Genomic DNA, 56,488 nt, shown 5'->3' with positions numbered 1-56,488 from the left:
AGGTGAAGGTGGTGACCGGCGCGCGCGTGCATACCCTTGATCCTGCACGCCCTCTCGTCGAAGCGATGGCATGGGACGAGCACGGCCGCATCCTGACGATCGGTGATGCGAGTGATCTGCTGGCACGGTATCCCGGCGCGAAAAGCATCGATGCGACGGGCAAGACAGTCATTCCGGGTCTGATCGACGCGCACGGCCACGTCATGGGATTGGGCTACGCGCTCATGCGGGCGGACCTGGTGGATGCGGCGGACAAGGCCGAGGTCATCGCGCGCCTGCGCGCTTTCGAGATGTCGTTGCCACCGGGGGCTTGGCTGCTGGGCGGTGGCTGGGACCAGAACGACTGGCCGGGCAAGGCCTTTCCCACGGCCGAAGATCTCGATGAGGCGTTTCCCGACCGTCCCGTCTGGCTTGAGCGGGTGGATGGCCATGCGGGCTGGGGCAACAGCGCGGCGTTGCGTGCCGTCGCTGCGAAGGCATCGCGTCCGTTGGACGGTGACTGGCAGCCCGAGGGCGGGCGCATCGAGCGCGTCGCAGGCAAGCCTACCGGGGTGTTCATCGATGCCGCCATGTCGCTCGTCAATGACATCGTGCCGGCACCGGATGCGGCCTATCGCCGACAGGCGCTGGAGAAGGCCACGCAGGCTGCCGTGCGCCATGGCCTGACGGGGGTGCACGACATGGGCGTGTCGCGCGAGGACCTGGCGCTGATGAGGCAGTTCGCCGATGAAGGTCGCCTGCCGCTCCGCATCGACGCCTACGCGGATGGCGACAGCGGTGCACTGGCCGATCTCTGTTCGGCCGGGCTGTACCGGCATGCCGGGGGCAGGCTGCAGATGCGCGGCGTGAAGCTCTATGCCGATGGCGCGCTCGGCAGCCGAGGCGCTGCCCTGCTGGAGGACTACAGCGACGATCCCGGCAACCGTGGCCTGCTGGTGACAGAGCCGGCGGCGCTGGAAGCGGCGATGCGCAAGGCGCGCGGCTGCCACGTGCAGGTGGCCACGCATGCGATCGGCGACCGCGGCAACCGGCTGGTGCTGGATGCGTATACCCGCGCGCTGGGCGATGCGGCGAAGACCGACCACCGCTGGCGGATCGAGCACGCGCAGGTGGTGGCGCCGGCGGAATTCCCGCGGTTCGCCGCACTGGGCGTGATCGCGTCAATGCAACCCACACATGCGACCTCGGACATGCCCTGGGCGCAGGACCGCCTGGGTCCGACACGCATCAAGGGTGCCTATGCGTGGCAGCGCCTGCAGGCGAGCGGCGCGAAGCTCGCGCTGGGGTCGGATTTTCCGGTGGAATCGGTCGATCCGCGGCGCGGACTGCACGCCGCGGTGACGCGCCAGGACGGACACGACGCCCCCGCGGGTGGCTGGATGCCCGATCAGCGCCTGAGTGCGGCCGAAGCGCTGCGCGGCTTCACTGCCGATGCGGCATGGGCGGCGCACGACGAGGCAGAGGTGGGCAAGCTCGCTCCCGGCCTGCGTGCGGACTTCGTCATCCTCGACGAGGATCCGCTGGCCGTGCCGGGCGAACAGCTCGATGCGCTGCACGTCCGCTCTACGTGGGTGGATGGCAAGCCGGTGTACGAGGCGAAGTAGGCTCTTGCCTTTGTGGGAGCGACGTGAGTCGCGACGGCTCGCCGCTACCGGTCGCCTCTGGCGCATTCAAGGACTGCGCTTTCGCGACTGACGTCGCTCCCACAAGAAGCCGCCATCGTTACCAGTCGATCTGGCCGGTCACGATGGTGCGTACATGGCCGCCAGACCAGACATCGCCGGCGGGGTCCACGCGCAATTGCAGGCGCGCGTCGTAACCGACTTCGCGGCCCTGGCTGACGACGTAGCGTCCGTCGCGGCCGGGCAACGCGTTGCGCGACGCCAGCCAGGCGGCCAGCGTCGCGTTGGCCGCACCTGAAGCCGCGTCCTCGAAGGCGGCGGGCGCGCCGACGAAAGCGCGCACGGCCAGGTCGTAGTCGCGGCCCGGCGTCCGCGCATAGGCGCAGACACCCATGCTCTCGGTAGCGCGCGCCAATGCACTGATCGCATCCCAGTCCGGCGAGGCAGCGCGGAGCGTGGCTTCGTCGCGCACCTCGGCGACCCACCAACGGCGGCCGCCGTCGACGAGAGCGGGGGGCAGCACGCCCGGCGCCAGGCCTTCCAGGGCGGCGCCCAGCAGGCGGTCGCCCGAGGGATCGCCTTCCTTCACCACCGTCGCGCGTGGCGTGCGCACGGCGATCGTGCGGTCCGCACCATCGCCATCGACACGCAACGGCAACACGCCCACGACGCCTTCCTGCATCAGCAGGCCGTCAACCGGCATGGCCAGGCCCGCCTCCAGCACCACGTGCGCGGTGCCCACGCTGGGATGGCCGGCGAACGGCACTTCGCGGCGTGGACTGAACATGCGCACGGCGTAACTCGCGCCCGGTCGGGTGGGCGCGAACACGAACGTCGTTTCGGGCAGGCGCGTCCAGCGGGCGATGGCCTGCATGGCGGCATCGTCGAGGCCGGCGGCGTCGAGGACGACGGCCAGCGGATTGCCCGCGCCGGGGCGGTCGGCGAACACGTCCAGTTGGACGTAGCGGCGGAGAGTCATGGGGGCGTTGTCGCGTGGGGGCGGCGCAGCTTACCAAGTCACCTGGCCTTCGATGACCGGCTGCACCTGACCGCCGATCCAGACCTCGCCTTCGTCGTCCACCGCCAGGTGGACGCGGCCATCGCGACCGAGCTCGCGGCCCTGGCTGGCCAGATAGCGGCCTGCAGTGCCGGGCAACGTGCCCGCGGCACTCAGCGCGGCCGCGATGCAGGCATTGACGCTGCCGGTGACCGGGTCTTCCGGGATGTTGTCGGCGGGGCAGAACGCGCGTACCGCCAAGTCGTGGTCGTCGTGCACGCCGGCGCGGCCGAAGACGGCCAGCCCGACCGCACCCGTTGCCTGGGTCAGCGCGGCGATCGCCGGCAGGTCCGGCTGCAGGGCGCGCACGGCGGCCGCGTCGCGCAGTTCCACCAGCCACCAGGCGGGGCCGTTGTTCCAGAGCGCGGCGGGCAGGCCCGCCGCAGGCAAGCGAGCGAGCACGGCGTCGCGCTCGGGCAGGGCGGCAGCGACATCCATCGGGTGCGCCCACGGCGCACGCAGGCAGATCGCGCGTTGCAGGCCGTCGCCCTCCACCCGCACGGGAAGCAGGCCCGCCGCGCATTCCTGCACCAGCGTCGCGGAGCCGGGCACCAGGCCGGCGTGCAGCGCGGCCCATGCCGCGCCCACGCTGGGATGGCCGGCGAACGGCAGCTCCTGGCGCGGGGTGAAGATGCGGATGCGGTAGCTGGCGTCGGGTGTGGTCGGGGGCAGGAAGAAGATCGTCTCCGACAGGTTGGTCCAGGCGGCGAACGCCTGCATTCGCGCCGTGTCCCATCCACCGGCGTCCAGTACGACGCCCAGCGGATTGCCAGCGCCGGGGCGGTCGGCGAAGACATCGACCTGCAGATAGCGGTGTGAGGTTCGTTGCATGCGGTACGGTCCGGTCGCGCGCGGGAGCTTGGGCTAGAATCGACGGTTCACGCCCGAAGGGTTCGGGCATTCCCCGTCATTCTATCCATGCCTTCTGCCACGCCTGCGTCTGATCGTTGGATCGTCCTCAAGTTCGGCGGCACCTCGGTGTCGCGTCGCCATCGCTGGGACACGATCGGCAAACTGGCGAAACAGCGGGCGGACGAACAGGGCGCGCGCGTACTGGTGGTGGTGTCGGCGTTGTCCGGGGTCACCAACGAGCTGACCGCCATCGCCGACGGCGCGAGCGACAGCGCGGAACGCGTGGCGAAACTGGAACAGCGCCACCGCGAATTCCTCTCGGAACTCGAGCTGGACGCCGATGCCGTGCTCGGCGACCGCCTGGCGGCGCTACGCAACCTGCTGACCGATCCGCGCGCCGCGAGCCGCGCGCTCGACTGGCAGGCCGAGGTGCTGGGGCAGGGCGAACTGCTCTCGTCCACGCTCGGCGTGGCCTACCTGCGCGCGCAGGGACTGGATTTCGGCTGGGTCGATGCGCGGCACTGGCTGCAGGCGAACTTCCTGCCGAACCAGAGCCCGTGGGCGCAGCGGCTGTCGGTGTCGTGCAACACCGCGCCGGACCAGGACTGGCGCCACGCGTTCGCGGGCCAACCGACGACGATGCTGCTGACGCAGGGCTTCATCTCGCGGCATGCGGATGGCGGCACGGCCATCCTCGGCCGCGGCGGCTCGGATACGTCCGCCGCGTATTTCGGTGCGCTGCTCGGTGCGCAGCGCGTGGAAATCTGGACCGACGTGCCCGGCATGTTCAGCGCGAATCCGCGCGAAGTGCCCGATGCGCGCCTGCTGACGCGACTGGATTACTACGAAGCGCAGGAAATCGCGACCACCGGCGCGAAGGTGCTGCATCCGCGCTCGATCAAGCCATGCCGCGATGCCGGTGTGGCAATGGCCATCCTCGATACCGAGCGGCCGGAGTTGCCGGGTACCACCATCGACGGCAACGCCCTGACCGTGCCGGGCGTGAAGGCGATCAGCCGCCGCAACGGCATCGTGCTGGTCTCGATGGAAGGCATCGGCATGTGGCAGCAGGTCGGCTTCCTGGCCGACGTGTTCGCGCGCTTCAAGAAGCATGGTCTTTCGGTGGACCTGATCGGTTCGTCGGAGACCAACGTCACCGTGTCGCTGGACCCCAGCGAAAACCTGGTGAACACCGACGTGCTGGCCGCGCTGTCGGCCGACCTGGCGGAGATCTGCCGGGTGAAGGTGATCGCACCGTGCACGGCCATCACCCTGGTGGGGCGCGGCATGCGGTCGCTGCTGCACAAGCTGTCCGATGTGTGGGCGATGTTCGGTCGCGAGCGCGTGCACCTGATCTCGCAGTCTTCGAACGACCTCAATCTGACCTTCGTGATCGACGAGGCCGATGCCGACGGCATGCTGCCGCTGCTGCACGAGGCGTTGATCGACAGCGGCGCCATGCCCGTCGAGGAGGCCAGCGTGTTCGGCCCCAGCTGGCGGGAGATCAACGGCGCGGTCCGCCATCGCGGCGTGCGCTGGTGGAGTGCGCCTGCCGCCCGCGAACGGCTGCTGTCGCTGGCGCAGGCCGGCACGCCGCGCTACGCCTACAACCTGGACATCGTCCGCGCACGTGCCCGCGCGCTGGCCGCGATCACGGCCGTCGATCATCGTTTCTTCGCGATCAAGGCCAATTCGCATCCCGCCATCCTGCGGGCGCTGGTGGAAGAAGGATTCGGCCTGGAGTGCGTGTCGCGCGGCGAACTGGAGCGCGTGTTCGAGATCGCGCCTGCGCTGCCGATGGAGCGCGTGCTGTTCACGCCGAGCTTCGCGCCGCGCGAGGAGTACGCATTCGCGCTGGAGCGGGGCATCAACGTCACCCTCGACAATGTCGAGGCGCTGCAGCAATGGCCCGAGATCTTCCGTGGTCGCCGCCTGTGGCTGCGCGTCGACCTGGGGCGCGGCGACGGCCATCACGACAAGGTGAAGACCGGCGGCAAGACCTCCAAGTTCGGCCTGCCGCTGGCCAAGCTGGAGGCCTTCCTCGCAGCGGCCCGCGCGATCGACGTGCGCGTCGTCGGCCTGCATGCGCACCTGGGCAGCGGTGTGGAAAGCGCGCAGCACTGGAACCAGATCGCCGATGAGCTCGGCGGACTGGCCGACCAGATCGGCACCATCGAGACGATCGACATCGGCGGTGGCCTGCCGATTCCCTACGCCGAAGGCGACGAGCCGTTCGACCTGGCGGCGTGGGGCGAGGGCCTGGCCGCGATCAAGGCTGCGTACCCGGCGTACCAGCTCGTCATCGAGCCGGGCCGCTACCTGGTCGCTGAGTCGGGCGTCCTGCTGGCCCACGTCACGCAGGTCGTGGAAAAGCTCGGCATCCGCCGAGTGGGCAGCGACGCGGGAATGCATACGCTGATCCGCCCGGCGCTGTACGACGCCTGGCACGACGTGACCAACCTGTCGCGTCTCGACGATGCCGAACAGGAGCCGTTCGACGTGGTCGGCCCGATCTGCGAATCGAGCGACATCTTCGGCAAGCGCCGCAAGCTCGCGTCTGCGACCGCGGAAGGCGACGTGCTGCTGTTCTCCGACGCCGGCGCGTATGGGTTCGTGATGGCCAGCCATTACAACCTGCGCGGCTTGCCGGCGGAGGATGTGATCGATGGGGTGTTTGGCGATGTCGCCGCGCACTGAGTTCGTCCTGTCCAGCCTGCTGACCGCCGCGTTGTTGAGCATCGCGGTGGTGGTGCTGATGGATGCGGATCGCCGCATGCCGGGCGTCGCCGAGTTCACGGCAGCGTTGCGGTTTGCGCCCGCTGCACTCCTGGCGGTCGGGCTGGGCGCCTGGTTCGTCACGCGATGGCAGGCGCGTGCGCAGCGCGCGGGCCAACGCTGGAAGGCGGGCGGCATGACCTTGCGCCTGCTGCTGGTGGTGCTGCTGCTGTTTCCGCTGTCGCTGTCCGCCTGGGCGGTCACCGCGATCGCGATCGACTCGTTGGCCGCCAGCCACCCAGGCGGATCGGACGAGGCGCTGGCCTGGCTGCCGGTCCTCGTCTTCTACGGCTCGCTGCTCGCGACTGTGTTCGGCGCTGCGCCGTTGTTCGCCATCGAATATTTCGCCTGCCGCCGCTACCTGCGCCGACGGGCCGCACTTTCCCCGGATCACGCATGACGACTTTCGACAAATCCAGCATCCGCACTTTCCGTTTCGTCCGTTGTTCCTTCGATGCGGAGGCCGGTGTCGCGCGGTTGGTGTACGCCTTCGACGACGGTCCGGAGCTGACCGAGACGGTGACCGTACCGGGCGCGCCGTTCGCGCTGGACGCCACGCGTGCGCAGGCGGTCGAACGGGCCTTGCGCCTGCTGCACCTGATCACCGGCGTTAGCTATTACAAGGCGGCCGTTCCGAACGAGATCCGCATCGACGGCTACGCGATCGACGCGGCCACTGCCGTGATGATGGAGCAGGTGTACGTGCACGGCCTGGGCGAGTTCGCCTACCGGAACGGTTTGAGCCTGCATGGTCGCGTGCGCTTCCCGGTCGGCGCCCAGACGCCGTCGGCCGCACCGGCGGCAGGGTTGCGCGAGCACGCACTGGTCGCCATCGGCGGCGGTAAGGACTCGCTGGTCAGCATCGAGGCGCTGCGCGGTGCCGGCATCGAGCAGACCGTCACCTGGATCGGCGGTTCGCAGCTGATCGCGGCCTGCGCGGCGCGCACGGGCCTGCCGACGCTCAACATCGGCCGCGCGCTGGCGCCGGAGCTGTTCGAATACAACCGCCAGGGCGCGTGGAACGGGCACATCCCGGTCACCGCGATCAACTCGGCGATCATGGTGCTGGCGGCGCTGTTGCACGGCGTGGACCAGGTGGTGTTCTCGAACGAGCGCTCGGCCAGCTACGGCAGCATGATTCCGGGCACCGGCGAGGTGAACCACCAGTGGTCGAAGGGCTGGGCGTTCGAGAGCGCGTTCGGCGTGCACGTGCAGTCGCACGTGGCCGCCGACCTGCAGTACTACTCGCTGCTGCGTCCGCTGTCGGAGCTCGCGGTGGCGCGGCAGTTCGCCCGCACCGACCATTACGACGCGCATTTCTCCAGCTGCAACCGCAATTTCCATCTGCTCGGCGAGCGCCCCACCAACCGCTGGTGCGGTGTGTGCCCGAAGTGCCACTTCGTATTCCTCGCGCTGGCGCCGTTCATGCCCAAGCCGCGCCTGGTCGGCATCTTCGGACGCAACCTGCTGGATGACGCCAACCAGACGGGCGGCTTCGACGCGTTGCTGGAGTACCAGGACCACAAGCCGTTCGAGTGCGTCGGCGAAGGCCAGGAATCGCGCGCGGCGATGGCGACGCTGGGTGACCGGCCTGAATGGCGAGAGGACGTGATCGTCGCGCGCTTCAACCGCGAGATCCGTCCGCAACTCGAAGCATCGGAACTGGTCGTGGCGCCGTTGCTCGAGATCAGCGGCGAGCACCGCATCCCCGCTGCGCTGTGGGAGCGTCTGCGTGCGAATTTCGCAGCTTGAGGGTCGGCGTGTCGCACTGTGGGGCTGGGGGCGCGAAGGTCGTGCCGCCCACCACGTGGTGCGCGCGCGGCTTCCCTCGCTGCCGCTGACGCTGTTCTGCAACGCGCAGGAAGCCGCAGAGGCCGCGACGCTGGGCGATCCGCTGCTCTCGATGGAAACCGAAGTGACCGCCGAACGCTTGTCGGCGTTTGAGATCGTTATCAAGTCGCCCGGGATCAGCCCGAACACGCCCGCCGCGGTGGCTGCGGCGGACGCCGGTACGCGTTTCATCGGCGGCACCGGCCTGTGGTTCGGCGAACACGCGGGCACCGACGGAGTGGTCGCGCATACGTTCTGCGTCACCGGCACCAAGGGCAAGAGCACCACCACCTCGCTGCTGGCGCACCTGCTGCGCGCGGCAGGCAGACGCACGGTGCTGGCCGGGAATATCGGCCTGCCGATGCTGGAAGTGCTGGATCCGCAGCCGGCGCCGGAAGATTGGGCGATCGAGCTGTCCAGCTACCAGACCGGCGATGTGGCCGACAGCGGCGCGCGACCGGATGTGGCGATCGTGCTGAACCTGTTTCCCGAGCATCTGGACTGGCACGGCAGCGAGGCACGCTACATTGAAGACAAGCTGAAGCTCGTCACCGCTGCGCATCCCCGCATCGCCGTGCTCAACGCGGCCGATCCGCACCTGGCTGCGCTGGACCTGCCGCGCAGCGAGGTGCGCTGGTTCAACCACGCCGACGGCTGGCACCTGCGCGAGGACGACCTGTATCGCGGCGACGTGTTCGTCATGGACACCCGCCCGCTACCGCTGCCGGGGCGCCACAACCGCAGCAACCTGTGCGCCGTGCTGACCGCGCTGGAAGCACGGGGCATCGATGCGCTGCCGCTGGCGGCGCATGCGCAGTCGTTCCGTCCGTTGCCCAACCGCCTGCAGGCGATGGGCACGCGCGACGGCATCACCTGGGTCAACGATTCGATCAGCACCACGCCGCATGCCACGCTCGCCGCGCTGGAGTGCTTCGCCGGACGGCGCATCGCGCTGCTGGTGGGCGGGCACGACCGTGGGGTGGACTGGTCCGATTTCGCTTCGCACATGCGCCACGACGCGCCGGCCACGATCATCACGATGGGCGCCAACGGCCCGCGCATCCACGCCTTGCTGGCGCCCGTGGCAAGCGAGGCGGGGTTCACGCTGATCGGGGTGGAGACGTTGCCGGAGGCGATCGCCGCCGCACGCGAGGCGTTGGGCGATGAGGGCGTGGTGTTGTTGTCGCCTGGTGCGCCCAGCTTCGGTCAGTACCGCGACTATGTCGCGCGTGGCCGTCACTTCGCCGAGCTGGCCGGATTCGATCCGGACGCGATCACGGCGATCCCGGGCCTGGGCATCGCCTGAGCCATCGCGTGAATCCATTCGCGGGGAGGCGGCGTAGACTGCTTACTCAGCCTGCCCCCACGAGGAGCCCGCCATGCGTTGCCGACTGCTGCTGCCTGCTTTGTTCTCGCTTTTCTGGTCGTCCACGCTGATGGCAGCACCCGTCGCCAAGCCGGTGGAATGGAAGATCGGCGGTGATACGTTCGCCGGTGTACTCGTCTACGACGATGCCGTGAAGAAACCGCGCCCCGGCCTGGTGATGGTGCCCAACTGGAAAGGCGTGAACGCGTCCGCGATCGAGAAAGCGCACCTGGTCGCCGGCGACGATTACGTGGTGCTGGTGGCCGATGTCTACGGCAAGGGTATCCGTCCGAAGACCGATGCCGAAGCCGGACCGGTGGCCACCGCGATGCGCGCGGACCGGCCGAAATTGCGCGCTCGCGTGCAGAAGGCGGTCGAGGTGCTGAAGCAGCAACCCGGAACGCTGGTCGACGCGACCCGCATCGGCGCATTCGGTTATTGCTTCGGTGGCAGCACGGTGCTGGAACTGGTCCGCGCGGGCGATGCGTTGTCCGGCGTGGTCAGCCTGCACGGTGGGCTCGCCACCGACCTGCCGGCGGCCGGCCCGGTCAAGTCACCGGTGCTGGTGCTCAACGGCGGCGACGACACCTATGTGTCCGCGGCGGAGATCACCGCCTTCCAGGACGAGATGCGCAAGGCAGGTGCCGACTGGCAGTTCGTCAGTTTCGGTGGTGCGGTGCACTGCTTCGCCGAATCCGATGCGCAAAATCCGCCAGGTTGCGTGTATCACGCGCCGTCGGCAAAGCGCGCCTACCGGATGATGGCGGATTTCTTCGACGACGTATTCGCCCGCTGAGCGGGCGCGGGCGCGCTCAGTGCCCGCGTTCGACCGCGTAGCGCGCGAGGCCGCGGAGTGCGGCCAGCGCATCGGAGGCCGGCAGGTCGTCGAGCGCCTGCTCGGCCAGCGTCGCGTAGTGGTGCGCGCGCTCGCGGCTGTATTCCAGGCCGCCGGTCGCGCGGATCGCCGCCAGCACCTCGGGCATCGCATCCGCTTCGCCGGCCTGCACGATCGTGCGCAAACGGTCTGCCGTGGCGGCATCCGAGTGGCGGATGGCATGGATCAGCGGCAGGGTCGCCTTGCCCTCTGCCAGGTCGTCGCCCAGGTTCTTGCCCAGCGCCTCGGCATCGGCGGTGTAGTCGAGCACGTCGTCGGCGATCTGGAACGCATAGCCCAAGGCCATGCCGTAGTCGTAGAGGCGGCGTTGCGTGGCGGCGTCGGCGCCGGACGCCAGTGCGCCGAGCTGCGTGCCCGCCGCGAACAGGACGGCCGTCTTGCGCTCGATCACGCGTAGGTAGGCGGCTTCGTCGGTGTCGGGGTTGTGGACGTGCAGGAGCTGCAGCACTTCGCCTTCGGCGATCCGGTTGGTCGTGTCGGCCAGCAGGCGCATCACGTCCATGCGGTCCAGTTCCACCATCAGCTGGAAGCTGCGCGAGTACAGGAAATCGCCGACCAGCACGCTCGGCGCGTTGCCCCACAGGGCATTCGCCGTGCTGCGGCCACGACGCAGGTCGGATTCGTCCACCACGTCGTCGTGCAGCAGGGTGGAGGTGTGGATGAACTCGACGATGGCCGCCAGCTGGTGGTGATCCGGTGTGCTGGGCCCGCAGGCCAGTCCGGCCAAGACCACCAGCATGGGCCGCAAACGCTTGCCGCCCGCCGAAATGATGTGGTCGGCGATCTGGTTGATCAGCACCACGTCCGAGGCCAGTCGGGCCCTGATCAATGCGTCGACTGCCGCCATGTCCGCTTGCGCGAGCGACTGGATGGCGGGAAGGGTCAAGGCGGAGCGGGGGGAATCGACGACGGACATGGGGCAAGGTGCCGGAAAGTCACGTAATTATAAGGTCTGGCGTGCGGCAATGCCCTACATGTGAGCCGGTCGGCGGCCGATGGCGGGACCCCGACGGGTATACTTCACTGGTCTTTGCCCGCGCTCGGCGGGCATCCCTGAACGGATATCGATATGGCCCGCGGCATCAATAAAGTCATCCTGGTCGGCAACCTCGGCAACGACCCAGAAACCCGCTACACCCAGGGTGGCATGGCGATCACCCGCATCAGCCTGGCGACCACCAGCGTGCGCAAGGACAAGGACGGCAACCAGCAGGAGCGCACCGAATGGCACCGCGTGGTGTTCTTCGGCAAGCTCGGCGAGATCGCCGGCGAATACCTGCGCAAGGGCAGCTCGGTGTACGTGGAAGGCTCGATCCGCTACGACAAGTACACCGGCCAGGACGGGCAGGAGAAGTACTCCACCGACATCATCGCCGACGAGATGCAGATGCTGGGCGGCCGTGAGGGCGGTGGTGGCGGTGGCATGGGCGGCGACCGCCCGGCCCGCGCGCCGCGCCAGGACTATGGCAGCCAGGGGGGTGGCGGCGGTCAGCGCCGTTCCGCGCCTGCACCGACTTCGCAACCGGCGCCGATGGACGATTTCGCGGATGACGACATTCCGTTCTGAGGATCGCGTTTCGCGATCGAACGGAAAGCAATCTGCACTGAACTAAGGAGCATTACATGCCGACATGGCTCGTGACCGGCGGCGCCGGTTTCATTGGCGGGAACTTCGTGCTGCGCGCCGTCGCCAGCGGCATCAAGGTGGTCAACCTCGATGCCCTGACCTACGCCGGCAACCTCGATACCCTGGCATCCCTCCAGGACAATCCGCTGCATGTATTCGCGCAGGGCGATATTGGCGACCGGGATATGGTGTCGCGACTGCTCGGCGAGCACCGCCCCGATGCGGTCGTCAACTTCGCGGCGGAGAGCCACGTCGACCGTTCCATCGACGGGCCCGGCGCCTTCATCCAGACCAACGTCGTCGGCACGCTGGGCCTGCTGGAGGCGACGCGCGACTACTGGAAGGCATTGGAGGGCGAGCGGCGAGGGAATTTCCGTTTCCTGCACGTGTCCACCGACGAGGTCTACGGATCGCTGGGGGAGACCGGCAAGTTCACGGAAACTACGCCTTATGCGCCCAACTCACCGTATTCGGCGTCCAAGGCCGCGTCCGACCACCTGGTCCGCGCCTTCCACCACACGTATGGCTTGCCGGTCCTGACGACCAATTGCTCGAACAACTACGGCCCGTATCATTTCCCCGAGAAACTGATTCCGCTGATCATCGCGCGTGCACTGGCGGGTGAACCGCTGCCCGTGTATGGCGATGGCAAGAACGTGCGCGACTGGCTGTTCGTCGGTGACCATTGCAGCGCCATCCGCCGTGTGCTGGAGAAGGGGCGCGTCGGCGAAACCTACAATGTCGGCGGCAACGCCGAAAAACAGAACCTCGAGGTCGTGCACACGATCTGCGCGTTGCTGGATGAACGCGTGCCGCGCGCTGATGGGCAATCCCGCAGCACCCAGATCACCTTCGTCGCCGACCGGCCTGGCCATGACCGGCGCTACGCGATCGATGCATCGAAGTTGCGCGACGAGCTGGGCTGGGAGCCCGAGTACACCTTCGAACAGGGCATCGCTGAAACCGTCGACTGGTATCTGTCCAACCAGGATTGGGTGAAGCGCGTGCTGGACGGCAGCTACCGCCTGGAACGCATCGGCACGGCCGCGTAAGGGAAGACGACGATGACAATGCGCAAGGGCATTATCCTGGCCGGCGGCTCTGGCACCCGCCTGTATCCGCTGACGCAGGCCATCAGCAAGCAACTGCTGCCGGTCTACGACAAGCCGATGATCTATTACCCGCTCAGCGTGCTGATGCTGGCGGGCATCCGCGAAGTGCTGGTGATCAACACGCCACACGAACAGGCGCTGTTCAAGGCGTTGCTGGGCGACGGATCCCAGTGGGGCATGGACATCCAGTATGCCGTTCAGCCGAGCCCGGACGGGTTGGCGCAGGCCTACCTGATCGGTCGCGACTTCGTGGATGGCAAGCCGAGCTGCCTGGTGCTGGGCGACAACATCTTCTATGGCCACGGATTCACCGAACAGCTTCGTCGCGCCGATGCCCGCGCCGGCGGGGCCACCGTTTTCGGATACTGGGTCAACGATCCGGAGCGCTACGGTGTCGCGGAGTTCGACAAGGAGGGGCGTGTCGTCGGCATCGAAGAGAAGCCGGTCAAACCGCGATCCAACTACGCCGTGACTGGTCTGTATTTCTATGACGGCCATGCTAGCCAATACGCGTCGGAACTGAAGCCTTCCCCCCGTGGCGAGTTGGAGATCACCGACCTCAATCGTCGTTACCTCGAGGCGGGGGCTCTCCACCTGGAGCCGCTGGGCCGCGGTCACGCATGGCTCGATACGGGTACCCACCAGTCGCTGCTGGAGGCCTCGAATTTCATCGAGACCATCGAGGCGCGACAGGGGCTGCGGGTGTGCTGCCCTGAAGAGATCGCATTCGGCAATGGATGGATCGATGCGGCCCAAGTCGAGAAGCTGGCTGCACCATTGGCCAAGAATGGGTATGGACAATATCTGCTTTCGCTCGCGGCACGTGGGATCGTGAAGTGAAGTTGATTGAAACCCGGCTGCCGGGCTGCGTCGTCATCGAGCCGGCCGTCTTCGGGGATGAGCGCGGCTTCTTCTTCGAAACCTGGAACGCTGCGCGTTTTGGCGAGCGCGGTCTGCCGACGAAGTTCGTCCAGAGCAACGTTTCGTCCTCGTCGCGTGGTGTACTCCGCGGCTTGCACTACCAGTGGCCGAATCCACAGGGCAAGCTGGTCAGCGTCCTGGAAGGCGAGGTCTACGACGTGGCCGTCGACATCCGCCGCGGCTCCGCCACCTTCGGGCAGTGGGAAGCCGTGATGTTGAGCGCCGAGAACAAACGGCAATTCTGGATTCCGGAAGGCTTCGCGCACGGGTTCGCCGTCGTCTCCGAGCGCGCGGTCTTCAGTTATCTCTGCACGGCTCTATACGACAGGGACGCAGACGCCAGCGTGCGCTGGGACGATCCGGCGATCGGCGTGGAGTGGCCCGTGAGTGATCCGCAGTTGTCGGCCAAGGACGCAGTGGCTCCCCTGTTGGCGGGCATCGCGCCGGATCGCCTGCCGACGTTCACGTCATGACGGTCCTGGTACTTGGCGCCAACGGACAGGTCGGACATGCGTTGAGGCGCAGCCTGGCACCGTTGGGACCGATAGTGGCGACCACCCGGTCGGGCGCGTTGCCTGATGGAAGCGCCTGCGAGATCGCCGACCTGGACCGGCCCGACACGCTCGCTGATCTGGTGGAGCGGATCGCGCCTATCGCCGTCGTCAATGCGGCGGCCTACACGGCGGTGGACAAGGCAGAAGACGACGAGGCGGCGGCGTTTCGCGCCAATGCAGACGCTCCGGGCGTACTGGCGCGTGCTTGCGCCTCCCGCGGCATTCCGTTCGTGCACTACTCGACGGATTATGTGTTCGACGGGCAGGGTACGCGTCCCTATCGCGAAGACGATGCTGTGGACCCGTTGGGCGTATACGGCGCAAGCAAGCTGGCGGGCGAGGAGGCCGTGCGGGCAGCCGGCGGCGCGCATCTGATCCTGCGCACGGCGTGGGTGTACGGCCAGCATGGGCACAACTTCATGCGCACCATGCTGCGGGTGGGTGCAGAGCGCGACGAACTGCGCGTGGTGGCCGACCAGATCGGGACACCGACACCCGCAACCCTGATCGCGGAGGTGACGGCGGCGCTGCTGAGAGAAGGCGATGCCGTCTCCGGCACCTACCACCTGACTCCTCAGGGCGAGACGAGTTGGCACGGCTTCGCCGAAGCCATCTTCGACGAGGCGATCACGCAGGGGCTGATCCCACGCGCGCCCCGCGTGGTCGCGATCACGACGGCCGACTATCCGACGCGCGCGCGACGGCCCGCTTACTCCTGCCTCGACGTCGGCAAGCTGGAGCGACGCCTCGGATACGCGATGCCGGACTGGCGCGAGGGTCTGCGAAAGGTACTCGCGGGCTGAGATCGCCTGGTCCTGCAGGTGGCAGGGCTTCCCCGTCGTCGTTGAATGCGCGTCCTTGCTGTGGAACGATGAGCTCTTCGTGGCCTGGGGAGGCAATATGGGGATGTTTTCGAAGATGGTCCGTGGGGCCGTCATGGTCTGCGTGTGCGTCGTGGCCATGCCGGTGGGCGCGGTTACGGTTATCGATATCGGGCCGTTTGTCCGCAAGGATGCCTTCACCGACATCAAGCTGTCGCCCGATGGCGAATTCCTGGCGGCCACCGTGCAGAAGGAAGACCGGACGGGACTCGTGGTCCTGAGCCGGAAGGACAATCGCGTGTTGGCCGCCGCGTCGTTGGGCAAGAACAACCACGTGGCGGATTTCTGGTGGGTCAACCCCGACCGTGTGATGTTCTCGGTCGCCCAGAAGCTCGGTTCACTAGACCTGCCGCAGCTCACCGGTGAGCTGTACGCAATGAATGCCGACGGGTCGAAGAAGGAGAACCTGCTCGGGTACCGGGTCGAAGCCGAAGGGGTCGCAACGCGCATCCAGCCAAAGAAAGCGGAGGCCGTCGCGGGCTTCCTGGTGGATACGCTTCCCGATGATGACCGGAATGTCGTCGTCATGATCCGCCCGTTCGGAGATCATTCCTATACGCGTGCGGAGAAAATGGACGTCTACAGCGGTCGTCGCGTGCTGCTCGCGCGCGCGCCCGTGCAGGAATCTGACTTCCTGACTGATGGCTCGGGTGTCGTTCGGTTCGCGTATGGAAGGACCGTCGAAAACGCGAGCCAGCTCTACTACCGGGAGGGTGACGGGAAGGAATGGCAGCGCATCAACGACGAACTGGATACCGCCCGCGTGGAGCTCCCGCTCGGTTTCGGTGCGGATCCCCGCGTGGCCTATCTCAACGTGGAACGGGCCGATGGGACGGACGCGATCATCGCCTGGAACGTCGCCACCGGTGAGCGCAAGGACGTGCTGCGTAACGCGAATGTCGATCCGGATGCGGTCCTGCATGCGCATGACAGAACCGGGAGCCCGATGGCCGCCGTGTTCTTCGACGGAAAGCCGGACGTGCTTCCGCTGGATCCCCAGCATCCGGAAGCCCGATTGCTGCAGAGCGTGGAGGAGGCGTTCCCGAACGAGTTTGTCGAAATCACCTCCGTGACGCGCGACGGCAAGCTGGCGCTGGTGCAAGTGTCTTCGGATCGGAATCCGGGCGACTTCTATGTCTTCGATGTCGCGGCGCGGAAGATGGATTATCTGTTGAGTCGTCGCGACTGGCTCGACCCCGAGCGGCTGGCGCCGATGACGCCGATCCAGCTCAAGGCGCGCGACGGTCTCGTCCTGCATGGCTACCTGACGTTGCCCGTAGGGACCGACGGCAAGAATCTTCCGCTCGTCGTGTATCCACATGGAGGACCTTACGGTATTCGCGACCGCTGGGGATTCGACGGCGACGTACAGATGCTCGCCGCCGCAGGCTACGCTGTGCTGCAGGTCAATTTCCGCGGCTCGGGCGGCTACGGGCGCGGCTTCCGTCAAGCCGGCGCCCGCCAGTGGGGCGGCGCCATGCAGGACGACCTGACGGATGCGACCCGCTGGGCAGTCCGGACCGGTGTCGCGGATGCGAAGAGGATTTGCATCTATGGCGCGAGCTACGGCGCATACGCAGCGTTGACCGGCGCGGCGAAGGAGCCCGATCTGTATCGATGCGCCGCTGGCAACGTCGGCGTCTATGACCTGACCATGATGCATACGCGCGGTGACATCCGCGAAGCGAAATCGGGTCGCTATTACCTGCGCGACTGGATAGGGGAAGCGAAGGACGTGGCGGCCGTGTCACCGGCCAACATGGCAGACCGCATCAAGGCGCCGGTGTTCCTTGCGGCGGGCGGTGAAGACGAGCGCGCGCCTGTCCAGCACACCGAACTGATGGAACGTCGCTTGAAGGCGGCGGGCGTGCCGGTGGAAGCGGTTTACTACCGCACCGAAGGTCACGGCTACTACAAGGAAGAAAACCAGCGCGACTACTACACGAAGCTGCTGGCGTTCTTCAGTCGCCATCTCGGTGGCGCAACGGCAAAGTAGGACATCCTGTACGGGCGGCCACCCGCCGCCCTACCATCGCAAGACCGGTCACTCCGTCGTGCGCATCGCCCGCCGCAACCACGGCGAGGCCAACAGCGCGATGACGGCGCATCCCAGGCCGATCCACATCATCAGCCAGAACAGGTCGGCGAAGCCGGTGGCCGCGTGCGCGATATCGAGTGCGCCATCGTCCGGCATATCCATCGCCGCAAGTTTGCCGAACTGTGCGGCAAGCGTTTCCGAGAATGCGGTGGCCAGCAGCCACATGCCCATCATCGAGCTCACCACGCGCGGCACCGACAGTTCGGTGACGGCGGCCAGGCTAACCGGGGCGAGGCACATCTCGCCGATCTCGAGCAACAGGTAGGCCAGCACCAGCCACCACACGCTCGCGACCACGCCAGTGTCACCCACCTGTTGCGCCGCGAGCGCCAGCGGGATGAAGGACAGACCGCCGAACAACAGGCCCAGCGCGCCTTTCACCGGCTTGGACGGATCGAGGCTGCGTCGTCCCAGCGTGGCCCACAGCCACGCGAACACGGGCGCCAGCACCACCAGGAACATCGCACCCAGGTAGGTCAGTGAGCCGGCCGTCTGCGGCAGCACCAACGAGTCGCGCAGCACCAGCACCACCATCAGCGCAGCGGTGCCGAGGAACAGTGCGCGCGGTGGTCCGGGGCGCGTGCTCCGCTCCGACCAGCGCGACGCGATCACGAACGACAGCGGCATCGCCACCAGCGCCCAGGTGGACCACGGCGCGCTGCCGAGGAAGAGCGCGATGTTCGCGGCAACGCTATCCGACCAGACCACCACCGCTGCCGGCTGTACCAATGACGGGAACAGGTCTTTCGTCAGCATCCTGTCGGTGAACATCACCCACGAGCCGTACGTCTGCTCGTACAGCGTGAAGAACACCAGGCACATGAAGATCAGCGCCATCAACGCCAGCATCTGGCGACGCTGCACCGGCGCGCATTGCGTGGTGATGAACCAGAGGAACCACGCCAGCACCGTGGCCAGCACCAGCAGCATCAGCGCTAGCGCGAGCGAGAATTCGCCGCCCAGCGCGAACGCGCCGTTGGCCGCCGCCCACATCAGCCACGCCACGGGCAGCACGCCCAGTGCTGCGCCCGCGTAGATCAGCCATTCCCGTGGAACTCCCAATACCGCTACGCGCAGTGCCGCGGGCGAGGGTGGTTCGGCGTGGCCCTGCAGGTAGCGCCGGCCCCAGAGGAACATCGCCAGGCCCAGCAGCATGCCGATGCCGGCCGCGCCGAAACCGTACTTCCAGCCCAGCGTCTCGCCGAGATAGCCGCAAACCAGCGAGGCGAGCAGGGCGCCGAGGTTGATGCCGGCGTAAAAAAGGCTGAAGCCGCCATCACGGCGCGGGTCGCCCGCTGGATACAGCCGGCCGACGATGCCGGTGATGTTGGGCTTCAGGAAGCCAACACCCATGACGATCAGCGCGAGCGACAGGTACATTGCGCGCAGCGCGCCTTCATCGCGCGTTACCACGCCAGCGTCCATGGTCGCAGCCGCGCCTTCGAGCGCCATGCCGGCATGGCCGGCCACCAGCAGCAATCCGCCGAAGACCACCGCCTTGCGCATGCCTAGCCAGCGGTCGGCCAGTACGCCGCCGATCACGGGCACGCAGTAGACCAGTCCGCCGTAGGCCCCGATGAGGTCGTAGCCCGCGCCGTCGGCGAACAGGTGGTACTTGGTCAGGTACAGCAGCAGCAGCGCCTTCATCCCGTAGAAGGAGAAGCGCTCCCACATCTCGGTGAAGAAGCAGACGTAGACCCCCTTGGGGTGGCCCAGGAAGTCGTCGCGGCCGGTGGCCGCGGGGGCGAGGGGGGTCAAGGGCCGCTCCGGCGTGGATTCCGCGGCGAGTATAGCGACGGCGCGCGTTCCGGCTGGACTTGCCGGGCAGCGGACGCTAGCGTGTCGGCTTTCCGCAATTCGGGAACATGCAATGAGCTCGGGGACCCCGCAACTTACCTTCCGCGCCGTCGTGCTGGCCATCGTGCTGGCCGTCGTGCTGTCGGCCGCCAACGCCTACCTGGGCCTGTTCGCCGGCCTGACCGTGGCCACCGCCATCCCGGCGGCCGTCGTTTCGATGGGCGTGCTGCGCCTGCTGGGCGGCGGCACGATCCTGGAGAACAACATCGTGCAGACCGGCGCCTCCGCCGGCTCGTCGATCGCGGCCGGCGTGATCTTCACGATCCCCGCGCTGATCATCCTCGGCTACTGGCAGGACTTCCAGTATTCCTGGGTGCTGGCGATCGCCGGCCTCGGTGGTCTACTGGGCGTGCTGTTCTCGGTGCCGCTGCGCCGCTCGATGATCGTCGAGGAGCCGCTGCCGTTCCCCGAAGGCAAGGCCGCTGCCGAAGTGCTCAAGGCGGGTGAGAATCCGGGGCCGGGCCTGAAGATCCTGGCGTTCTCCGCCGCCATCGGTGCCGTGTTGAAGGTCGCCGCGCACAGCGGCATGCGCCTGATCCCGGACACCGCCGCGGGCGCGGGTTTCTTCGGCAAGTACCTCGGTTACATGGGCACCAACCTGTCGCCCGCATTGCTGGGCGTGGGCTACATCGTGGGCCTGAACATCGGCATCGTGGTGCTGTCGGGCAGCATCCTGTCCTGGCATATCGCCATCCCGCTGTACCACATGTTTTTCATGGGTACCGATCCTGCGCTGGCGCAAAGCATCGCAGGCGCAGGTGCCGAAGACGTGGCCGGTGCCATCTGGTCGGCGAAGATCCGCTACCTGGGCGTGGGCGCGATGCTGATCGGCGGCGTGTGGACGCTGTTCTCGCTGCGCAAGTCGCTGCTGTCGGGCGTGAAGAGCGGCATCGCCGCCGCGCGCGCCGGTTCCGGTGGCGCCGATGTCGCCGAGACCGAGCGCGACCTGCCGATGAAGTGGATGCTGGTGGCGCTGGTGGTCTTCGTGCTGCCGCTGCTGCTGCTTTACCAGGCCATCGTCGGCATGTGGCACGTCAGCATCCCGATGGCGATCATCATGATCGTGGCCGGCTTCCTGTTCGTGTCCGTATCGGCCTACCTGGCCGGCCTGGTGGGTTCGTCGAACAACCCGGTGTCGGGCATCACCATCGCCACCATCCTGTTCGCCTCCGTCGTGCTGCTGTTGCTGCTCGGCGAGAGCGGCCGCATGGCGGTCGGTTCCGGTGGGGCGCCGTTGGGCGCCGTGGCTGCGATCATGATCGGTGCCGTGGTGTGCTGCGCGGCGGCCGTGGGTGGCGACAACCTGCAGGACCTCAAGGCGGGTTACCTGGTCGGTGCGACCCCGTGGAAGCAGCAGCTGATGCTGGGCATCGGCGCGTTCTCCTGCGCGCTGATCATGGCGCCGGTGCTGAACATCCTGTCCGAGGCCTACGGCATCGGTGCACCGACGGCCGAACATCCGAATCCGCTTTCCGCCCCGCAGGCCACGCTGATGGCATCGGTCGCCAAGGGCCTGTTCGGTGGCGAACTGCCGTGGGGCATCATCGGCATCGGCGCGGTCATCGGCGCGATCATCATCGCCGTCGACGAGACGCTGAAAGCCAAGGGCAGCAGCTTCCGCGTGCCGGTATTGGCTGCCGCGATCGGCATCTACCTGCCGCTGGAGCTGATGGTGCCGATCTTCCTCGGCGGCCTGCTCGCCTACCTGGTCGAGAAGCGCCACGGCATGGTCGGCACGAAGGACGAGGAAGCGCGCGACCGCATCCACCGTCCCGGCACCCTGTTCGCCGCGGGCCTGATTACCGGTGAAGCGCTGATGGGCATCGCGGTCGGCATCGCTATCTACGTGTTCAAGGATCGCGACGTGCTGGTGCTGCCGGAAGCCTTCCAGCAGGGCGAGATCGTCGGCCTCGTGATCCTGGCGATCGTGGGCTGGCTGCTCTACCGCACCGGCGCCAAGTCGAAGGCGCTGGGCGACGCCGAACCCGGCCCCCGTTAAGCCAACACACGGCGCAAGGGCGTGACCTCACGCCTTTGCGCCCCGGCGCGCTTAGCGCCTACCATCGGGGTTTCCCTGTTGCCGGAGCCCCGGATGAAGCTGAAATCCGCCCTGTTGCCCCTTTGCCTGCTGGCAGCGCTGCCGTCGCTCGCCGCCGCCCGCGGCCTGGACGTGCGCGACCTGCAGAAGCTGGACCGCGTCTCGTCGCCGGTCCTTTCGCCGGACGGTGGTACTGTCGTGTTCGCCAAGCGCATCGTCGATGCCGAGGTGGTCAAGGCCAGCAGCAGTCTGTGGATCCGCAACCTGCTGACCCGCGATATGGCACCGCCCAAGCGGTTGACGCCGGAGGGCTGGAGCGTCAACTCGCCGTCGTTCTCGCCAGATGGCGAGACGATCTACTTCCTCAGCGGCAAGTCCGGTGTGCAGCAGCTGTATTCGATTCCGGTCGCCGGCGGCACGCCGCGCCAGCTGACGGCGTTCGCGCTGGACGTCGCCAGCTACAAGCTGTCGCCGGATGGCACGCGCCTGCTGTTCAGCGCCGACACCTTCGCCGACTGCAAGGCGGACTTCGCCTGCACGCAGAAGAAGCTCGACGACACCGCCGCACGCAAGACCTCTGGCGTGGTCTACGACGGCCTGTTCGTACGCCATTGGGATACCTGGGCCGACGGCCGCCGCAGCCGCCTGTTCGTGGCCGCGCTTCCTGCAGGCAAGGCCAAGCCGGTCGCCAGTGCCACCTCGCTGACCGACGGTCTGGACGGTGACGCGCCTTCCAAGCCTTTCGGGGGCGCGGATGAATACACCTGGTCGCCGGATGGCGGCTCGGTCGTGGCCGCCATCCGTGTCGCAGGCAAGTCGGAAGCATGGTCCACCAACTTCGACCTCTACAAGATCGCGACGGATGGCAGCAGCGCGCCGGTCAACCTGACCGCCGCCAATCCCGCGTGGGATACCGGTCCGGTGTTCAGTGCGGACGGCAAGACGCTCTTCTACCGCGCGATGAAGCGCCCGGGTTTCGAAGCCGACCGCTTCGGCTTGATGGCGATGGACCTGGACAATGGAAAAGTCCACGAAATCGCACCGAACTGGGATCGCAGCGCCGACAGCATCGTTCTGTCGGATGACGGTGAAAGGATCTACACCACGGCGCAGGATATGGGCGAGCATCCGCTCTTCTCGGTGGAGATCCAGAGCGGCCAAGCCCGCAAGATCGTCGGCGACGGCAGCGTTTCGGCGTTCGACATGGTCGGCAAGACGCTGGTGTTCTCGCGCAACACCTTGAAGTCCGGCGACGTGATCTACGCCACCAGCGATGATGTCGGCGCCACCCTTCGCGCCATCACGCCCAGCGCCGATGAGGTCCTGAAGGATGTCTCGTTCGGCGACTTCGAACAGTTCAACTTCAAGGGCTGGAACAACGAGACCGTGCACGGCTACGTGGTCAAGCCGCACGACTACGTGGAAGGGAAGAAGTACCCGGTGGCGTTCCTGATCCACGGCGGCCCGCAGGGCAGCTTCGGCAATGGTTGGAGCTATCGCTGGAACCCTCAGACCTACGCAGGCCAGGGCTACGCGGTGGTGATGATCGATTTCCACGGCTCGACCGGTTACGGACAAGCCTTCACCGATGCGATCAGCCAGCACTGGGGCGATCGCCCGCTGGAAGACCTGCAGAAGGGCTGGGCGGCGGCGCAGAAGCAGTACGCCTTCCTCGACGGCAAGAACGCCTGCGCGCTGGGCGCCAGCTACGGCGGTTACATGATCAACTGGATCGCCGGCAACTGGAACGAGCCGTGGAAGTGTCTGGTCAACCACGACGGCGTGTTCGACATCCGCTCGATGGCCTACGTCACCGAGGAGCTGTGGTTCACCGAGTGGGAGAACGGCGGCACCCCGTACGACGTGCCGAAGAACATCGAGAAGTTCAATCCGGTCAACCACATCGCCAAGTGGCGAGTGCCGATGCTGGTGGTGCAGGGCGAGAAGGACTACCGCGTGCCGGTGGACCAGGGCCTTTCCACGTTCACCGCGCTGCAGCGCAAGGGCATCGAATCCAAGCTGCTGTACTTCCCCGACGAGAACCACTGGGTGCTCAAGCCGCAGAACAGCATCCTGTGGCACGACACCGTCAATGCGTGGCTGAAGCAGCACATCGGCCGCTGACGCTTTCTCGAAAGGGCCGGTCATGCCGGCCCTTTTTCTTTGACTGAAGGAGACCCGCCGATGGCGATCGAAGCCACCGAACCTTCCACTGCGCTCATCCAGAACGATATCGTCCTGTTCGGCCTGATCGCCGCCACGCTGGGCGTGGTGTTCTGGACGTCCTCGCGCGAGACGGGCTTCTTCAAGAAGTTCTACACGTACGTGCCCGCGCTCCTGCTGTGCTACTTCATTCCCGGCATTTTCAACAGCGTCGGCCTGATCGACGGCGCCGCCAGCAAGCTCTACAACCCGGTCGCGAGCCGCGTACTGCTGCCTGCGGCATTGGTGTTGCTGACGCTGACCATCGACCTGAAGGGCGTGCTGAAACTGGGGCCGAAATTGCTGGTGATGTATGCGGGTGCGTCGATCAGCATCATGATTGGCGCCTGGGCGGCATTCTGGCTGATGGGGTTGATTCACCCGGAAACCGTCGCCGGCGACACCTGGGGCGGCATGGCCGCGTTGGCAGGCAGTTGGATCGGTGGCGGCGCCAACATGCTGGCGATGAAGGAGATCTTCGATGTCAATGAAACGACCTTCGGACAGTTCGTCGTCGTCGATGTTTCTGTTGGTTACGTCTGGATGGCCGTGTTGATCTTCCTCGCCAACCGCGCGCAGGCGATCGATGCACGCACGGGTGCGGATACGCGCGCCATCGAAGACCTGAAGCAACGGCTCGCCAGCTATCAGAAGCAGCACGAACGTGTCGCGTCATTGTCCGACCTCATGGTCATCCTCGGCATCGCCTTCGGCGCGGTCGGCCTGTCTCACGCCATTGCGGGACCGGCATCGTCCTGGTTCGCCGAGAACGTCTCGTGGGCGAAGCAGGTCAGTCTGCACGAGCCCTTCGTGTGGGTCGTCGTGCTCTCCACGCTGATCGGTCTTGGCCTGAGCCTGACGCGTGCGCGTACGTTGGATGGCGCGGGCGCGTCAAAGATCGGCGCCTTGTTCCTGTACATCCTGATCGCCTGCATCGGCATGCAGATGGACATCGGCTCGCTTGCCGACAAGCCTTGGCTGCTGGCGTTGGGACTGATCTGGATCCTGGTGCACATCGCGCTGCTCGTGCTCCTCGCCAAGCTGCTGCGCGTGCCGTTCTTCTATTTCGCGATGGGCTCGCAGAGCAATATCGGCGGGCCGGCATCGGCCCCGGTGGTGGCGTCGGTGTTCCATCCCTCGCTCGCGCCGGTCGGTGCGTTGCTGGGTGCGCTGGGCTATGCGACTGGAACGGTGGCGGCGTACGCGGTCGGCGTTGGCTTGCGCGCAATGGCGGGGCAGGGTTGACGCACGCTTTTCTGTAGGAGCGACGTAAGTCGCGACCGGAAGCATCAACGTCGCGACTTACGTCGCTCCTACAAGGGAGCAATGGAAAAAGGGCGAAGCCACTGGCTTCGCCCTTTCTTGTTTGCCTGCCGGAATCGATCAGCAGCAGCGGAACCCGCTCCTGCCGCCGAATCGCGCTTCCTGCCGTTCGCGGAAGAACGTCTTGTAATCCATCGGCTCGCGGTCCGGGTGCTTCTCCAGCACGTGCCGGACGTAGTTGTCGTAGTCCGGCACGCCGCAGCATAGCCGCGCGGTCTGCACCAGCCTCCGCCACACACGCTTGTGCGTGGCGAAGTGCGAGAGCGGAACGAGTTCCGTGCCCATGGCTTACAGCCAGGCCTTCTGCTGTTCGTCGGTCAGCGCGACGTACGGCGACTCGCGATCGGTACGCACGCTGCTGGCGCGCGCCTTCAGGATCGCCTTGACCGCATACAGCAACACGCTGAACACCACGAACAGGAACAGCACGGTCAGGCCGGTGTTCACGTAGCTGTTGATCACCACCTGGTGCATCTGACCCATGCTCTTGGCCGCGCCGAGCAGCTGGCCGTCGGCGATGGAGGCCTGGTACTTCTTCGCCTGGGCGACGAAGCCGACCGCGGGGTTGCTGTCGAAGATCTTGATCAGGCCCGCGTAGGTCGTGCAGATCAGCAGCCAGATCGCGGGGACGACGGTGACCCACGCGTAGCGGTCGCGCTTCATCTTGAACAGCACCACCGTGCACAGCATCAGCGCGATACCGGCGAGCATCTGGTTGGCGATGCCGAACAGCGGCCACAGCGTGTTGATGCCGCCCAGCGGATCGACCACGCCCTGGTACAGGAAGTAACCCCACAGCGCGACGCAGCCGGCGGTGCCGATGACGTTCGCGCCCCAGGAGTCCGTCTTGCGCAGCGGCGGAATGAAGTTGCCCAGCAGGTCCTGCAGCATGAAGCGGCCGGCACGCGTGCCCGCATCCACCGCGGTCAGGATGAAGAGCGCTTCGAACAGGATGGCGAAGTGGTACCAGAACGCCATCATCGCGTCGCCGCCCGGCAGCGCGTCGTGCAGGATCACCGCGATGCCCACCGCGAGCGTCGGTGCGCCACCGGCGCGCGAGATGATCGTGCCTTCGCCGATGTTCTGCGCGGTCTGCGTCAGCATCTCGGGCGTCACCACGAAGCCCCAGCTGCTGACCTTCGCGGCCACGTCCACCGCGGTCGTGCCGATGGCCGCAGCCGGGCTGTTCATGGCGAAGTACACACCCGGCTCGATGATCGAGGCGGCGACCAGCGCCATGATGGCGACGAAGGATTCCATCAGCATGCCGCCGTAGCCGATGTAACGCGCATGCGTTTCATTGGCCAGCAGCTTGGGCGTAGTGCCCGAGGAAATCAGCGCATGGAAGCCAGACACCGCACCGCAGGCGATGGTGATGAACAGGAACGGGAACAGGCCGCCCTTCCACACCGGGCCATCGCCGGTGCTGGCGAACTGCGTGAACGCCGGCATCTTCAGCGAGGTCACTTCCGGGCTGGCGATGACGATGCCGATGGCCAGCGCGACGATCACGCCGATCTTGAGGAAGGTCGACAGGTAGTCGCGCGGCGCCAGCAGCAGCCACACGGGCAGCACGGCGGCGACGAAACCGTAGCCGATCAGCATCCAGGTGATCTGGGTGCCGGTGAAGGTGAGCGCCGGGCCCCACGTGGGATGCGCGCCGACCTTGCCGCCGAACCAGATGGCCAGCAGCAGCAGGATGATGCCGACCACCGAGATCTCGCCGATCTTCCCCGGGCGGATGTAGCGCATGTAGATGCCCATGAAGATCGCAATGGGCATCGTGGCGATCACCGTGAACATGCCCCACGGGCTTTCGGCCAGCGCCTTCACCACGATCATCGCCAGCACCGCCAGGATGATGATCATGATCAGGAAGGCGCCGAACAGCGCGATGGTGCCGGCGACCTGGCCCATTTCCTCGCGGACCAGATCACCGAGCGAGCGGCCGTTGCGGCGACTGGAGATGAACAGGACCATGAAGTCCTGCACTGCACCCGCAAGCACCACGCCGGCGATCAGCCAGAGCATGCCGGGCAGGTAGCCCATCTGCGCGGCGAGCACCGGGCCCACCAGCGGCCCGGCGCCTGCGATGGCGGCGAAGTGGTGGCCGAACAGCACGTGCTTGTTGGTGGGCACGTAGTCCAGGCCATCGTTGTGGATGTGGGCGGGGGTCGCGCGGGTGGGATCCAGCCCCATCACGTTCTTCGCGATGTACAGGCTGTAGTAGCGGTACGCCACCAGGTAGATGGACACCGCCGCCACGACGATCCACAGCGCGCTGATCTGCTCGCCCTGGCGCAGTGCCACCACGCCCAGGCACACCGCGCCGAGCAGCGCGAGCGCTGCCCAACCGATCTTGGAAAAACCGTTCATTCGGGAACCCTCCGACAAGTCGGGACAAGGGTCGCCCCATGCACGAGGCCGGTCAATCCGTAATGGCCGATTCAGCCTTCGACTTTGGTCGCAGTCCGCAGGCGTACTGGCATCAGAGCCAGCGAGAGCGCTTGAACAGTCGGTACAGGCCGAAACACGCCAGCGCCACGCCCGCGATCAGGACGGGGTAGGCGAAGCGTCCGCCGAGTTCCGGCATGTGCTCGAAGTTCATGCCGTACCAGCTGGTGATCAGGGTGGGCGCGGCGAGCAGCGCGGCCCAGGCACCCAGGCGTTTGACGATCTCGCCCTGGGCCAGCGTCACCAGCGAGAGGTTCACGCTGAGTGCCGTCGTCAGCATTTCGCGCAGCGTGTCGGTGTATTCGTTGACACGCAGCACATGGTCCTGCACGTCGCGGAAGTACAGCCGCACCTCTTCGGGGATCAGCGTGCTCTGCGAGCGGGTCAGCTGCGCCAGCACGTCCTGCAGCGGCGCCACCGCCAGACGCATCTGGGTCAGCTCGCGCTTCAGTTCGTACAGCTTCACCACCGTCACCCGGCGATAAGTGTCGGCGAAGATGTCCTTCTCCAGCGTGTCCAGCGTCTGCTTGAACTGGTCGATGATCGGCCGGTAGTTGTCGACGATGTAGTCGAGCACCGCATAGAGTCCATACGACGGACCGAGCGCGAGCAGGTCGGGTTCGCGCTGCACGCGTTCGCGCACCGGCGCATACGATAGCGACGCGCCGTGGCGCACGGTCACCAGGTAGCGCGGGCCGAGGAAGGCGTGGGTTTCGCCGAACCTGATGCGGTCGTCCACCACCTGCGCGGTATGCACGGCCACGAACAGCGAGTTGCCGTAGGCCTCCAGCTTCGGGCGCTGGTGCGCGTTCTGCGCGTCCTCGACGGCGAGGTCGTGCAGGCAGAATTCCTCCTGCAGTTTCTCCAGGATGGTGTCCGCCGGTTCGTACAGGCCCACCCAGATGAAGCTGCCGTCGTCGACGGCCAGCACATCGCTGATCTCGTCCAGGCTGATATCGCGTCGCTTCCCGCCTTTGTCGTATACCACGCAGTTGATGACGCACTGGGGCAGGGCGGGCTTCGTGTCGACGGTCGCGAGATCATTCATGGCGGGAATCGTGCGCCACGGAGCCGCGTCCGACAAGCCCGGTCCGCTGTTGTGGGAGCGACGTCAGTCGCGATGGCCGGTCCAGTACATCGCTGATCCCGGTTCGCGACTTACGTCGCTCCCACAACCAGGTCCACTTCACTGGGCGACGAAGCGGATCGCCTGGCCGCCACCCGGTGCCAGCTTCAGCGTCAGCGTGTCGCCACGCGTCACGCTGCGCTCCTCGATCGCGATGTCCTGCGGCGCGGTCTTCCAGTTCGCCTTGTCGCCGTCGCGGTAGATCTGTGCGGTGTAACGGCGGCCTTCGTCGAGGAAGGAGAGCGGCACGGTCAGCGTGCGTCCGTCCTCGTCGGTCAGCGAACCCAGATACCAGTTCGGGCCGCCGCGCTCCTTGCGGGCGATGGTCACGTAGTCGCCCACTTCACCGTTCAGCACGCGGGTGTCGTCCCAGTCCACCGGCACGTCCTTGATGAACTGGAACGGCGCCGGGTTCTTCTCGTAGTTCTCGAGGAGATCCGCGGCCATCTGCAGCGGGCTGTAGATGACGACATACAGCGAGAGCTGCTTGGCCCAGGTGGTGGCAATGCCGTCGGTGGAGCGCGTCTTCATGCCGAAGATGCCGGGCGTGTAGTCCATCGGCCCGGCGAGCAGGCGGGTGAACACCAGGTTGGCCTCGTGCTCCGGCGGATTGCCGGGCTGGCCCCAGGCGCTGAACTCCATGCCGCGCGCGCCTTCTCGGGTGATCCAGTTCGGATACGTGCGGCGCAGGCCGCTGTCCTTGATCGGCTCGTGCGGATTGACGGCGATATGGCGCTTCGCCGCCTCGGTCACCACCTTCAGGTGGTGGCGCGCCATGTCCTGGCCTTCGTGCCACGCATAGTGGCGCTTGCCGTCGGTGCCGGTGACCTTGGCCTGGCTGGCATCGGCCACATAGCCGGTCTTCACCGCAGGCACGCCGACGCGCTGGTACAGGTCGAACGCGGCATCGAGTTGCGACTCGTAGTGCGCGGCGTTGCCCGAGGTCTCGTGGTGGCCGATCAGCACCACGTTCTTCGAACGGGCGTAGCGGCTCAGCGCTTCGAGGTCGAAGTCGGGATACGACTTCGTGAAGCTGAAATCCTCGCCGTTGCCGAACCAGTCGCCGTCCCAGCCCACGTTCCAGCCTTCGACGAGCACGCCGCCGAAACCGTGCTTCGCGGCGAAATCGATGTGCTTGCGGACGTTCTCGTTGGTGGCGCCGTGCTTGGGGCCGGACGCCCAGCTCTTCAGCTCCAGGTGCATCTCCCACCACACGCCGACGTACTTCATCGGCTTCACCCACGACACGTCGCCGAGCGCGTTGGGCTCGTTGAGGTTGAGGGTCAGGGACGACATCGCCAAACCGGCGGCGTCATCGCTCAGAAGCAGCGTCCGCCAGGGCGTGTCGAACGGCGCGGCGCGCACCACCTTGCCTTCGCCGATGCCCGGTGTCAGGGCGGCTTTCAGCTTGCGGTCTTCGACGCGGGTCAGGTTCATGCCGCTGTAGTCGACCAGCGCGGCTTCGTGGATCGAGAGGTGGGTGCCGTCCTCGAACTTGAACGTGATCGGCGTCTGCGCATCGCCGACCTGCTGCACGGGCGTGCGGTGGTACAGGTATTCCTCGCGGTTCCATTCCCCGGCGGGAATCCACCACGCGGTCGCGTCACGGGCCAGCGAGAACTCGGTCAGCTCCTCGCTGATCTTCACCTGCTCCAGGCCGGGCTGCTTCGGGAAGCGATAGCGGAAGCCGACGCCGTCGTCGAACACGCGAAATACCACGTCGAAGCTGCGGAAGGGCTTGGCCTTCTCCTTCAGCGTGACCGTCAGTTCGTTGAAGTGGTTGCGGATGAAGCGGCGCTCGCCCCAGGGCTGCTCCCACGTTTCGTCGAACGCGCGCGTACGCGGCTGCACGATCTCGATGTTGCGCTCGAACTTCGGCGCGTCCAGCAGCAGGAAGCCGAGCCGCGACGGTGCGATGACCGGCTGGCCCTTGCGCGATACCGCGTACGCGGGGCGGCCATCGTTGTCGGTGGACAGCTCGACGATGAGGGAACCGTCCGGCGAGGTGACGCGTGGGCCGGGGCCGGCGTGCGCGGAGGCGGCGACGGCGAACACGACCGTCAGGGGCACGACAAACGTGGAGAGGAAACGGAGCATGCGACCCTCGCGATAGGCAGAGGGCCGCATCGTGCGTGGCGGGGCTCAGTGCGACAAGCGTCGCGGCATGAATACGTATGCAAGCGCCAGGTGCACCGGCAGCAGCAGGGCGATCCAGGTCTGGTTGTATTGCAGCCGCAACGGCAGCCAGTGCAGGAACCACGCGGCCAGCGCACCCGCGCCGATGGCCACGAGCAACCAACCGAACCAGCGCGGCGGCGTGCGGCGGCGCAGCACGGCAATTGCGCCGGGGATGAGCAGCACGCACAACGGATTGAGCAGCAGCAGATTGCGGTTCGCCCACGCGGCCCAGTGGTCGCTGAAACCCCACAGATAGACCAGCAGCGAGCCGCCGATGAAGCAGACGAGCCAGAACGGCAGCGCCACGGCGACGAGCGCGCGCGGCCAGCGTCGACCCGCCAGTGCCATGACGATCGCAACCAGCACGCCCGCACCCAGCCACGGCAGCCAGCGGCGGGGCGTCTCGACAGGCTCTGCCGCGATGCGGTGCGGCAGCAACTGCATCTCCGACTGCACCAGCGGTCGACCCGCGGCATTCTTCGCCTCGCGCAGGCTGTCGGCGAGGCGCATCGGCACGAACGCTTCCTCCCATCGCGACATGGGCTTGTCCGCATTCGGACCCAGCCCGAGGTCGAAGCCCAGCCACATCCACGTCGCCGGCGAGGCGAGCCGCACGGCCTCGCTGCGGAACGTGTTGCCGCGCGAGCGTCCGGCCAGCTGGGATTTCAGCCGGCCACCGAGCGCGGCGTCCAGCGCGTCGCGCACCTGGGTGGAGCAGTTGGAGGTGAAGTAGTCGTAGCGGTAGCGCGCGTTCTCGGGCTTGGCCCGTTCGGCCAACGCATCGGCCAGCGCCTGCGCCTGCTCGGGCTCGATGTCCAGCCACTGCAGCGACACGCCGCGTCCGCTGTCGCGGTACTGCGTCAGGTCCTGTTCGAACGGCAGTGCGACCAGGTAATACATCATGTGGCCGCGGGCGAAGTTGCCAACGAAGTCCGCTTCGCCCGGATCGAAGAAGCCGAAGTTGTACGAGATCGCATCGCCGCTGGCGGGATCGATCACCACGATGGCGTTGTGGCCGAAGCGCTCGAAGAACACCTCGCCCGGCTGCATCGTCGCCACGCCGATCCGCGGTGCCGCCCATGCCGTCGCCGCCAGCAACCACAGTGCGCCCAGCAGCGCCAGGCGCGTGGCCGCGCTACGCATCGGCCAGCACGCCGACGTGGAAGGCGTGCACGCGCCGCGCATCGGCACGCGCCACGCGGAACATGAAGCGCCCGAGTGTCAGTTCCTCGCCGGTTTCCGGGAGGTGGCCGATGGCGGCGGTGACCAGGCCGCCGACCGTGTCGTATTCGTCGTCGAGGAAGTCGGCGCCGAAGCGCTCGTTGAAATCGGCGATCGGCGTCAAGGCATCAACGACGAACTGGCCGTCGGCCTGCGCCGCGATCAGTGCGGCACCGTCCTCCGCGTCATCGTGTTCGTCGTCGATCTCGCCGACGATCTGCTCCAGCACGTCCTCGATGGTCACCAAGCCCGCCACGCCGCCGTACTCGTCCACGACGATCGCCATGTGGTTGCGCGACAGCCGGAACTCCTTCAGCAGCAGGTTGAGTTTCTTGGATTCGGGAATGAGCACCGCGGGCCTCAGCAACTCGCGCACGCTGCCCGGGCCATTGTCGGCGACGACGCCGCGCAGCAGGTCCTTGGCCAGCAGGATGCCAAGGATCTCGTCCTTGTTCTCGCCATGTACCGGGAAGCGCGAATGGCCGGACTCCACCACATCCTTCATCAGATCAAGGAAGCGCGCCTCCACCGGCAGCGAGACCATCTGCGCGCGCGGCACCATGACGTCGCCCACGGTCAGGTCGGCGACCGCGATGGCGCCTTCCATCATCTTCAGGGTGTCGCCCGCGATCAGGCCGTCGGACTGTGCATCGCGCAGGATGGCCACCAGATCGTCGCGTGTGCTGGGTTCGCCGGAAAACGCCGAGCTGAGGCGGTCCAGCCAGGTGCGCCGCTTCTCCGACGGTTTGTCGGAGCCATCCGGCGCGAGGGTACTGTCGTCTTCTGACATCTCTTCGGAAAGGTCGCCCGTGCGGGGCGTGGCGGCCAGTCTAACCCGGTTGGACCGCTGGCGCAGGCGCTTGGCCGGGGTCGGCAGGCGTGTCCGCGGGCTCGTCCTCCAGCATGTCCAGGCTGTAACTGCAGCCGACGAGGGTCTTGCCCGGGTGCGACGACACGTTGCTGACGTTGAGCACCGCCGAGTCGATCATGACCTTGCCGGTGTCCGGGTCGAGGGTTTCCTCGCTGCGGACTTCCTTGCCGAACATCGCCTTCTCGGGCGTGTCGATGGCGGTCTCCAGCGCCAGTTGCCTGGCCAGGGGGCGTGGATCGGGCAGGTCCAGCAGGGCGACCACGCCACCGCCGGAAAACGCGATGTGGGCTGTCTGGTGCCCGAACACGCGGATCGGCGACGCCAGCCGGTATTCGGTCATGAACATGTTCGCCTGCGGCAACGGCTGCCAGCCCTGGGCGACCGCCTTCAACGGGTCTTCAAGCGCCGGCGCCAACGCCATGAGCCGGGCCAGGTCGCCACGGCATTCGATCAGGGCGGCGAGGTCGACGGATGCGTCCTGCGCGGCGGCGGACAGCGGGAGCAGCAGCGCCAGCAACGGGGCGGACAAGGACGTGCGACGCATGCGATCAGTCTTCCGCATAGGGGTCGGCGATGCCGAGTTCGGCCAGGATCCCGCGCTCGAGCTGTTCCATGCATTCGGCTTCCTTGTCGTCCTCGTGGTCCCAGCCGAGCAGGTGCAGCGTCCCGTGCACGGTCATGTGGGCGTAATGCGCGGCGAGTGGCTTCTTCTGTTCCTTCGCTTCGCGCGCGACGACCGGCGCGCAGATCACCAGGTCGCCGAGCAGCGGCATCTTCACGCCCTTCGGCAGTTTGACGCCTTCCGCCATCTCCGCCGGGAAGCTCAGCACGTTGGTCGCATAGTCGCGCCCGCGGTAATGCCGGTTGAGCGCGCGGCCTTCCTTGCTGTCGACAATGCGGATGGCCAGGTCCGCCTCACGGATGCGGCCCTTCAGCGCCGCCGCCACCCACTTGCGGAAACTCACCGCGGACGGGATGCCGACACGCGGCAGGGCGTAGTTCACGGCGACTTCGAGGCGGACGGGACCTTGGGTCATGGGGTATGTCTCGGTAGAGTCGAGCCCGCTCGACTGCTCGTGGCGCCATCATCCTGCGGGGCAAAGCAGTCGGGCAAGCTCGACTGCGGTCGTCACGCGGCCGGTTCCGTCTCCGCGTCCTTGCCGTCGCGTGCATCGTAAGCCCGCACGATCTTCGCCACCAGCGGATGGCGCACGACGTCGCGACTGGTGAAGAAGTTGAACGAAATGCCGTCCACGCCGCGCAGTACCTCCAGCGCGTCCTTCAGGCCGGATTTCTGGTGCTTGGGCAGGTCGATCTGGGTCAGGTCGCCGGTGACGACGGCGGTGCTCCCGTATCCGATGCGCGTCAGGAACATCTTCATCTGTTCGATGGTGGTGTTCTGCGCTTCGTCCAGGATCACGAACGCGTCGTTGAGCGTGCGGCCGCGCATGTAGGCCAGCGGGGCGATCTCGATGACGTTCTTCTCCAGCAGCTTGACCACCTTTTCCACGCCGAGCATCTCGTACAGCGCGTCGTACAGCGGGCGCAGATAGGGGTCGACTTTCTGGGTGAGGTCGCCGGGCAGGAAGCCGAGCTTCTCGCCGGCCTCCACCGCCGGGCGCACCAGGATCAACCGCTGCACGCGCGATTCGTTCAACGCTTCGACGGCGCTGGCCACGGCCAGGAACGTCTTGCCGGTGCCGGCCGGACCGATGCCGAAGTTGATGTCGTGGGTGGCGATGGCATGCAGGTACTTGGCCTGGTTGGCGCCACGGCCGCGCACCGTGCCGCGCTTGACCTTGATGGCCACGTCCTGCGGCTGGTAGTCCTCGTCGGCGATGCGGTCGACGTTGGCGGCGTTCAGTCGCAGGTGGATGGCTTCGCTGTCGAAGGTCTCGCTGGCGGTTTCCTCGTACAGCGCATGCAGCAGCTTCTCTGCCGCCGCAGCGGACTTCTCCGGCCCGGTGACGCGGAAGATGGCGCCGCGGTTGGCGATCTCCACGCCCAGGCGCAGTTCTATCTGGCGCAGGTGCGCATCGAACGGACCGGCCAGGTTGGCCAGGCGCTCGACGTTCTCGGGTTGCAGGGTGAATTCGTGGTGGCTGGGTGCGGTCATGGGGCAGGCAGGGGTCTCAAGGCGTGGCGCTAGTGACGGGTGTGCTCGTCCGCGTCGTCCACCGGCCACTGGTGGAAGACGTAGACCTCGTCGTCGACGAGGGCCTGGTCGAAGTGTTCCTCCTCCGGCGCGTCATGGCGCTCGATCCGCACGGGTTCGTCCTCCACGGCGACGACCTCCCATCCCTGTTCGCGGACGAAGGCGATGGCGCGATGCATCGGATCCGGCACGAAATCCGGGCGCAGGTAGCAGGTGACGAAGGCCCCGCCGGCTTCCGCGAAATCAGGGCTGTCGGGCTGCGGACGGGCTTCCAGGGTGAACACCCACAGGCGCGGGCTGTCAGGGGAAATGGCGGCGATTCCGTTGGATACAAGGACGGGCGGCAGCGTAACCCGGCGGCGATGAGTCGGACCATCACGCGCCGCTCGTCGGATGTCGCTTGAAATTTAATTAAATCATAAATTAAATAAAGTCATGACCTCTTCGAAACCACCCAAGACCGACATGGCCGCCAACGGCACAACGACCGCCACGCCGCGCAAGCGCGCGCGCGGCCGTCGCCCGACCGCCGAATCCGCTGATCTCCGCGAGACGCTGCTAGACGCCGCGCTGGGCTGTTTCGTCAGGAAGGGAATCGCCGCCAGCTCCCTGCGCGATATCGCCAGCGAAGCCCACGTGACTCCGGCGCTGGTGCACTACTACTTCGGTGACAAGGCCCAGTTGCAAGCGGCGGTCGTGGCCGAGCGGCTGCTGCCGGTGGTGGCGCAGATGCGCACCCCGGTGATGCAGGCGGGTGAGGGCGACGTGGCGGGGCTGGTGGCCGGGTTCGTGCAGGGCATCGGCGGCGTGGTCGCGCAGCATCCCTGGCTGCCGACCCTGTGGGTGCGCGAAATCCTGTGCGAGGGCGGCGCGCTGCGCGAGGTGATGATCGGCCAGGTCGGCCCGCTGCTCCCGAAGATGATGGCGGGTCGTTTCGCCGCCGCACAGCAGGCCGGACGGCTCAACCCGGACCTCGATCCCCGCCTGCTGATGGTGTCGCTGATCGGGCTGACCATGTTCCCGATGGCGAGCGCACCGATCTGGCGCCAGTTGTTCGGCGCCGACGATATCGATTTCGACGACCTGCGTCGGCACACGCTGGTGCTGCTGGACCGCGGCCTGGAGCTCGACCATGCGAAATGAACCGACCCGCGCGACCCTCGCGATCGCGCTGATGGTGCTGGCCGGCTGCAAGCCGGATGCGCCGCAGGCGCTCGGCACGCTGGAGTGGGACCGGGTGACGCTGCCGTCGCCGGTCGCCGAGAAGATCGTGCGCATCGACGTGCGCGAAGGCCAGCAGGTGGCCGCAGGCGCGCCGTTGCTGCAGCTCGAACTGGCGCGCACCCAGTCGCAACTGGCCGCCGCACAGGCGCAAGCCACGCAGAGTCGCGAAGCCCTGGCAGAACTGCGCGCCGGCCCACGCGTCGAGGCCATCGCCCAGGCGCGTGCCAGCCTGGCCGCTGCGCAGGCACAAGTCCGGGATGCGGATGCCTATTACGCGCGCTTGCAACCGCTGGGGCGCCAGCGCCTGGTGGCGGCTTCCGAGGTGGATCGTGCGCGCGCGGCATCGCAGAGCGCGCAGGCGCAGGTGCGCGTGGCGCAGGCTGCGCTGCTGGAGTTGCAGCGCGGCACGCGCGTCGAGCAGGTCGCCCAGGGCGAGGCTGCCGCCGCTTCGGCCGATGCACAGGCGCGTGTGCAGGCGGTGACACTGGAAAAGCTCACCATCGTCGCGCCACGTGCGGGCCGCATCGACAGCCTTCCGTACAAGCTGGGTGACCAGGCACCGGTCGGTGCGCCCCTTGCGGTCATGCTGGTCGGCGATGCGCCGTATGCGCGCGTGTACCTGCCGCAGGCGATGCGCAACCGGCTGAAAGTCGGCGACACCGTGCGCGTGCGCCTGGAGGGCGAGAGTGCGACACACGCGGGCCGCGTGCGGATGATCCGGAGCGAGCCCAGCTTCACGCCGTACTTCGCGCTGACCGGTCAGGACGCCGCGCGCCTGAGTTACCTCGCTGAAATCAGCCTGGGCAAGGACGCCGCCAGCCTTCCGGTAGGCGCGCCGCTGCATGTGGTGTCCGATGGCGACGAATGACGAGGGAATGGCGATCCGCGTCCGCGGGCTGACCAAGCGCTTCGGTGCGTTGGTTGCGGTGAACGGCGTCGACCTCCAGGTGCCGCGTAGAAATGTCTACGGCTTCCTTGGGCCGAATGGTTCCGGCAAGTCCACCACCATCCGCATGTTGTGTGGCTTGCTGACGCCGACCGCGGGCGCCATCGAAGTGCTGGGCCTGCGCATCCCGGAACAAGCCGAGCAGCTGCGTACGCGCATTGGCTACATGACGCAGAAATTCTCGCTGTTCGAAGACCTCACTGTCCGCGAGAACCTCGAGTTCCTCGCCGCGGTGCAGGACATCCCGCGTGCGCAGGCGCGGCGTCGCATCGATGAACTGGTCGAGCAGTACCACTTCCAGGACCGGCAGAAGCAACTGGCCGGCACGATGAGCGGCGGGCAGAAGCAGCGCCTCGCGCTCGCGGGCGCGGTGATCCATTCGCCGGAGCTGCTGTTCCTCGATGAACCGACCAGCGCGGTCGATCCCGAATCGCGCCGCGATTTCTGGGAAAAGCTCTTCGAGCTCGCCGACGCCGGCACCACGCTGCTGGTGTCCACGCACTACATGGACGAGGCCGAGCGCTGCCATCGCATCGCCATCCTCGATCGTGGGGTGCTGGTGGCGGACGGCACGCCCGATGCGCTGACGGGGGAGCTCGCCGGACGCACGCTGGTCGTGGAAGCGCCGGAGCCGCGCCAGGCGCAGAAAGTCCTCGTCGGCCTGCCCGGCGTGATCAGCGTGGCGCAGATCGGCAACGTGCTGCGCGTGCTGCTGGCCGAGAATGGACAGGCCGCGGACCGCATCGCACAGGGCCTGCGCACGGCTGGCATCAGCGCGGAGGTGTCGGCGGCGCCGGCCAATCTGGAAGACGTGTTCGTCTCCGCCACGCGCGGCCAGCCGGCGCGCGAGGAGGCCGCATGAAGTTCCGCCGCCTGATGGCCGTGATGGTGAAGGAACTGCGGCAGATGCGGCGCGACCGCATCACGCTGGCGATGATCGTGGGCATCCCGGTGATGCAGTTGCTGTTGTTCGGTTACGCGATCAACACCAACCTGCGCGACCTGTCCGCCGGCATCGCCGACCAGTCGCGCACGGCCGCGTCGCGCGCGCTGGTGATGGATATCGTCGCCACCGGCGTGGTCACCCCGACGAAGGAAGCTGCGACGCCGCAGGAACTCGTGCAGGCGATGCGCCGGGGCGAGATCAGCATCGGCGTGGTGATCCCGCCGGACTACGAGCGCCGCCGTGCGGAAGGCCGCGAAGCCGTGCAGATCTTCGTCGACGGCAGCGACAACGCCGTGCAGAGCGCCGCCGCGCAACTGGCGCAGATGCCGCTGGACGGCAGCAGCAGCCCGCTGGCGACGCGCACGATCAGCGTGGTCGGCTTCTACAACCCGCAGCGGCGCTCGGCGGTGAACATCGTGCCGGGGCTGATCGGCGTGATCCTGACGATGACGATGGTGCTGTTCACCGGCGTGGCCATCGTGCGCGAACGCGAGCGCGGCAACATGGAACTGCTGATCGCCACGCCCGTCAGCAGCGCGGAACTGATGATCGGCAAGGTGTTGCCCTACGTGGCCATCGGTTTCGTCCAGACCACGGTGGTGCTGGCGCTGGGCATGTGGCTGTTCCAGGTACCGCTGGGCGGCAGCCTGCTGCACGTGTACATCGCCGCCTGCCTGCTGATCATCGCGAACCTGACGCTCGGCCTGCTGATCTCCACCGGCGCCAAATCGCAGTTCCAGGCAATGCAGATGACGTTCTTCATCTTCCTGCCATCGATCCTGCTGTCCGGCTTCATGTTTCCCTTCGCCGGCATGCCGAAGGTCGTGCAGTGGATCGCCGAGGCGCTGCCGCTGACCCACTTCCTGCGCCTGATCCGCGGCGTGATGCTGCGCGGTGCCAGCCTGTGGGAGCTGTGGCCGGACGTGCTCGCGTTGCTGGCCTTCACCACGGTGATGATGACGGCGGCGATCCTGCGGTTCCGCAAGCGGCTGGACTGATAGGCTGGCGACCTTCCGACAAGAGGAGCGAGCGATGGACGACGCAGCGATCGGTGCGGTGGTGGATGCCATGTACGCGATGATCTCGGGTCTGGCGGGCCCGCGCGACTGGTCGACACAGGACGATGTCTTCCATCCCGACTGCCGCCAGATCCGCACGGGCGTGGATGCGCAGGGCGCGCCGTGGCGGCTGTCTTTCTCACTGGCGGAGTACCGTGCCAACGCGGACGCTCTGCTGGCGGAGATGGATTTCTTCGAGGTGGAGACCGGGCGGGAGATCCGCGTGTTCGGCAACATCGCCCATGTCTGGAGCGCCTACGAGGCCCGCCACGCGCCCGGCGATGCGGTGGCGGAACGCCGCGGCATCAACAGCATTCAGCTCTACAAGGGCGAGGACGGCTGGAAGATCATCCACATGATCTGGGACAACGAGCGCGACGGCGTGCCCCTGCCTGCCGTCGGCTGAGGTGCGACGTCAGTCGGTGCCGGCGATGCGGCCGCGCAGGGAATTGGTCAGCGCTTCCGTGATCACCACGTCGACGAACTGGCCGACCAGGCGTGGATGGCCGGGGAAGTTCACCGAGCGCATGTTCTCGGTCTTGCCGGTCAGCTCGGTCGGGTTCTTCTTCGACGGGCCTTCCACCAGCACCGACTGCACCGTGCCCACCATGCGTTGCGAGATGCCCGCGGCGTAGGCGTTGATGTGCTGCTGCAGGCGCTCCAGGCGCGCATGCTTCACGGCGTCCGGCGTGTCGTCTTCCAGGTCCGCGGCGGGCGTACCAGGGCGACGCGAGTAGATGAAGCTGAAGCTCTGGTCGAAGCCGACGTCCTCGAGCAGCTTCATCGTCTTCTCGAAATCGGCATCGGTTTCGCCGGGGAAGCCGACGATGAAATCCGAGCTGATCGAGATGTCGGGCCGCACCGCGCGCAGCTTGCGGATCTTCTGCTTGAACTCGAGCGCGGTGTAGCCGCGCTTCATCGCCGAGAGGATGCGGTCGCTGCCCGCCTGCACCGGCAGGTGCAGGAAGTTGGCCAGTTGCGGCACGTCGCGGTAGGCGTCCACCAGCGAGTCGCTGAACTCGAGCGGGTGCGAGGTGGTGAAGCGGATGCGGCCGATGCCGTCGATCTCGGCGATGGTGCGGATCAGCAGGCCCAGGTCGGCGACCTCACCGTCGCCGTAGGGGCCGCGATACGCGTTGACGTTCTGGCCGAGCAGGTTGATTTCGCGCACGCCTTGCGCGGCGAGCTGCGCCACTTCCACCAGCACGTCCTCGAATGGTCGACTGACTTCCGTGCCGCGGGTGTAGGGCACCACGCAGAACGAGCAGTACTTCGAGCAGCCTTCCATGATCGACACGAACGCGGAAGGACCTTCGGCGCGCGGCTCGGGCAGGCGGTCGAACTTCTCGATCTCGGGGAAGCTGATGTCCACCTGCGGCTTGTTCTGTTCGCGGCGGGCGCGGATCAGTTCCGGCAGGCGGTGCAGGGTCTGCGGGCCGAACACCAGGTCCACGTAAGGCGCGCGCTTGACGATCGCCTCGCCTTCCTGGGAGGCCACGCAGCCGCCGACGCCGATGATGACGTCGCGGCCGCCCGCCTTCAGCGCCTTCCAGCGGCCCAGTTGGCTGAAGACCTTCTCCTGCGCCTTTTCGCGGATGGAGCAGGTGTTGACCAGCACCACGTCCGCTTCCTCGGGGTTGTCGGTCAGCTCGAGACCGTCGGAGGCGGCGAGCACGTCGGCCATCTTGGCCGAGTCGTACTCGTTCATCTGGCACCCGTGGGTCTTGATGTACAGCTTCCCGCGCACGACGTCCGGGTTGCGCGGCCCGGCCTGCGGCAGCGGGACGAGGGTGGGGTCGGTCACGGCGGGGCCGGCCGTGGTCGGCAGGTCGGGGGCTTGCGTCCCGGTCATGGCGCTTAATCCAGTCGGGTGGAGCGGGCAGGGCCGCGTAGTTTACGCGCTGGGGCGGCCGGAACCCGTACCGGATGGCGTTGATAGCGGGTAACAGGCCATCCCTGGCCGCCGTGCCGCCGGCTGTTGGAACTCCGACCGGCCGCACAGATTGGAGGAACCCTTTGTTGGACAAGGACTTGGCAATCCCCCGGGAATTCGGGACACTGCGCGGCATGAGGGGGACTCTGACGCTTCTGGCCGTGCTGGCCGCGTTGACCGCACTGCCAGCCAGCGCGGGCACGCTGTACAAGTGCACCGGCGCCGACGGCGTGCCGGCGTATGTCAGCAAGCGCGTCAGTGGTTCCAGTTGCGAAGTCGTGAGCCGCTACACGCCCGAACGCAGTCGCCCGACCCAGGTCGCCTCCGTGTCCCGGCCCGCCGAGGCAACGCCGGCCATCGGCGCCGCCGTCTCGCCCGCCCTGTCGGATTCCGCCAGTGCCATCGTCCCGGCCGCCGTCCCGGCGCCGGCGCCCGCCGCGACCGGTCCGCGCCGCGTGGTCAGCGGACAAGTCTATTCGTACATCAAGGACGGCGTCCGTCATTACACCAGCGCGCGCCCGCAGGGCGGCACGCAGGTGGCCAGCCTGCGCACCATCAAGTACAGCTACATCGAAACGTGTTTCGCCTGCGGCAACCCCGGCGTCGACTTCGGCCGGCTGCGGCTGAACACCTCCGCCTACCAGGCCGAAATCGCTGCGGCATCGCGCGAGTTCGGCGTGGAGGAGGCCATCCTGCGCGCGATCATGCACGCCGAGTCGTCCTACAACCCGATGGCGCTGTCGCATGCGGGTGCCCAGGGCCTGATGCAGCTGATGCCGGCCACGGCGCGCCGGTTCGGCGTGACTGACTCCTACAATGCCGGCCAGAACATCCGCGGCGGCGCGCAGTACCTGTCCTGGTTGCTCAAGCGCTTCAATGGGAACCTGACGCTGGCGGCCGCCGGTTACAACGCAGGCGAAGGCGCAGTGGACCGCCATGGCGGCGTCCCGCCGTACAAGGAAACCCAGCGCTACGTGCAGCGCGTCGCCGTGCTGGCCGACCGCTACCGCCAGGCGGTCGCCGCGCGTTGAGTCGTGGCGGGCGCCTCGGGCGCACGCAAGCCATTGATTCCACGGCAGCCGTTGTCGGCCCATTAAGCCATCCGTTACACTTTGCCGTCTTTTGCGGCCCGCGTCTGTGTCTGGGTGCGGCCTTGGCAGCCTTTTTTGCTACCTGATTGTTTTGCGGAGTGCCGGATGGCCATCGATGGGGTCAATGGGCCTGTGAATACGGGCCGACGCCGGTTCCTGACTGCGACCACCGCGGTGGTGGGTGCAGTGGGTGCCGGCATTGCAGCTGTACCTTTTATCAAGTCGTGGAATCCGAGCGCCCGGGCCAAGCTGGCCGGTGCTCCGGTGACTGCCGATCTCACCGGCCTGCAGGAAGGCCAGCGGCTGATCCTGGAATGGCGCGGCCAGCCGATCTGGATCGTCAAGCGTTCCAAGGCGATCCTGGACGCACTGCCGACGCTGGATGCGAACCTGCGCGACCCGCAGTCCACCAACAAGGACCAGCAGCCGTCGTACATCACCGGCGAGACGCGCTCGCTGAAGCCTGAAATCTCCGTGCTGGTCGGCCTGTGCACGCACTTGGGCTGCTCGCCGGAAATGGCCGCCGAGATCAAGCCCGAGCCGTACGATCCGAACTGGAAGGGCGGCTACTTCTGCCCCTGCCACAAGTCGCGCTTCGACATGGCCGGCCGCGTGTTCCAAGGCGTGCCCGCACCCACCAACCTGGTGGTGCCGCCGCACTTCTACCAGGACGACAACACCATCGTGATCGGCCTCGATCCGCAAGGGGGCGCGTAAGCCATGGCGAACATCATCACCCGCGCCGCCGATGGCGTAGTGGACTGGTTCAACGCGCGCGCGCCGGGCTTCATGCCCGTGTACCGCAAGCACATGAGCGAGTACTACGCGCCAAAGAACTTCAACATCTGGTACATCTTCGGCGTGCTGTCGATCGTGGTGCTGGTCAACCAGATCCTGACCGGCATCTTCCTGACGATGCACTTCAAGCCGAGCGCGGCGGAAGCCTTCGCCTCGGTCGAATACATCATGCGCGACGTGGAGTGGGGCTGGCTGATCCGCTACATGCATAGCACCGGCGCGTCGCTGTTCTTCATCGTCGTCTACATCCACATGTTCCGCGGCCTGATGTACGGCTCGTACCAGAAGCCGCGCGAACTGGTGTGGATTCTCGGCATGCTGATCTACCTGGTGCTGATGGCCGAAGCCTTCCTGGGCTACGTGCTGCCGTGGGGCCAGATGTCGTTCTGGGGCGCCAAGGTCATCATCTCGCTGTTCGGCGCCATCCCGGTGATCGGCAACGGCCTGACCGAGTGGATCATGGGCGACTACCTGCCCAGCGATGCCACGCTCAACCGCTTCTTCGCGCTGCATGTCATCGCGCTGCCGCTGGTCCTGCTGCTGCTCGTGGTGCTGCACATCTTCGCCCTGCACGAAGTCGGCTCGAACAACCCCGACGGCGTCGAGATCAAGAAGGGGCCGAAGGGCAACCGCTGGTCGCCCACCGCCCCGGCCGACGGCGTGCCGTTCCATCCGTATTACACGGTCAAGGACGGGTTCTACGTCGGTTGCTTCCTGATCCTGGCGGCCTTCATCGTGTTCTTCGCGCCGGCCATGGGCGGCTGGTTCCTGGAGCACGACAACTTCAGCGAAGCGAACAAGCTGGTCACCCCGGCGCATATCAAGCCGGTGTGGTACTACACGCCCTACTACGCCATGTTGCGCGTGGTGCCCAACAAGCTGGGCGGCGTGCTGGTGATGTTCGGCGCCATCGCGATCCTGTTCCTGGTGCCCTGGCTGGACCGCGCCAAGGTCAAGTCCTACCGCTACCGCGGCGTGCTGTCGAAAGTGCTGCTGGGCCTGTTCGCGATCAGCTTCGTCTGGTTGGGCAAGATCGGTGCGGGCCCGGGTACGGATCCGGTGGAAACCATCATCGGCCGCTTCCTGACCGGCTTCTATTTCCTGTTCTTCCTAACCATGCCGATCTGGACCAAGATCGACAAGACCAAGCCAGTGCCCGAGCGGGTGACGACGCATGACTAAGACTTTCGCCTCTCGCCTAGCTGTGTTCGCCAGCGGGTTGCTGATCTCGTTCTCCGCGTTCGCCGCCGAGGGCGGCGCCACGCTTCAGGCCGGCAACGACCTGGGTGACCGCGCGTCGCTGCAGCGCGGTGCGCAGCTGTACATGAATTACTGCGCCGGCTGCCACTCGCTGAAGTACATGCGCTACTCGCGCATCGCCGACGACCTGGGCCTGACCGAAGACGAGGTGATGAACAACCTCAACTTCACCGGCGCCAAGTTCGGCGAACAGGTGCAGGTGTCCATGCCGGCTGCGGGTGGCGAGAAGTGGTTCGGCAAGATGCCGCCGGACCTGAGCGTCATCTCCCGCGTGCGTGGCAGTGACTGGATCTATACCTACCTGAAGTCGTTCTACCTGGACGAATCGCGTCCGCTGGGCTGGAACAACAAGCTGTTCCCCAACGCCTCCATGCCCAACCCGCTGTGGGAGCTGCAGGGCCTGCAGCACGCCGAATTCGGTCCGGTCGATCCGGCCACCGGCGAGCGCCATGTGGAAAGCCTGAAGGTGACGCAGGCCGGCCGGCAGGACGCGCGTGAGTTTGACCAGACTGCGCGCGACATCACCAACTTCCTGGAGTATGTCGGCGAGCCGGCGGCCCTGAAGCGCCAGAGCATCGGCGTGTGGGTGATCCTGTTCCTGGCGGCACTCACGTTCCTGGCCTACCTCCTGAAGGAGGAGTACTGGAAGGACGTCCACTAAGGACGCCGCATCTGCCGCCACGGCGCGGGCACACGCCCGCGCCGTAGACGGAGTTGCCGGGCATTGGGGTTGCTTGGCTTTTTCCGGCGGGGATTGCACACTCAGGGACCGGGGCGACCTTCGGCAAGGGGCCGATGGCGTCGGTGCGATCGGCGGATTCCGGTCGTCGGAGAGCCGTGAATGGCTGCGAGCCCACGTATGCGCAATACACTGACGTTGTTTTCCTCCACCGATGACGTGCTCTGCCACCGCGTGCGGCTGGTGCTCGCCGCGAAGGGCGTGAGCTACGACCTGGTGCCGGTGGATCCGCAGAACCCGCCTGAAGACCTCATCGATCTGAATCCCTACCATTCCGTGCCCACGCTGGTGGAGCGCGATCTGGTGCTCTACGCCGCGTCGGTGGTCAGTGAATACCTCGACGAGCGCTATCCGCATCCGCCGCTGATGCCGGTGGATCCGCTTTCCCGCGCCCGCCTGCGCCTCGCCATGCTGCGCATCGAGCACGACTGGGTGCCGCAGGTGCAGGCCATCCAGCTGGGCAACAAGCAGCAGGCGGAAGCCGGTCGCAAGCGCCTGAAGGAACTCCTGACGGCGTCCGTGCCGCTGTTCAAGGCGAGCAAGTTCTTCCTCAATCCCGAGATGAGCCTGGCCGACTGCGCCATGGCGCCGATCATCTGGCGCCTGCCGTCGCTGGACGTGCCGCTGCCCAAGGACGGCAAGGCGATCGAGGACTATGGCAACCGTATCTTCCGGCACCCCGGCTTCCTGCGCAGCCTGACGGATGCGGAGAAGAAGCTGCGCGAAATCCCGGCCTGACCGGCTGCCGTGCAGGATCAGGCCGACGCGATGCGATTGGCTGCCGAGAAGTGAAATGACCGACGCCTCTTCCCGCATGACCAGCCATCGCCCGTACCTGTTGCGGGCCCTGAACGAGTGGATCGCCGACAACGGCATGACGCCGCACCTGCTGGTCGACGCGACGATGGCCGGCGTGCAGGTGCCCGCCAGCGCGGTAAAGGAAGGCAAGGTGGTGTTGAACATCGCCGAGCGCGCCGTGGTGCGGTTGATGATCGACAACGATGCGGTCAGCTTCACCGCCCGCTTCGGCGGCGTGAGCTACGCGGTCCATGTGCCGATCAGCGCGGTGCTGGCGATCTATTCGCGCGAGACAGGGCAGGGCATGGCGCTGCCGGACGACGTCCCGCACGACGCGGAGGCGAGCGGCGACCACGAGGATGCCGCGCATGCACAGGACTCGCCCCCCGATGACGACACCCCGCCGCCCGGTGGCGGCAAGCGTCCGCCGTTCCTGCGCGTGGTGAAGTAAGTCCGTTGCGTCGGGCGTCCGCCGTCTGCGGCGGTCAGTGCCGCTCGATCGACGTCACCGACGGGGTGACCGGTCCGACGAAGGCGACCAGCTGCCCCTTGCGCAGCACCAGGCGTCCGACATGGCGGTCGATGCCGTCGTGCGAGTACTCGAAGCGGAAGCTGCGTTCGAAGCCCAGCCACCCATCCTCGCCCCGGCGCAGGCGCCACCCGCTGGCATGCACGCTCTGGTCGAGCCAGATGACCCCGGCAGCTTCGCAGGCGTTCCGCCCCAGCGCGATGGCGCGCTCGGCCGCCGCGCGCGCCGCATTCCAGTAGGCGAAGGCGGCGCCGGCCGCGATCAGCCACAGCAGGGCGCTCAGCGGCGACATGCCGGCCTCACGGTGCGGGACCGAGTTTCATCGACAGGTCGATGGCGTGCACGTGCTTGGTCAGGCCGCCGATCGACACGAAGTCGACACCGTCGTCAGCGATGCTCCGCAGCGTGGTCAGGTCGACGCCGCCCGACACCTCCAGCGGAATGCGGCCCGCATAGGGAGCCGCCTTCGCGCGGCGGACGGCTTCCCGACGCGTATCGGCGTCGAAGTCGTCGATCAGGATGCGTTCGCAGCCCTCGGACAGTGCTTCGTCGAGCTGCGCCAGGGTTTCCACTTCCACGATCAGCGGCAACGACGGCTGCGCTTAGCGAGCGGTGCGTATGGCGGCGGCCAGCGATCCGGCGGCACGCACATGGTTCTCCTTGAGCATCACCGCATCGTAGAGACCGACGCGATGGTTCCTTCCACCGCCGCAGAGGACCGCGTACTTCTGCGCCAACCGCAAGCCCGGCAGCGTCTTGCGCGTATCCAGGACGGTGCACCCCGTGCCCCGCACCGCGTCGACATAGGCGGCGGTGGCGGTGGCGGTGCCGCTGAGGGTCTGCATGAAATTCAGCGAAGAACGTTCGGCAGTGACGAGCGCGCGCGTGCGCCCGGCGAGCGTGGCGAGCACGGTGCCGGGCTGCACCCGGTCGCCGTCCCGCACGCGCCAGTCGATGCGGACCTCCGGATCGAGTGCGCGATGGCAGGCCTCGAACCACGGACTGCCCGCCACGATGGCTGCCTCCTTGCAGAGCAGGTAAGCGATGTCGGCGGCGTCGGGCAGCAGGGCGGCGGTGACATCGCCACTGCCGATGTCCTCGGCAAGCGCGCGGGCCACATCCGACGCGATGGCATCCGCGGGCGGCGGCGTCGGGCGCGTGCTCATCGCGAGGGGAAGTCCCCCGCCTGCGCGGTGGCGATCGCCTCCTCGGCCAGCAGCACGGGAATGCCGTCCTCGACGCGATACACGGTCTTGCGGTCGTGCGTGACGAGCGCTTCGCGCAGCGGCTCGGCCTGCGTGGTGTCATCGGCACGCTTGACGTGTCCCTCGCCGATGGCGCGGTTGAGCGCTTCCAGCCCGCGCGCTTCGAGCATGGCCAAGGGCTGGCGGGTGGCGGGGCAGCAGAGAAGGTCGAGCAGTTTGCGGTCCATGTGGGGACTCGATCAGCGGTTCGGTCAGGAGGGTAGAATACGTCTTTGCGACAGAGGACGGCCATGACCGCCAGTGCTTCCCGCCCCATCGTGGGCATCGTGATGGGTTCCCGGTCCGATTGGGAGACCATGCAGCACGCTGCGCAGAAGCTGGATGCGCTCGGCGTTCCTTACGAGGTGAGAGTGGTCTCGGCGCATCGGACTCCGGACGTGCTGTTCTCGTACGCCGACGAAGCCGCCTCGCGCGGGTTGCGCGCCATCATCGCCGGTGCAGGCGGCGCGGCCCATCTGCCGGGCATGCTCGCCGCGAAGACCGCCGTGCCGGTGCTGGGTGTACCCGTGCAGTCGAAGGCGCTCAACGGCATGGACTCGCTTTTGTCCATCGTGCAGATGCCGGCGGGCATTCCGGTGGCGACCTTCGCCATCGGCAATGCCGGGGCAGCGAATGCCGGCCTGTTCGCCGCGGCGCTGCTGGCGCCGGAGCATCCGGCCATCGGTGCCGCGCTCGCGGCGTTCCGCAGCCGCCAGACCGACGACGTGATGGCGCACGACGACCCGCGCCAGCCGCTATGACGACCGTCGGCATCCTGGGCGGTGGGCAATTGGCGCGCATGCTGGCGCTGTCCGGCGCGCCACTGGGCTTGCGCTTTCTCGTGATGGATACCGCCGCGGATGCGTGCGCCGGCCAGTTCGCACCGCTGCTGGTGGGCGACTACCGTGACGAAGCGGCGTTGGCCGAATTCGCTTCGAAAGTCGACGTGGCCACCTTCGACTTCGAGAACGTGCCCGCGGAGAGCGCGGAGTGGCTAGCCGGCCGCGTACCGGTGTTCCCCAATCCGCGCGCGCTGGCGGTGGCGCAGGATCGCCTGGTCGAGAAGAGCCTGTTCCGCGATCTGGGGATTCCGGTCGGCGACTTCGCCGATGTCGGCAGCCTCGAGATACTGCGCCGCGAGGTCGAACGACTCGGAGGCGCGTGCATCCTCAAGACGCGTCGCCTGGGTTATGACGGCAAGGGACAGTTCCGCATCAAGTCGCCGGAGGACGTGGATGCGGCGTGGCAGGCATTGGGGACGCAGGCAGGGACCGTCGGCCTGATCGTCGAAGCCTTCATCCCGTTCGAGCGGGAGCTGTCCGTGGTCGCCGTGCGTAGCCGCGATGGCGAATTCCGCACTTGGCCGTTGACCGAAAACTGGCATGTCGACGGCGTGCTGTCGGCCAGCCTTGCGCCGGCACACGTGGATGCGGCACTCGCCGAAGCGGCATGTGCGCACGCACGGCGGCTGGCGGAGTCGCTCGACTACGTGGGCGTGTTCGCGCTCGAACTGTTCTACCGGAACGGCGAACTGCTCGCCAACGAGATGGCGCCGCGTGTACACAACTCCGGCCACTGGACCATCGAAGGTGCGGAGACGTCGCAGTTCCAGAACCATCTGCGCGCCGTGCTGGGCCTGCCACTCGGCGACACCCGCGTGCTGGGCCACGCCTGCATGTTGAACTGGATCGGTGAGATGCCCGAGGCGTCGTCCGTACTCCAGGAGGCCGGCGGCCACTGGCACGACTACGGGAAGGAGCCGCGAGAGGGGCGCAAGGTGGGCCACGCCACGGTCCGCGCCGACGATGCCGCATCGCTCGCCCACGCCTTGGCCCGCATCGGTGTCGCACTCGAGCGCCAGGCGCAGGTCGCGCCGGTCATTGCGCGCCTGACCGGCTGACGCGGGCGATCATCGGCGGAAAACGCAGAACGGCCGGCTCATCCGGCCGTTCTGATGCGTGCGGCATCGCGCCTCAGCGGCAGCGGCCGAAGCGGTCGGGCGATGCGCCCGGCCCGCCCTTCGGGCCGGGCGGATTCTCCCAGTTGGTACCACGGCCGCCGTGCGGTCCCGGCGGGTTGTTGTCGAGGTCCAGCCAGCAACGCCTGGCCTGGTTCCACAGGCCGTAGCGGGGATGCCAATAGCCGTACTGGGGATTGAAGTAGTAGCCGTTCTTCCCCACGACGAACTCGTAGCGCTTGCCGCCGTGCCGGTACCAGCGGCGATCAGGCGACGCACCCGGGCCGCCCTTCCAGCCGGGCGGATTCTCCCAGTTGGTGCCGCGGCCGCCGGCCGGGCCGGGCGGATTGTTGTCGCGGTCGCGTGGCGCCGCGTCGGCGTTCGCCGACATCGCCAGCAGGACGGTGAGCAGGGATCCAGCCAATCCGTAACGCAGTGCCATGGTGTTCTCCTCGGGGTTGGGACCACGGCTCCTGGAACGCCCGCGCCCGCGCCGTTGTTGACGCGTGGCCTCGCCGCATTCATCGGCCAGCCAGCGTCGCGAAAAAAAACAGCCGGGTTTCCCCGGCCGTTTCCGAAGCGTGCAGGCGCCCGCGATCAGCGCAGGTTGCCGGCCACGAAGTCCCAGTTGACCAGGGCCCAGAACGATTCAACGTACTTCGGACGCGCGTTGCGATAATCGATGTAGTAGGCGTGCTCCCACACGTCGATCGTCAGCAGCGGCTTGTCTTCGCCCGTCAGCGGGGTGGCCGCATTCGACGTGCTGGCCAGCGCCAGCGAACCGTCCGGACGCTGCACCAGCCAGCCCCAGCCGGAACCGAAGGTGCCGATGGCGGTCTTGGTGAACTCTTCCTTGAACTTCGCGAAATCGCCGAACGCCTTGTTGATCAGTTCGCCCAGCTTGCCGCCTGGCTCGCCACCGCCGTTGGGCTTCAGGCAGTTCCAATAGAAGGTGTGGTTCCACACCTGCGCGGCGTTGTTGAACATGCCGCCCTGCGACTTGCGCACGATGTCCTCAAGCGATGCATCGGCGAACTCGGTGCCCTCGATCAGCTTGTTGAGGTTGTCGACGTAGGTCTTGTGATGCTTGCCGTAGTGGAAGTCGATCGTTTCGCCGGAAATGTGCGGCTCAAGCGCGGTGCGGTCGTAGGGCAGGGGGGGCAGTTCGATGGCCATGGCTCGGTTCCTTACGCTAGGCGGGTCAAAGGGGGATGCCCGGCATCGGTGGGCGATGCAAAGGCTTACACTATGCAATCCGCAGGCGCAGCCGGCGGAACGGACCGAAAGTGTACCCGACGGTGGTTGCCAAACCGTCAAGGAAGGAGAAATCAGCATGCCGGTGATGGAACGCATCCAGGCCGAAGTGGATGGCCACCCGATCGTCCTTTTCATGAAGGGCACGCCGCAGTTCCCGATGTGCGGTTTCTCCAGCCGTGCCGTGCATGCGCTGCGCGATGCCGGTGCCGAACACCTGCACGTCATCAACGTGCTGGAGGAGCCGGAGATCCGTGCGAACCTGCCGCGCTTCTCCAATTGGCCGACCTTTCCCCAGCTCTTCATCAATGGCGAACTGATCGGCGGCTGCGACATCACCCTGGAACTGCACGAATCCGGCGAGTTGCGGCGGATCGTGACCGAGGCCTTCGCTCCGTGAGTCTGGTCGGCCTCCCCACGCGCGCGCCGCGTGCGCTCGATCAGCGCGTCGTGCTGGTCAGCGGTGCCCATGGTGGCCTGGGCAGTGCCGCAGCGGTGGCGTGTGCTGAGGCGGGCGCCACCGTGGTACTGCTCGGACGCAAGGTGCCCAAGTTGAACCGCGTGTACGACGCGGTGGCCCAAGTCGGTGCGGAACCGCTGCTTTACCCGCTGGACCTCGAAGGCGCCACGCCCGACGACTATGCAGAACTCGCCGATCGCCTGCATGCCGGCTTGGGCCGGCTGGACGGCGTGCTGCATTGCGCGGCCGAGTTCAAGGGGCTGACCCCGCTCGAACACACCGATCCGGCGGCATTCGCGCGCGTCGTGCATGTGAACCTCACTGCGCCCTGGTGGCTGTCGCAGGCCTGCCTGCCCCTGCTCAAGCAGTCGGACGACGCGGCGCTGGTCTTCAGTGTTGACGACCTGTCGCGTGTCGGGCAGGCCTATTGGGGCGCTTACGGCGTCGCCGAGCATGCGCTGACATCGCTGGTCGGCATGCTGCATGCCGAACTGGCCACCGGCCCCGTGCGGGTGTCCGCGCTGCAACCGGGGCCGATGCGCACCGGGCTCCGCTCGCGCGCGTACGCCGACGACACCGACGCGCAGGCGTGCGAGGCGAAGGAATACGCCTCGGCCTGTGTCACCCTGCTGTCATCTGCCGGCGCCACGCACAGGGGGCAGATATGGAAGGTACGGGCATGACCATCCTGTCGGCGGCGCTGCTGCTGTTCCTGATCCTGGATCCGCTGGGCAACGTCCCGGTGTTCCTCAGCGTGCTCAAGCCGCTGCCGCCGCGTCGCCAGCGCATCGTCGTTGTGCGCGAACTGCTGATCGCGCTCGCGGTACTCATGCTGTTCCTGTGGTGCGGCAAGTACGCGCTCGAAATGATGCACCTGCGGCAGGAGTCGGTGGCGATCGCCGGCGGCATCGTGCTGTTCCTGATCGGCGTGCGGATGATCTTCCCGCGTCCCGAAGGGTTGATGGGCGAACTCCCCGGCGGCGAGCCTTTCATCGTGCCGCTGGCTATCCCGCTGGTGGCCGGCCCCTCGGGCATGGCCGCCGTGATGTTGATGGGCAGCAACGACCCGTCCCGTCTTGGCGACTGGAGCCTGGCCCTGCTGCTGGCCTGGGGTGCCACCGCGGTGATCCTGTTCTCCGCGACCGTGCTGTACAAGTGGCTGGGCAGGAGCGTGCTGACCGCGATCGAGCGGCTAATGGGCATGCTTCTGGTCGCCATTTCCGTCCAAATGGTGCTCGATGGGGTGGGCACCTACCTGAAGTTGACCCCGCCCAACATCTGATGACGGCGGGTCTCCGGGCCTGTTGCCAGCAGGGCTGACGCGTGCCTTCCGCGAGTCGCTGCAGTGTCATGCTGCGGTGCGGAATATTGTCATGCCGCGGTCACAAAATGGTCCTATCGTGTTAACCTGTTATTAACCTCCGCGGACGCCGCGTGGGCCATGGGAACCCCTAGCACGCCCTCCAGAACCGACCCCACCGGGCGGTTCCGCACGTCCTGTCAGCCAGCTTCGCCACATCACTCCCGTACCGAGGTTTATCCGATGAACCAATCCCGTCGTCTTCGCCTGTCCAAGCTCAGCCTTGGCCTCGTCGTCGCACTCGCCGCCGCGCCTGCCTTCGCGCAGAGCACCTCGGCCGGTGTGGGCGGCCTGGTCACCGACAATGGCGGCCAGCCCGTCACCGGTGCTGAAGTGACCATCACCCACATCGAATCCGGTACGGTCAGCCGCGCCACCACCGATGCCAGCGGCCGTTACACCGCGCGCGGCCTGCGTGTGGGCGGTCCCTACCAGGTGACGATCACCAAGCCGGGTTCGGGCACCAAGACTGAAGACAACATCTACCTGCAGCTCAACCAGACCAGCACCGTCAATGCGGCGCTGACCGGCGACCTGACCACGCTCGAGACGGTCACCGCCGTGGGCTTTTCGGGTGGCTCGGAAGTGTTCAGCGCCACGAAGATGGGTTCGGGTACCAGCGTCGACCGCGTGACCATCGAGAACCTGCCGTCGATGAACGGCAACATCCAGGATTTCATGCGCCTCGATCCGCGCGTGACCTTCAGCGACCGCGCCTCGGGCAGCATCACCGCCGGCGGCCAGAACCCGCGCTTCAACAAGATCACCATCGACGGCGTGTCGGCCAGCGACACGTTCGGCCTGGAAGGCAACAACATGCCGACGCAGCGCCAGCCGGTGTCGATGGAGGCCATCGAGGCCATCGACATCAACCTGTCCAACTACGACGTCACCATGGCCGGTGCCGCCGGCGCCAACGTCAATGCCGTGACCAAGTCCGGTACCAATGAATTCCACGGCTCCGTTTACGGCACCTACCGTGATGGCGACTGGTTCGGCGACTACCCGGCGCGCATCGCCGGCAGCTCGCTCGACGTCACCGGCCTGCCGTTCGACGAGTACGACGACGAGACCACCTGGGGCGTCACCCTGGGCGGCCCGATCGTGAAGGACAAGCTGTTCTTCTTCGCCAACTACGAGAAGTTCAAGCAGACCAACATCGGCCCGGCCGGCAAGAGCCAGGGCACCAACCCGCTGGCCGCCGGCACCGCCGACTTCAGCCCCACCGACCTGGCGGAAGTGCAGCGCATCGCGCGCGATGTGTGGGGCTTCGAGCCGGGCGACCTGACCGGCGCCGGCGATACCGAGCTGGAAGAGTACGCACTGAAGCTGGACTGGAACATCAGCGACGCGCACCGCGCCAGCCTGCGCTACAGCAAGCTCGAGCAGAACCGCGTGCGTCCGGAAGCCTCCACGGCCAGCATCCTGTCGCTCAGCTCCAACTGGTACAACCACGTCAAGACCGTGGAAAGCTACGTCGGCCAGCTGTTCAGCGACTGGTCCGACACGTTCTCGACCGAGTTCAAGGTGTCCTACCGCGACTATTCGGCCGTCCGTGTCAGCCCGACCACCGCGCCGACCATCCAGGTCTACTTCGACGATGGCGTGACCGGCAACGGCAACGACAACCCGATCGGCACCAGCAGCAACAGCTTCAGCGGCCTGGACGCGATCCGCCTGGGTACCGAGCGCAGCTCGCCCGGCAACGCGCTGCTCACGGAGACCTGGAACTACTTCGGTTCGGCCACCTGGACCGTCGGCGACCACGACATCAAGTTCGGCGCCGAGTACAGCGAAAACGAGATCTACAACTTCTTCCTGCAGGACTACTGGGGCAACTACAGCTTCTACGTTCCGCGTCCGCTGGTCGGCGGCACCCGTACGTCCGATTTCAGCAACCTGATCAACGGTCGCTACTTCGACTACGACCTGCAGACCAACCCGACCGACCCCGGCATGATCGCCGCGCGCTACAAGAACAAGGGTCTCGGCTTCTTCGTGCAGGATACGTGGTACGTCACGCCCAACCTGACGCTGACGCTCGGCGTGCGCGCCGACAAGCCCAGCGCCAGCCCGGCCGCGCCGTTCAACGCGTGCTTCGCCGCCGCTCCCGGCACGACGAACGCCGCGTGCACCGGCGGTACCTACACCGGTGGCTTCGGCATCGCCAACAACAACACCTACAACGGCGATTACATCATCCAGCCGCGCTTCGGCTTCAACTACACCTTCGACTGGGAGCGTCCGGCCCAGCTGCGCGGCGGTATCGGCCTGTTCCAGGGCGATGCTCCGCAGGTGTGGGTGGGCAATGCCTACAGCAACACGGGCATGAACTACATCTCCTACCAGAACAACACCAACCCGACGCTGGTTCCGTTCAGTCCGGATGGCCTGGACCAGAACGTGCCCGCCGGCGGTACGGGCGTGCGCAACGTCAATGCCATCAGCGACGACTTCGAGCTGCCGTCGGTGTGGAAGGCCAACCTGGCCATCGACGTCGAGACGCCGTGGAACGGTGTCGTGGCCTCGGCCGAGCTGCTGCTGACCGACGTCAAGAACGGCCTGTTCTACCGCAGCCTCAACGTCGGCCCGGGCTACGTGGGTCCGGACGGTCGCGTGCTGTACTGGAACCCGAACAGCGGCCGTCCGTTCGGCAACACCAGCGCCGGCACCGGCCTGCTGTCGCCCAATGGCGCGCGCACCGGTCGTAACACCTACTTCGGCGACGTCTTCCTGCTGGAGAACACCAACAAGGGCAAGGGACAACAGCTGACGGTCTCGCTGACCAAGCCGGCGTCGAGCGAGAGCGACTGGTCCTGGAGCCTGGGCTACACGCGTACCAACGCCGAAGAAGTGTCGGCGCTGACCAGCTCCACCGCGGGTTCCGGCTACGGTTCGCAGCTGGGCTTCAGCATCAACGAACCGACCAGCAGCACGGCGCGTTACGAGATCAAGGATCGCTTCAGCGGTTCGCTGAACTGGACGCACAACTTCTTCGGTGACTACGCCACCCAGGTCGGCCTGTTCTACGAAGGCCGCAGCGGCCGTCCGTACAGCTACATCTTCTCGGGCGATGCCAATGGCGACAACCGCACCTTCAACGACCTGTTCTACGTGCCCGCCGGCCCTGGCGACGTCCTGTTCGGCAGCCTGAGCGCGACCGGCCAGTTCACCGCCAACGCGGCAATGGAGCAGGCGTTCTGGGATTGGCTGTCGCGCCAGGATGGCCTGAACCGCTACGCCGGTACGTACGCCCCCGAGAATGGCTTCACCAGCAGCTGGGTGAATACGTTCGACGTCCGCATCAGCCAGGAGCTGCCTGGCTTCATGAAGGGTCACAAGTCCAAGGTCTGGATCGACATCCAGAACGTGGGCAACCTGATCAACAAGGACTGGGGCCACGTCATCGACTACGGCTTCAACGCCAACAACGCAGTGGCCACGCTGCAGGGCATGTACAACGGCAAGTACGTGTACGGCTACCGCAGCGGCACGGAGTTCGGCCAGGCGACCGCCCTCGGTATCCCGACCAACGCCGACAGCCAGACCAACGGCATTTCGCAGTGGTCCCTGCAGGTCGGTTTCAAGTACGAGTTCTGATCCGCTGCCTTACCGCGGAACGCAACACGAACGGCCGGGGAAACCCGGCCGTTTTCTTTTGGGCAGCCTCCTCTTGCCCGCGCGACTGCGCTAAAGTCCCGCCTCTGACGAACGAAGACAGGACTTTCCATGAACCAGACGGCATCGAGGGCGTTGCCGGTACAGGACGCACGCATCTATCCGCGCGGCGGCCTGGACGTGCTTTCCCGCGCCGAAGTGGCACGACTGCGCGACGCATCCAGCGGCGGCATGCACGAACTGCTGCGCCGCTGCGCG

At 66.8% G+C, this 56,488-nt stretch carries 52 protein-coding genes and 1 pseudogene (1 of these 53 cut by a window edge); 33 read left to right on the top strand and 20 right to left on the bottom strand.

Annotated elements, in window-relative coordinates; all coding sequences use genetic code 11:
• On the top strand, positions 1 to 1,604 hold the 3' portion of the coding sequence (locus tag CYU89_RS03470) for an amidohydrolase (RefSeq protein ID WP_296278827.1). 31 nt of this gene lie to the left of the window's left edge; only the last 1,604 of its 1,635 coding nucleotides appear in the window; its start codon lies off the left edge, out of view; its stop codon occupies positions 1,602 to 1,604.
• A gap of 118 nt (positions 1,605 to 1,722) precedes the next feature.
• On the opposite strand, the gene CYU89_RS03465 is transcribed toward CYU89_RS03470, so the two are convergent.
• Together CYU89_RS03465 and CYU89_RS03460 are read right to left on the bottom strand one after the other, a co-directional pair.
• Complete coding sequence (locus tag CYU89_RS03465; RefSeq protein ID WP_296278826.1) at positions 1,723 to 2,601, bottom strand: PhzF family phenazine biosynthesis protein; 879 nt, start codon at positions 2,599 to 2,601, stop codon at positions 1,723 to 1,725.
• Between the two features lie 30 nt (positions 2,602 to 2,631).
• Positions 2,632 to 3,510, bottom strand: coding sequence for a PhzF family phenazine biosynthesis protein (locus CYU89_RS03460; RefSeq protein WP_296278825.1), 879 nt, complete (start codon positions 3,508 to 3,510; stop codon positions 2,632 to 2,634).
• 87 nt (positions 3,511 to 3,597) lie between these two features.
• Here CYU89_RS03460 and CYU89_RS03455 point away from each other — a divergent pair, with 87 nt between their 5' ends.
• The 5 genes from CYU89_RS03455 to CYU89_RS03435 all read left to right on the top strand — a co-directional run bounded on the left by CYU89_RS03455 (position 3,598) and on the right by CYU89_RS03435 (position 10,298).
• Positions 3,598 to 6,228, top strand: coding sequence for a bifunctional aspartate kinase/diaminopimelate decarboxylase (locus tag CYU89_RS03455; protein WP_296278824.1), 2,631 nt, complete (start codon positions 3,598 to 3,600; stop codon positions 6,226 to 6,228).
• Positions 6,212 to 6,706 carry a hypothetical protein gene (locus CYU89_RS03450; protein ID WP_296278823.1) on the top strand — a complete coding sequence of 165 codons (495 nt, stop codon included), beginning with the start codon at positions 6,212 to 6,214 and terminating at the stop codon, positions 6,704 to 6,706. Before CYU89_RS03455 ends, CYU89_RS03450 begins: the two co-directional genes overlap by 17 nt.
• The gene (gene murL, locus CYU89_RS03445; protein ID WP_296278822.1) at positions 6,703 to 8,058 is read left to right on the top strand and encodes a UDP-N-acetyl-alpha-D-muramoyl-L-alanyl-L-glutamate epimerase; all 1,356 of its coding nucleotides are present in this window, start codon (positions 6,703 to 6,705) and stop codon (positions 8,056 to 8,058) included. The genes CYU89_RS03450 and murL overlap by 4 nt, the downstream gene beginning before the upstream one ends.
• Entirely contained in the window at positions 8,039 to 9,442 is a 1,404-nt protein-coding gene (gene murD, locus CYU89_RS03440) for a UDP-N-acetylmuramoyl-L-alanine--D-glutamate ligase (RefSeq protein WP_296278821.1), read from the top strand. The genes murL and murD overlap by 20 nt, the downstream gene beginning before the upstream one ends.
• 73 nt (positions 9,443 to 9,515) lie before the next feature.
• Positions 9,516 to 10,298, top strand: a complete 783-nt coding sequence (locus CYU89_RS03435) for a dienelactone hydrolase family protein (protein WP_296278820.1) — start codon at positions 9,516 to 9,518, stop codon at positions 10,296 to 10,298.
• Between the two features lie 16 nt (positions 10,299 to 10,314).
• Here CYU89_RS03435 and CYU89_RS03430 read toward each other — a convergent pair whose 3' ends face one another.
• Positions 10,315 to 11,313 carry a polyprenyl synthetase family protein gene (locus CYU89_RS03430; RefSeq protein ID WP_296278819.1) on the bottom strand — a complete coding sequence of 333 codons (999 nt, stop codon included), beginning with the start codon at positions 11,311 to 11,313 and terminating at the stop codon, positions 10,315 to 10,317.
• A gap of 153 nt (positions 11,314 to 11,466) precedes the next feature.
• Here CYU89_RS03430 and CYU89_RS03425 point away from each other — a divergent pair, with 153 nt between their 5' ends.
• Genes CYU89_RS03425 through CYU89_RS03400 form a run of 6 tightly spaced genes read left to right on the top strand, consistent with a single transcriptional unit; the run spans position 11,467 to position 17,488 of the window.
• On the top strand, positions 11,467 to 11,964 hold the full coding sequence (locus tag CYU89_RS03425) for a single-stranded DNA-binding protein (RefSeq protein WP_296278818.1): 498 nt from the start codon (positions 11,467 to 11,469) through the stop codon (positions 11,962 to 11,964).
• A gap of 56 nt (positions 11,965 to 12,020) precedes the next feature.
• Entirely contained in the window at positions 12,021 to 13,076 is a 1,056-nt protein-coding gene (gene rfbB, locus CYU89_RS03420; protein ID WP_296278817.1) for a dTDP-glucose 4,6-dehydratase, read from the top strand.
• Positions 13,077 to 13,088: 12 nt separating this feature from the next.
• Positions 13,089 to 13,976 carry a glucose-1-phosphate thymidylyltransferase RfbA gene (gene rfbA, locus CYU89_RS03415; protein ID WP_296278816.1) on the top strand — a complete coding sequence of 296 codons (888 nt, stop codon included), beginning with the start codon at positions 13,089 to 13,091 and terminating at the stop codon, positions 13,974 to 13,976.
• Entirely contained in the window at positions 13,973 to 14,530 is a 558-nt protein-coding gene (gene rfbC / locus CYU89_RS03410) for a dTDP-4-dehydrorhamnose 3,5-epimerase (protein WP_296278815.1), read from the top strand. Before rfbA ends, rfbC begins: the two co-directional genes overlap by 4 nt.
• Complete coding sequence (rfbD, locus tag CYU89_RS03405; protein ID WP_296278814.1) at positions 14,527 to 15,414, top strand: dTDP-4-dehydrorhamnose reductase; 888 nt, start codon at positions 14,527 to 14,529, stop codon at positions 15,412 to 15,414. Before rfbC ends, rfbD begins: the two co-directional genes overlap by 4 nt.
• Positions 15,415 to 15,469: 55 nt before the next feature.
• The gene (locus tag CYU89_RS03400; RefSeq protein ID WP_343125237.1) at positions 15,470 to 17,488 is read left to right on the top strand and encodes a S9 family peptidase; all 2,019 of its coding nucleotides are present in this window, start codon (positions 15,470 to 15,472) and stop codon (positions 17,486 to 17,488) included.
• Positions 17,489 to 17,536: 48 nt separating this feature from the next.
• Here CYU89_RS03400 and CYU89_RS03395 read toward each other — a convergent pair whose 3' ends face one another.
• A complete protein-coding gene (locus CYU89_RS03395) occupies positions 17,537 to 19,348 on the bottom strand; it encodes an oligopeptide:H+ symporter (RefSeq protein WP_296278813.1) in 1,812 nt (603 codons plus the stop codon).
• 112 nt (positions 19,349 to 19,460) lie between these two features.
• On the opposite strand from CYU89_RS03395, the gene CYU89_RS03390 reads away from it, so the two are divergent.
• From CYU89_RS03390 to CYU89_RS03380, 3 genes are all read left to right on the top strand, one after another.
• Positions 19,461 to 21,446, top strand: coding sequence for an oligopeptide transporter, OPT family (locus CYU89_RS03390; RefSeq protein WP_296278812.1), 1,986 nt, complete (start codon positions 19,461 to 19,463; stop codon positions 21,444 to 21,446).
• Between the two features lie 93 nt (positions 21,447 to 21,539).
• Positions 21,540 to 23,609, top strand: a complete 2,070-nt coding sequence (locus CYU89_RS03385; RefSeq protein WP_296278811.1) for a S9 family peptidase — start codon at positions 21,540 to 21,542, stop codon at positions 23,607 to 23,609.
• Positions 23,610 to 23,669: 60 nt separating this feature from the next.
• Positions 23,670 to 24,932, top strand: a complete 1,263-nt coding sequence (locus CYU89_RS03380; protein WP_296278810.1) for a DUF819 family protein — start codon at positions 23,670 to 23,672, stop codon at positions 24,930 to 24,932.
• A 138-nt stretch (positions 24,933 to 25,070) separates the two neighbouring features.
• On the opposite strand, the gene CYU89_RS03375 is transcribed toward CYU89_RS03380, so the two are convergent.
• From CYU89_RS03375 to CYU89_RS03330, 10 genes are all read right to left on the bottom strand, one after another.
• A complete protein-coding gene (locus tag CYU89_RS03375; RefSeq protein WP_142123676.1) occupies positions 25,071 to 25,295 on the bottom strand; it encodes a CstA-like transporter-associated (seleno)protein in 225 nt (74 codons plus the stop codon).
• Positions 25,296 to 25,298: 3 nt separating this feature from the next.
• Entirely contained in the window at positions 25,299 to 27,386 is a 2,088-nt protein-coding gene (locus CYU89_RS03370; RefSeq protein WP_296278809.1) for a carbon starvation CstA family protein, read from the bottom strand.
• Between the two features lie 112 nt (positions 27,387 to 27,498).
• Positions 27,499 to 28,512 carry a magnesium/cobalt transporter CorA gene (gene corA / locus CYU89_RS03365; RefSeq protein ID WP_296278808.1) on the bottom strand — a complete coding sequence of 338 codons (1,014 nt, stop codon included), beginning with the start codon at positions 28,510 to 28,512 and terminating at the stop codon, positions 27,499 to 27,501.
• A 138-nt stretch (positions 28,513 to 28,650) separates the two neighbouring features.
• The gene (locus CYU89_RS03360) at positions 28,651 to 30,687 is read right to left on the bottom strand and encodes a glycoside hydrolase family 97 protein (RefSeq protein WP_296278807.1); all 2,037 of its coding nucleotides are present in this window, start codon (positions 30,685 to 30,687) and stop codon (positions 28,651 to 28,653) included.
• A gap of 45 nt (positions 30,688 to 30,732) precedes the next feature.
• A complete protein-coding gene (locus CYU89_RS03355; protein ID WP_296278806.1) occupies positions 30,733 to 31,911 on the bottom strand; it encodes a DUF4105 domain-containing protein in 1,179 nt (392 codons plus the stop codon).
• Positions 31,904 to 32,779 (bottom strand): transporter associated domain-containing protein, encoded by an 876-nt coding sequence (locus CYU89_RS03350; protein ID WP_296278805.1) that lies wholly within the window; start codon positions 32,777 to 32,779, stop codon positions 31,904 to 31,906. Before CYU89_RS03350 ends, CYU89_RS03355 begins: the two co-directional genes overlap by 8 nt.
• Before the next feature lie 40 nt (positions 32,780 to 32,819).
• Positions 32,820 to 33,404, bottom strand: a complete 585-nt coding sequence (locus CYU89_RS03345) for a hypothetical protein (protein WP_296278804.1) — start codon at positions 33,402 to 33,404, stop codon at positions 32,820 to 32,822.
• A 4-nt stretch (positions 33,405 to 33,408) separates the two neighbouring features.
• Positions 33,409 to 33,897, bottom strand: a complete 489-nt coding sequence (ybeY, locus tag CYU89_RS03340; RefSeq protein ID WP_296278803.1) for an rRNA maturation RNase YbeY — start codon at positions 33,895 to 33,897, stop codon at positions 33,409 to 33,411.
• Between the two features lie 92 nt (positions 33,898 to 33,989).
• Complete coding sequence (locus CYU89_RS03335; protein WP_296278802.1) at positions 33,990 to 34,976, bottom strand: PhoH family protein; 987 nt, start codon at positions 34,974 to 34,976, stop codon at positions 33,990 to 33,992.
• 29 nt (positions 34,977 to 35,005) lie between these two features.
• On the bottom strand, positions 35,006 to 35,299 hold the full coding sequence (locus tag CYU89_RS03330) for a hypothetical protein (protein ID WP_296278801.1): 294 nt from the start codon (positions 35,297 to 35,299) through the stop codon (positions 35,006 to 35,008).
• Between the two features lie 151 nt (positions 35,300 to 35,450).
• On the opposite strand from CYU89_RS03330, the gene CYU89_RS03325 reads away from it, so the two are divergent.
• Genes CYU89_RS03325 through CYU89_RS03305 form a run of 5 tightly spaced genes read left to right on the top strand, consistent with a single transcriptional unit; the run spans position 35,451 to position 39,595 of the window.
• Positions 35,451 to 36,158 (top strand): TetR/AcrR family transcriptional regulator, encoded by a 708-nt coding sequence (locus CYU89_RS03325; RefSeq protein ID WP_296278800.1) that lies wholly within the window; start codon positions 35,451 to 35,453, stop codon positions 36,156 to 36,158.
• Positions 36,148 to 37,107 (top strand): HlyD family secretion protein, encoded by a 960-nt coding sequence (locus CYU89_RS03320; protein WP_296278799.1) that lies wholly within the window; start codon positions 36,148 to 36,150, stop codon positions 37,105 to 37,107. The genes CYU89_RS03325 and CYU89_RS03320 overlap by 11 nt, the downstream gene beginning before the upstream one ends.
• 13 nt (positions 37,108 to 37,120) lie before the next feature.
• A complete protein-coding gene (locus CYU89_RS03315) occupies positions 37,121 to 38,047 on the top strand; it encodes an ABC transporter ATP-binding protein (RefSeq protein ID WP_296278853.1) in 927 nt (308 codons plus the stop codon).
• Positions 38,044 to 39,129, top strand: a complete 1,086-nt coding sequence (locus CYU89_RS03310) for an ABC transporter permease (RefSeq protein WP_296278798.1) — start codon at positions 38,044 to 38,046, stop codon at positions 39,127 to 39,129. Before CYU89_RS03315 ends, CYU89_RS03310 begins: the two co-directional genes overlap by 4 nt.
• A gap of 34 nt (positions 39,130 to 39,163) precedes the next feature.
• On the top strand, positions 39,164 to 39,595 hold the full coding sequence (locus tag CYU89_RS03305; protein ID WP_296278797.1) for a hypothetical protein: 432 nt from the start codon (positions 39,164 to 39,166) through the stop codon (positions 39,593 to 39,595).
• Positions 39,596 to 39,604: 9 nt separating this feature from the next.
• Here CYU89_RS03305 and miaB read toward each other — a convergent pair whose 3' ends face one another.
• On the bottom strand, positions 39,605 to 41,041 hold the full coding sequence (gene miaB, locus CYU89_RS03300) for a tRNA (N6-isopentenyl adenosine(37)-C2)-methylthiotransferase MiaB (protein ID WP_296278796.1): 1,437 nt from the start codon (positions 41,039 to 41,041) through the stop codon (positions 39,605 to 39,607).
• 215 nt (positions 41,042 to 41,256) lie between these two features.
• Between miaB and CYU89_RS03295 the strand changes: the two genes are divergently transcribed.
• The 6 genes from CYU89_RS03295 (at position 41,257) to CYU89_RS03270 (ending at position 46,259) form a co-directional block, all read left to right on the top strand.
• Positions 41,257 to 42,153, top strand: coding sequence for a lytic transglycosylase domain-containing protein (locus CYU89_RS03295; RefSeq protein WP_296278795.1), 897 nt, complete (start codon positions 41,257 to 41,259; stop codon positions 42,151 to 42,153).
• Between the two features lie 165 nt (positions 42,154 to 42,318).
• Positions 42,319 to 42,930 (top strand): ubiquinol-cytochrome c reductase iron-sulfur subunit, encoded by a 612-nt coding sequence (petA, locus tag CYU89_RS03290; protein ID WP_296278794.1) that lies wholly within the window; start codon positions 42,319 to 42,321, stop codon positions 42,928 to 42,930.
• A gap of 3 nt (positions 42,931 to 42,933) precedes the next feature.
• Positions 42,934 to 44,193: a cytochrome bc complex cytochrome b subunit gene (locus tag CYU89_RS03285; RefSeq protein ID WP_296278793.1), complete on the top strand. Its 1,260-nt coding sequence runs from the start codon at positions 42,934 to 42,936 to the stop codon at positions 44,191 to 44,193.
• Positions 44,186 to 44,932 carry a cytochrome c1 gene (locus CYU89_RS03280; RefSeq protein ID WP_296278792.1) on the top strand — a complete coding sequence of 249 codons (747 nt, stop codon included), beginning with the start codon at positions 44,186 to 44,188 and terminating at the stop codon, positions 44,930 to 44,932. The genes CYU89_RS03285 and CYU89_RS03280 overlap by 8 nt, the downstream gene beginning before the upstream one ends.
• Before the next feature lie 180 nt (positions 44,933 to 45,112).
• On the top strand, positions 45,113 to 45,748 hold the full coding sequence (locus CYU89_RS03275; RefSeq protein WP_192269987.1) for a glutathione S-transferase N-terminal domain-containing protein: 636 nt from the start codon (positions 45,113 to 45,115) through the stop codon (positions 45,746 to 45,748).
• A 55-nt stretch (positions 45,749 to 45,803) separates the two neighbouring features.
• Positions 45,804 to 46,259, top strand: a complete 456-nt coding sequence (locus CYU89_RS03270) for a ClpXP protease specificity-enhancing factor (RefSeq protein WP_296278791.1) — start codon at positions 45,804 to 45,806, stop codon at positions 46,257 to 46,259.
• 34 nt (positions 46,260 to 46,293) lie between these two features.
• Here CYU89_RS03270 and CYU89_RS03265 read toward each other — a convergent pair whose 3' ends face one another.
• From CYU89_RS03265 to CYU89_RS03255, 3 genes and pseudogenes are all read right to left on the bottom strand, one after another.
• Entirely contained in the window at positions 46,294 to 46,629 is a 336-nt protein-coding gene (locus tag CYU89_RS03265; RefSeq protein WP_296278790.1) for a DUF3301 domain-containing protein, read from the bottom strand.
• A 7-nt stretch (positions 46,630 to 46,636) separates the two neighbouring features.
• Positions 46,637 to 47,503 (bottom strand): annotated as a pseudogene (nadC, locus tag CYU89_RS03260) (carboxylating nicotinate-nucleotide diphosphorylase).
• A complete protein-coding gene (locus CYU89_RS03255; protein WP_296278789.1) occupies positions 47,500 to 47,769 on the bottom strand; it encodes a Trm112 family protein in 270 nt (89 codons plus the stop codon). The pseudogene nadC and the gene CYU89_RS03255 overlap by 4 nt, the downstream one beginning before the upstream one ends.
• Positions 47,770 to 47,832: 63 nt before the next feature.
• Here CYU89_RS03255 and purE point away from each other — a divergent pair, with 63 nt between their 5' ends.
• The gene (purE, locus tag CYU89_RS03250; protein WP_296278788.1) at positions 47,833 to 48,342 is read left to right on the top strand and encodes a 5-(carboxyamino)imidazole ribonucleotide mutase; all 510 of its coding nucleotides are present in this window, start codon (positions 47,833 to 47,835) and stop codon (positions 48,340 to 48,342) included.
• On the top strand, positions 48,339 to 49,481 hold the full coding sequence (locus tag CYU89_RS03245) for a 5-(carboxyamino)imidazole ribonucleotide synthase (protein WP_296278787.1): 1,143 nt from the start codon (positions 48,339 to 48,341) through the stop codon (positions 49,479 to 49,481). The genes purE and CYU89_RS03245 overlap by 4 nt, the downstream gene beginning before the upstream one ends.
• A gap of 73 nt (positions 49,482 to 49,554) precedes the next feature.
• Here the strand turns inward: CYU89_RS03245 and CYU89_RS03240 are convergent, their stop codons facing one another.
• Both CYU89_RS03240 and CYU89_RS03235 read right to left on the bottom strand, forming a co-directional pair.
• Positions 49,555 to 49,980: a hypothetical protein gene (locus tag CYU89_RS03240; protein WP_296278786.1), complete on the bottom strand. Its 426-nt coding sequence runs from the start codon at positions 49,978 to 49,980 to the stop codon at positions 49,555 to 49,557.
• A gap of 155 nt (positions 49,981 to 50,135) precedes the next feature.
• Complete coding sequence (locus tag CYU89_RS03235) at positions 50,136 to 50,714, bottom strand: Fe-Mn family superoxide dismutase (protein WP_296278785.1); 579 nt, start codon at positions 50,712 to 50,714, stop codon at positions 50,136 to 50,138.
• 157 nt (positions 50,715 to 50,871) lie between these two features.
• Between CYU89_RS03235 and grxD the strand changes: the two genes are divergently transcribed.
• The 5 genes from grxD to CYU89_RS03210 form a co-directional block, all read left to right on the top strand.
• A complete protein-coding gene (grxD, locus tag CYU89_RS03230) occupies positions 50,872 to 51,192 on the top strand; it encodes a Grx4 family monothiol glutaredoxin (RefSeq protein WP_296278784.1) in 321 nt (106 codons plus the stop codon).
• Positions 51,189 to 51,935 carry an SDR family NAD(P)-dependent oxidoreductase gene (locus CYU89_RS03225; protein ID WP_296278783.1) on the top strand — a complete coding sequence of 249 codons (747 nt, stop codon included), beginning with the start codon at positions 51,189 to 51,191 and terminating at the stop codon, positions 51,933 to 51,935. Before grxD ends, CYU89_RS03225 begins: the two co-directional genes overlap by 4 nt.
• Positions 51,932 to 52,534, top strand: a complete 603-nt coding sequence (locus tag CYU89_RS03220; protein WP_296278782.1) for a YhgN family NAAT transporter — start codon at positions 51,932 to 51,934, stop codon at positions 52,532 to 52,534. Before CYU89_RS03225 ends, CYU89_RS03220 begins: the two co-directional genes overlap by 4 nt.
• Before the next feature lie 261 nt (positions 52,535 to 52,795).
• Positions 52,796 to 56,212: a TonB-dependent receptor gene (locus CYU89_RS03215; RefSeq protein ID WP_296278781.1), complete on the top strand. Its 3,417-nt coding sequence runs from the start codon at positions 52,796 to 52,798 to the stop codon at positions 56,210 to 56,212.
• A gap of 129 nt (positions 56,213 to 56,341) precedes the next feature.
• Positions 56,342 to 56,488: pyrimidine/purine nucleosidase domain-containing protein (locus CYU89_RS03210; protein ID WP_296278852.1), on the top strand; the 147-nt coding region annotated here is incomplete at its 3' end.

The sequence above is a fragment of the Pseudoxanthomonas sp. genome (assembly GCF_002863005.1).
Lineage (GTDB): Bacteria > Pseudomonadota > Gammaproteobacteria > Xanthomonadales > Xanthomonadaceae > Pseudoxanthomonas_A.
Note: the sequence above shows the minus strand (reverse complement) of the source record. Positions and strands in the feature narration are given on the sequence as shown.

Bases quoted from the DNA above. Each gene is read 5' to 3' on its own strand.
- CYU89_RS03435 (WP_296278820.1), top strand. From the start codon at position 9,516: ATGCGTTGCCGACTGCTGCTGCCTGCTTTGTTCTCGCTTTTCTGGTCG.
- miaB (WP_296278796.1), bottom strand. From the start codon at position 41,041: ATGACCGGGACGCAAGCCCCCGACCTGCCGACCACGGCCGGCCCCGCC.
- CYU89_RS03360 (WP_296278807.1), bottom strand. From the start codon at position 30,687: ATGCTCCGTTTCCTCTCCACGTTTGTCGTGCCCCTGACGGTCGTGTTC.
- CYU89_RS03345 (WP_296278804.1), bottom strand. From the start codon at position 33,404: ATGCGTCGCACGTCCTTGTCCGCCCCGTTGCTGGCGCTGCTGCTCCCG.
- CYU89_RS03280 (WP_296278792.1), top strand. From the start codon at position 44,186: ATGACTAAGACTTTCGCCTCTCGCCTAGCTGTGTTCGCCAGCGGGTTG.
- CYU89_RS03385 (WP_296278811.1), top strand. From the start codon at position 21,540: ATGAAGCTGAAATCCGCCCTGTTGCCCCTTTGCCTGCTGGCAGCGCTG.
- corA (WP_296278808.1), bottom strand. From the start codon at position 28,512: ATGAATGATCTCGCGACCGTCGACACGAAGCCCGCCCTGCCCCAGTGC.
- petA (WP_296278794.1), top strand. From the start codon at position 42,319: ATGGCCATCGATGGGGTCAATGGGCCTGTGAATACGGGCCGACGCCGG.
- CYU89_RS03350 (WP_296278805.1), bottom strand. From the start codon at position 32,779: ATGTCAGAAGACGACAGTACCCTCGCGCCGGATGGCTCCGACAAACCG.
- CYU89_RS03455 (WP_296278824.1), top strand. From the start codon at position 3,598: ATGCCTTCTGCCACGCCTGCGTCTGATCGTTGGATCGTCCTCAAGTTC.
- rfbD (WP_296278814.1), top strand. From the start codon at position 14,527: ATGACGGTCCTGGTACTTGGCGCCAACGGACAGGTCGGACATGCGTTG.
- CYU89_RS03320 (WP_296278799.1), top strand. From the start codon at position 36,148: ATGCGAAATGAACCGACCCGCGCGACCCTCGCGATCGCGCTGATGGTG.
- CYU89_RS03425 (WP_296278818.1), top strand. From the start codon at position 11,467: ATGGCCCGCGGCATCAATAAAGTCATCCTGGTCGGCAACCTCGGCAAC.
- rfbA (WP_296278816.1), top strand. From the start codon at position 13,089: ATGACAATGCGCAAGGGCATTATCCTGGCCGGCGGCTCTGGCACCCGC.
- purE (WP_296278788.1), top strand. From the start codon at position 47,833: ATGACCGCCAGTGCTTCCCGCCCCATCGTGGGCATCGTGATGGGTTCC.
- CYU89_RS03295 (WP_296278795.1), top strand. From the start codon at position 41,257: ATGAGGGGGACTCTGACGCTTCTGGCCGTGCTGGCCGCGTTGACCGCA.
- ybeY (WP_296278803.1), bottom strand. From the start codon at position 33,897: ATGACCCAAGGTCCCGTCCGCCTCGAAGTCGCCGTGAACTACGCCCTG.
- CYU89_RS03220 (WP_296278782.1), top strand. From the start codon at position 51,932: ATGACCATCCTGTCGGCGGCGCTGCTGCTGTTCCTGATCCTGGATCCG.
- CYU89_RS03310 (WP_296278798.1), top strand. From the start codon at position 38,044: ATGAAGTTCCGCCGCCTGATGGCCGTGATGGTGAAGGAACTGCGGCAG.
- CYU89_RS03465 (WP_296278826.1), bottom strand. From the start codon at position 2,601: ATGACTCTCCGCCGCTACGTCCAACTGGACGTGTTCGCCGACCGCCCC.
- CYU89_RS03450 (WP_296278823.1), top strand. From the start codon at position 6,212: ATGTCGCCGCGCACTGAGTTCGTCCTGTCCAGCCTGCTGACCGCCGCG.
- CYU89_RS03335 (WP_296278802.1), bottom strand. From the start codon at position 34,976: ATGACCGCACCCAGCCACCACGAATTCACCCTGCAACCCGAGAACGTC.
- CYU89_RS03325 (WP_296278800.1), top strand. From the start codon at position 35,451: ATGACCTCTTCGAAACCACCCAAGACCGACATGGCCGCCAACGGCACA.
- CYU89_RS03370 (WP_296278809.1), bottom strand. From the start codon at position 27,386: ATGAACGGTTTTTCCAAGATCGGTTGGGCAGCGCTCGCGCTGCTCGGC.
- CYU89_RS03265 (WP_296278790.1), bottom strand. From the start codon at position 46,629: ATGTCGCCGCTGAGCGCCCTGCTGTGGCTGATCGCGGCCGGCGCCGCC.
- CYU89_RS03255 (WP_296278789.1), bottom strand. From the start codon at position 47,769: ATGGACCGCAAACTGCTCGACCTTCTCTGCTGCCCCGCCACCCGCCAG.
- CYU89_RS03390 (WP_296278812.1), top strand. From the start codon at position 19,461: ATGAGCTCGGGGACCCCGCAACTTACCTTCCGCGCCGTCGTGCTGGCC.
- CYU89_RS03240 (WP_296278786.1), bottom strand. From the start codon at position 49,980: ATGGCACTGCGTTACGGATTGGCTGGATCCCTGCTCACCGTCCTGCTG.
- rfbB (WP_296278817.1), top strand. From the start codon at position 12,021: ATGCCGACATGGCTCGTGACCGGCGGCGCCGGTTTCATTGGCGGGAAC.
- CYU89_RS03375 (WP_142123676.1), bottom strand. From the start codon at position 25,295: ATGGGCACGGAACTCGTTCCGCTCTCGCACTTCGCCACGCACAAGCGT.
- CYU89_RS03380 (WP_296278810.1), top strand. From the start codon at position 23,670: ATGGCGATCGAAGCCACCGAACCTTCCACTGCGCTCATCCAGAACGAT.
- CYU89_RS03305 (WP_296278797.1), top strand. From the start codon at position 39,164: ATGGACGACGCAGCGATCGGTGCGGTGGTGGATGCCATGTACGCGATG.
- CYU89_RS03275 (WP_192269987.1), top strand. From the start codon at position 45,113: ATGGCTGCGAGCCCACGTATGCGCAATACACTGACGTTGTTTTCCTCC.
- CYU89_RS03245 (WP_296278787.1), top strand. From the start codon at position 48,339: ATGACGACCGTCGGCATCCTGGGCGGTGGGCAATTGGCGCGCATGCTG.
- CYU89_RS03355 (WP_296278806.1), bottom strand. From the start codon at position 31,911: ATGCGTAGCGCGGCCACGCGCCTGGCGCTGCTGGGCGCACTGTGGTTG.
- CYU89_RS03285 (WP_296278793.1), top strand. From the start codon at position 42,934: ATGGCGAACATCATCACCCGCGCCGCCGATGGCGTAGTGGACTGGTTC.
- CYU89_RS03270 (WP_296278791.1), top strand. From the start codon at position 45,804: ATGACCGACGCCTCTTCCCGCATGACCAGCCATCGCCCGTACCTGTTG.
- CYU89_RS03430 (WP_296278819.1), bottom strand. From the start codon at position 11,313: ATGTCCGTCGTCGATTCCCCCCGCTCCGCCTTGACCCTTCCCGCCATC.
- CYU89_RS03235 (WP_296278785.1), bottom strand. From the start codon at position 50,714: ATGGCCATCGAACTGCCCCCCCTGCCCTACGACCGCACCGCGCTTGAG.
- grxD (WP_296278784.1), top strand. From the start codon at position 50,872: ATGCCGGTGATGGAACGCATCCAGGCCGAAGTGGATGGCCACCCGATC.
- murL (WP_296278822.1), top strand. From the start codon at position 6,703: ATGACGACTTTCGACAAATCCAGCATCCGCACTTTCCGTTTCGTCCGT.
- CYU89_RS03460 (WP_296278825.1), bottom strand. From the start codon at position 3,510: ATGCAACGAACCTCACACCGCTATCTGCAGGTCGATGTCTTCGCCGAC.
- CYU89_RS03215 (WP_296278781.1), top strand. From the start codon at position 52,796: ATGAACCAATCCCGTCGTCTTCGCCTGTCCAAGCTCAGCCTTGGCCTC.